At 67.1% G+C, this 56604-nt stretch carries 51 protein-coding genes (1 of these 51 only partly in view); 28 read left to right on the top strand and 23 right to left on the bottom strand.

The annotated features are described in order from the left end of the window. Positions 1-229: 229 nt before the first annotated feature. The 3 genes from BST28156_RS24155 to BST28156_RS24165 form a co-directional block, all read right to left on the bottom strand. Entirely contained in the window at positions 230-1090 is an 861-nt protein-coding gene (locus tag BST28156_RS24155; protein ID WP_174903513.1) for a lecithin retinol acyltransferase family protein, read from the bottom strand. Positions 1091-1209: 119 nt separating this feature from the next. After that, positions 1210-1623 carry a hypothetical protein gene (locus tag BST28156_RS24160; RefSeq protein ID WP_174903514.1) on the bottom strand — a complete coding sequence of 138 codons (414 nt, stop codon included), beginning with the start codon at positions 1621-1623 and terminating at the stop codon, positions 1210-1212. A gap of 41 nt (positions 1624-1664) precedes the next feature. Beyond that, a complete protein-coding gene (locus BST28156_RS24165) occupies positions 1665-2132 on the bottom strand; it encodes a hypothetical protein (protein ID WP_367651237.1) in 468 nt (155 codons plus the stop codon). 76 nt (positions 2133-2208) lie between these two features. Between BST28156_RS24165 and BST28156_RS24170 the strand changes: the two genes are divergently transcribed. Then, positions 2209-2913 (top strand): SOS response-associated peptidase family protein, encoded by a 705-nt coding sequence (locus BST28156_RS24170; RefSeq protein ID WP_174903516.1) that lies wholly within the window; start codon positions 2209-2211, stop codon positions 2911-2913. Between the two features lie 350 nt (positions 2914-3263). Here the strand turns inward: BST28156_RS24170 and BST28156_RS24175 are convergent, their stop codons facing one another. The 3 genes from BST28156_RS24175 to BST28156_RS24185 form a co-directional block, all read right to left on the bottom strand. Continuing rightward, positions 3264-3992, bottom strand: a complete 729-nt coding sequence (locus BST28156_RS24175; RefSeq protein WP_174903517.1) for a nucleotidyltransferase family protein — start codon at positions 3990-3992, stop codon at positions 3264-3266. A 3-nt stretch (positions 3993-3995) separates the two neighbouring features. Then, entirely contained in the window at positions 3996-5003 is a 1008-nt protein-coding gene (locus BST28156_RS24180) for a pentapeptide repeat-containing protein (protein WP_174903518.1), read from the bottom strand. Positions 5004-5129: 126 nt separating this feature from the next. Further along, on the bottom strand, positions 5130-6782 hold the full coding sequence (locus BST28156_RS24185; protein ID WP_174903519.1) for a recombinase family protein: 1653 nt from the start codon (positions 6780-6782) through the stop codon (positions 5130-5132). A gap of 14 nt (positions 6783-6796) precedes the next feature. Between BST28156_RS24185 and rimO the strand changes: the two genes are divergently transcribed. From rimO to BST28156_RS24205, 4 genes are all read left to right on the top strand, one after another. Beyond that, complete coding sequence (gene rimO / locus BST28156_RS24190) at positions 6797-8182, top strand: 30S ribosomal protein S12 methylthiotransferase RimO (RefSeq protein WP_174903520.1); 1386 nt, start codon at positions 6797-6799, stop codon at positions 8180-8182. A gap of 3 nt (positions 8183-8185) precedes the next feature. Continuing rightward, complete coding sequence (locus tag BST28156_RS24195; RefSeq protein ID WP_174903521.1) at positions 8186-9112, top strand: sugar kinase; 927 nt, start codon at positions 8186-8188, stop codon at positions 9110-9112. A gap of 89 nt (positions 9113-9201) precedes the next feature. Beyond that, the gene (locus tag BST28156_RS24200) at positions 9202-9747 is read left to right on the top strand and encodes a hypothetical protein (protein WP_174903522.1); all 546 of its coding nucleotides are present in this window, start codon (positions 9202-9204) and stop codon (positions 9745-9747) included. Positions 9748-9860: 113 nt separating this feature from the next. Next, positions 9861-11042: a cystathionine beta-lyase gene (locus tag BST28156_RS24205; RefSeq protein WP_174903523.1), complete on the top strand. Its 1182-nt coding sequence runs from the start codon at positions 9861-9863 to the stop codon at positions 11040-11042. A 75-nt stretch (positions 11043-11117) separates the two neighbouring features. Here BST28156_RS24205 and serB read toward each other — a convergent pair whose 3' ends face one another. Both serB and BST28156_RS24215 read right to left on the bottom strand, forming a co-directional pair. Next, complete coding sequence (gene serB / locus BST28156_RS24210; RefSeq protein ID WP_174903524.1) at positions 11118-11963, bottom strand: phosphoserine phosphatase SerB; 846 nt, start codon at positions 11961-11963, stop codon at positions 11118-11120. 170 nt (positions 11964-12133) lie between these two features. Then, a complete protein-coding gene (locus BST28156_RS24215) occupies positions 12134-13078 on the bottom strand; it encodes a LysR family transcriptional regulator (RefSeq protein WP_174903525.1) in 945 nt (314 codons plus the stop codon). Between the two features lie 123 nt (positions 13079-13201). Between BST28156_RS24215 and BST28156_RS24220 the strand changes: the two genes are divergently transcribed. Together BST28156_RS24220 and BST28156_RS24225 are read left to right on the top strand one after the other, a co-directional pair. Beyond that, a complete protein-coding gene (locus BST28156_RS24220; protein WP_174903526.1) occupies positions 13202-14218 on the top strand; it encodes a zinc-binding alcohol dehydrogenase family protein in 1017 nt (338 codons plus the stop codon). 159 nt (positions 14219-14377) lie between these two features. Continuing rightward, the gene (locus BST28156_RS24225) at positions 14378-14929 is read left to right on the top strand and encodes a DUF6013 family protein (RefSeq protein WP_060243455.1); all 552 of its coding nucleotides are present in this window, start codon (positions 14378-14380) and stop codon (positions 14927-14929) included. A 56-nt stretch (positions 14930-14985) separates the two neighbouring features. Here the strand turns inward: BST28156_RS24225 and BST28156_RS24230 are convergent, their stop codons facing one another. Together BST28156_RS24230 and BST28156_RS24235 are read right to left on the bottom strand one after the other, a co-directional pair. Next, entirely contained in the window at positions 14986-15789 is an 804-nt protein-coding gene (locus BST28156_RS24230; protein WP_009690165.1) for an ABC transporter permease, read from the bottom strand. Then, positions 15786-16487 carry an ABC transporter ATP-binding protein gene (locus tag BST28156_RS24235; RefSeq protein WP_059518499.1) on the bottom strand — a complete coding sequence of 234 codons (702 nt, stop codon included), beginning with the start codon at positions 16485-16487 and terminating at the stop codon, positions 15786-15788. The genes BST28156_RS24230 and BST28156_RS24235 overlap by 4 nt, the downstream gene beginning before the upstream one ends. A gap of 152 nt (positions 16488-16639) precedes the next feature. On the opposite strand from BST28156_RS24235, the gene BST28156_RS24240 reads away from it, so the two are divergent. The 3 genes from BST28156_RS24240 (at position 16640) to BST28156_RS24250 (ending at position 21598) form a co-directional block, all read left to right on the top strand. After that, positions 16640-18931, top strand: a complete 2292-nt coding sequence (locus tag BST28156_RS24240; RefSeq protein ID WP_174903527.1) for an AsmA family protein — start codon at positions 16640-16642, stop codon at positions 18929-18931. Positions 18932-19085: 154 nt separating this feature from the next. Then, positions 19086-20678, top strand: coding sequence for an ABC-F family ATPase (locus BST28156_RS24245; protein WP_040127475.1), 1593 nt, complete (start codon positions 19086-19088; stop codon positions 20676-20678). 443 nt (positions 20679-21121) lie between these two features. Then, positions 21122-21598 carry a YjjA family protein gene (locus tag BST28156_RS24250; RefSeq protein ID WP_174903528.1) on the top strand — a complete coding sequence of 159 codons (477 nt, stop codon included), beginning with the start codon at positions 21122-21124 and terminating at the stop codon, positions 21596-21598. A 99-nt stretch (positions 21599-21697) separates the two neighbouring features. Here BST28156_RS24250 and BST28156_RS24255 read toward each other — a convergent pair whose 3' ends face one another. Further along, positions 21698-22744: a zinc-dependent alcohol dehydrogenase family protein gene (locus BST28156_RS24255; RefSeq protein ID WP_060243451.1), complete on the bottom strand. Its 1047-nt coding sequence runs from the start codon at positions 22742-22744 to the stop codon at positions 21698-21700. Between the two features lie 133 nt (positions 22745-22877). Here BST28156_RS24255 and BST28156_RS24260 point away from each other — a divergent pair, with 133 nt between their 5' ends. After that, positions 22878-23342: an Lrp/AsnC family transcriptional regulator gene (locus BST28156_RS24260; protein WP_040127467.1), complete on the top strand. Its 465-nt coding sequence runs from the start codon at positions 22878-22880 to the stop codon at positions 23340-23342. Positions 23343-23364: 22 nt separating this feature from the next. Here BST28156_RS24260 and BST28156_RS24265 read toward each other — a convergent pair whose 3' ends face one another. Next, complete coding sequence (locus tag BST28156_RS24265; RefSeq protein ID WP_009693075.1) at positions 23365-23730, bottom strand: hypothetical protein; 366 nt, start codon at positions 23728-23730, stop codon at positions 23365-23367. A 255-nt stretch (positions 23731-23985) separates the two neighbouring features. On the opposite strand from BST28156_RS24265, the gene BST28156_RS24270 reads away from it, so the two are divergent. The 3 genes from BST28156_RS24270 (at position 23986) to BST28156_RS24280 (ending at position 27443) form a co-directional block, all read left to right on the top strand. Continuing rightward, entirely contained in the window at positions 23986-25422 is a 1437-nt protein-coding gene (locus BST28156_RS24270) for an aldehyde dehydrogenase family protein (protein WP_174903529.1), read from the top strand. A gap of 124 nt (positions 25423-25546) precedes the next feature. Further along, entirely contained in the window at positions 25547-26737 is a 1191-nt protein-coding gene (locus BST28156_RS24275) for an NAD(P)H-dependent flavin oxidoreductase (RefSeq protein WP_174903530.1), read from the top strand. Between the two features lie 64 nt (positions 26738-26801). Then, positions 26802-27443, top strand: coding sequence for an OmpW/AlkL family protein (locus BST28156_RS24280; protein ID WP_009693078.1), 642 nt, complete (start codon positions 26802-26804; stop codon positions 27441-27443). An 82-nt stretch (positions 27444-27525) separates the two neighbouring features. Here the strand turns inward: BST28156_RS24280 and BST28156_RS24285 are convergent, their stop codons facing one another. Beyond that, on the bottom strand, positions 27526-27729 hold the full coding sequence (locus BST28156_RS24285) for a DUF1289 domain-containing protein (RefSeq protein ID WP_009693079.1): 204 nt from the start codon (positions 27727-27729) through the stop codon (positions 27526-27528). A 355-nt stretch (positions 27730-28084) separates the two neighbouring features. Here BST28156_RS24285 and BST28156_RS24290 point away from each other — a divergent pair, with 355 nt between their 5' ends. The 4 genes from BST28156_RS24290 to BST28156_RS24305 all read left to right on the top strand — a co-directional run bounded on the left by BST28156_RS24290 (position 28085) and on the right by BST28156_RS24305 (position 32172). Continuing rightward, on the top strand, positions 28085-29179 hold the full coding sequence (locus BST28156_RS24290; protein ID WP_060243390.1) for a polyamine ABC transporter substrate-binding protein: 1095 nt from the start codon (positions 28085-28087) through the stop codon (positions 29177-29179). Between the two features lie 88 nt (positions 29180-29267). Continuing rightward, positions 29268-30428, top strand: a complete 1161-nt coding sequence (locus BST28156_RS24295) for an ABC transporter ATP-binding protein (protein WP_174903531.1) — start codon at positions 29268-29270, stop codon at positions 30426-30428. Continuing rightward, positions 30425-31354, top strand: coding sequence for an ABC transporter permease subunit (locus BST28156_RS24300; RefSeq protein WP_040127462.1), 930 nt, complete (start codon positions 30425-30427; stop codon positions 31352-31354). Before BST28156_RS24295 ends, BST28156_RS24300 begins: the two co-directional genes overlap by 4 nt. After that, positions 31351-32172, top strand: a complete 822-nt coding sequence (locus tag BST28156_RS24305) for an ABC transporter permease subunit (RefSeq protein WP_174903532.1) — start codon at positions 31351-31353, stop codon at positions 32170-32172. The genes BST28156_RS24300 and BST28156_RS24305 overlap by 4 nt, the downstream gene beginning before the upstream one ends. A gap of 65 nt (positions 32173-32237) precedes the next feature. On the opposite strand, the gene BST28156_RS24310 is transcribed toward BST28156_RS24305, so the two are convergent. Genes BST28156_RS24310 through BST28156_RS24320 form a run of 3 tightly spaced genes read right to left on the bottom strand, consistent with a single transcriptional unit; the run spans position 32238 to position 35682 of the window. Then, positions 32238-33044 carry a sulfite exporter TauE/SafE family protein gene (locus tag BST28156_RS24310; protein WP_174903533.1) on the bottom strand — a complete coding sequence of 269 codons (807 nt, stop codon included), beginning with the start codon at positions 33042-33044 and terminating at the stop codon, positions 32238-32240. A gap of 28 nt (positions 33045-33072) precedes the next feature. Then, positions 33073-34740, bottom strand: a complete 1668-nt coding sequence (locus BST28156_RS24315; protein WP_174903534.1) for a bifunctional protein tyrosine phosphatase family protein/NAD(P)/FAD-dependent oxidoreductase — start codon at positions 34738-34740, stop codon at positions 33073-33075. Between the two features lie 30 nt (positions 34741-34770). After that, positions 34771-35682, bottom strand: a complete 912-nt coding sequence (locus BST28156_RS24320; protein WP_437341301.1) for an MBL fold metallo-hydrolase — start codon at positions 35680-35682, stop codon at positions 34771-34773. Positions 35683-35893: 211 nt separating this feature from the next. Here BST28156_RS24320 and BST28156_RS24325 point away from each other — a divergent pair, with 211 nt between their 5' ends. Then, complete coding sequence (locus BST28156_RS24325; RefSeq protein WP_174903535.1) at positions 35894-37273, top strand: sigma-54 interaction domain-containing protein; 1380 nt, start codon at positions 35894-35896, stop codon at positions 37271-37273. Positions 37274-37446: 173 nt separating this feature from the next. Here the strand turns inward: BST28156_RS24325 and BST28156_RS24330 are convergent, their stop codons facing one another. The 4 genes from BST28156_RS24330 to BST28156_RS24345 all read right to left on the bottom strand — a co-directional run bounded on the left by BST28156_RS24330 (position 37447) and on the right by BST28156_RS24345 (position 44439). Continuing rightward, entirely contained in the window at positions 37447-38475 is a 1029-nt protein-coding gene (locus BST28156_RS24330; RefSeq protein WP_174903536.1) for a MerR family transcriptional regulator, read from the bottom strand. A 137-nt stretch (positions 38476-38612) separates the two neighbouring features. Beyond that, complete coding sequence (locus BST28156_RS24335; RefSeq protein ID WP_174903537.1) at positions 38613-40178, bottom strand: efflux transporter outer membrane subunit; 1566 nt, start codon at positions 40176-40178, stop codon at positions 38613-38615. Between the two features lie 2 nt (positions 40179-40180). Beyond that, positions 40181-43333 (bottom strand): efflux RND transporter permease subunit, encoded by a 3153-nt coding sequence (locus BST28156_RS24340; RefSeq protein ID WP_174903538.1) that lies wholly within the window; start codon positions 43331-43333, stop codon positions 40181-40183. Beyond that, complete coding sequence (locus BST28156_RS24345) at positions 43330-44439, bottom strand: efflux RND transporter periplasmic adaptor subunit (protein WP_174903539.1); 1110 nt, start codon at positions 44437-44439, stop codon at positions 43330-43332. The genes BST28156_RS24340 and BST28156_RS24345 overlap by 4 nt, the downstream gene beginning before the upstream one ends. Before the next feature lie 190 nt (positions 44440-44629). Between BST28156_RS24345 and BST28156_RS24350 the strand changes: the two genes are divergently transcribed. After that, complete coding sequence (locus tag BST28156_RS24350) at positions 44630-45250, top strand: TetR/AcrR family transcriptional regulator (RefSeq protein WP_060243371.1); 621 nt, start codon at positions 44630-44632, stop codon at positions 45248-45250. A 39-nt stretch (positions 45251-45289) separates the two neighbouring features. On the opposite strand, the gene BST28156_RS24355 is transcribed toward BST28156_RS24350, so the two are convergent. Together BST28156_RS24355 and BST28156_RS24360 are read right to left on the bottom strand one after the other, a co-directional pair. After that, entirely contained in the window at positions 45290-47023 is a 1734-nt protein-coding gene (locus tag BST28156_RS24355; protein ID WP_196487983.1) for a ClcB-like voltage-gated chloride channel protein, read from the bottom strand. Positions 47024-47126: 103 nt separating this feature from the next. Continuing rightward, positions 47127-48194 (bottom strand): YeiH family protein, encoded by a 1068-nt coding sequence (locus BST28156_RS24360; RefSeq protein ID WP_174903540.1) that lies wholly within the window; start codon positions 48192-48194, stop codon positions 47127-47129. Positions 48195-48305: 111 nt separating this feature from the next. On the opposite strand from BST28156_RS24360, the gene BST28156_RS24365 reads away from it, so the two are divergent. The 8 genes from BST28156_RS24365 (at position 48306) to BST28156_RS24400 (ending at position 56181) form a co-directional block, all read left to right on the top strand. Then, positions 48306-49199: a LysR family transcriptional regulator gene (locus tag BST28156_RS24365; RefSeq protein WP_060243361.1), complete on the top strand. Its 894-nt coding sequence runs from the start codon at positions 48306-48308 to the stop codon at positions 49197-49199. A 173-nt stretch (positions 49200-49372) separates the two neighbouring features. Next, complete coding sequence (locus BST28156_RS24370) at positions 49373-50137, top strand: TIM barrel protein (protein WP_174903541.1); 765 nt, start codon at positions 49373-49375, stop codon at positions 50135-50137. A gap of 27 nt (positions 50138-50164) precedes the next feature. After that, positions 50165-51157: a sugar kinase gene (locus tag BST28156_RS24375; RefSeq protein ID WP_174903542.1), complete on the top strand. Its 993-nt coding sequence runs from the start codon at positions 50165-50167 to the stop codon at positions 51155-51157. Positions 51158-51288: 131 nt separating this feature from the next. Further along, on the top strand, positions 51289-52569 hold the full coding sequence (locus tag BST28156_RS24380) for an MFS transporter (protein ID WP_174903543.1): 1281 nt from the start codon (positions 51289-51291) through the stop codon (positions 52567-52569). A 4-nt stretch (positions 52570-52573) separates the two neighbouring features. Beyond that, positions 52574-53539, top strand: a complete 966-nt coding sequence (locus BST28156_RS24385) for an NAD(P)-dependent oxidoreductase (protein ID WP_174903544.1) — start codon at positions 52574-52576, stop codon at positions 53537-53539. 363 nt (positions 53540-53902) lie between these two features. Continuing rightward, positions 53903-54946 (top strand): LacI family DNA-binding transcriptional regulator, encoded by a 1044-nt coding sequence (locus BST28156_RS24390; RefSeq protein WP_060243348.1) that lies wholly within the window; start codon positions 53903-53905, stop codon positions 54944-54946. A gap of 54 nt (positions 54947-55000) precedes the next feature. Continuing rightward, a complete protein-coding gene (locus BST28156_RS24395; RefSeq protein WP_174903545.1) occupies positions 55001-55789 on the top strand; it encodes a YhfC family glutamic-type intramembrane protease in 789 nt (262 codons plus the stop codon). A gap of 29 nt (positions 55790-55818) precedes the next feature. Further along, positions 55819-56181: a DUF3022 domain-containing protein gene (locus tag BST28156_RS24400; protein WP_009689593.1), complete on the top strand. Its 363-nt coding sequence runs from the start codon at positions 55819-55821 to the stop codon at positions 56179-56181. Positions 56182-56214: 33 nt separating this feature from the next. On the opposite strand, the gene BST28156_RS24405 is transcribed toward BST28156_RS24400, so the two are convergent. Continuing rightward, positions 56215-56604, bottom strand: partial view of a PGDYG domain-containing protein gene (locus BST28156_RS24405; protein WP_174903546.1) — the 3' portion only. Its footprint extends 42 nt past the window's final position; the window shows 390 of its 432 coding nt (coding positions 43-432); its start codon lies beyond the right edge, outside the window — the gene reads right to left on this strand; the stop codon is at positions 56215-56217.

Genomic DNA, 56604 nt, shown 5'->3' on the forward strand with positions numbered 1-56604 from the left:
TGGCTCCGGCAATCTAAACGCACCCATCATGCATTGGAAAAATCAGCATCGGGAAACGGTCCGGCCGAGCCGCTTACGACGAGCGGGGAATTGCCGGTGAGCAGTGCCAGGCCGATTACGATGCCTTGAAAATCGGAAAGGACAAGGTTGTGGATTAATCCGCAGACTTTAGCCTTCCCGGCAATCGGTGGTGGCCAGCCCGGTCGATCTAGCCGTCTGCCGGGTGTTTTTACCAGAACGCGAGTTTGTCAAACGCCCAGTTGAAGAAGCCGCCTATTGCATTGCGCGCACTGTTCCACGCGTCGGTGCCTAGAGTTCTGATAGCATCGATTGCACGGCGCAAGAATCCCTTCGCGGTTTCGACGACTTTTGTAATCACGTTGCCGACCACTGATTTGATGTACGCCGGTATGCTCGAGCCGCCTTTGATGTTCGTGACCGTGTCAAAGAGCTGCCACGTCGTGAAAGCGGCTACCGCTACGGCGAACTGTGGGCCGGTCATAGTGACGCCAGTGATCTTAGCGACCGCGGCCAGGCCTTTGTTGATCAACTGGGATGCGCCCTTGAGGGCGGAATGTTCCAATGCCTTGGCGGCAAAGCGGGCCATCGTGGTCGCGATGCGCTGGACAAGCATGCCGGTCGCTTTGGAAATGACTTCTTCCGCGTGCAATTCGAGCGCTTGAGCCGCTCTGAGCACGGGCGCCGAGAGACGGTACAGCTCATAGCTCGCTGCTTCGTATATCGCGTTCTCGGCTCGCTTGTTCCAGTGCAGGCCTTTGATGCACCAAGTGACGAAGTGTTCGCAGTCGTTGAGCACGACGTTGGAGAACTTATCGTTCAGGCGCATGAGTGCGCGTGACACGCTCATAGTCCGGCCAAAGCGCCGACTGCTGTAAGCGCGGACGTTGACATTTTCACCTTGGCAAAATTGCTCGAGGCTGACGAGCTCGACGCGCCCCGTCGCATCGCCGTCGAAGCGCATAGCGTAGCGCGCGACGGTTCCATCACCGATATACAGTCCGTGATGATTGTAGCCGCGACGCGGCACGTAAACGTGATCGCCGATGTTGAGGTCGTAAATCGTTTGCACTGTGATGGTTCCGGCGTTGTCAACTTGAGACTGTCGAACCAAGAGGTTCGTACAGCCGCTTTTCTTTCCTTCACAGATGCGATATCGGCATGGAGGCTCGATACTTGAGTCCGCCAGTTTCAATTCTCAGGTGCGTCGGGCCACACTGGCCATGGCCGAAGCGTTTCGGCCGAGTAGCCGCGGCGCTTGAGTTCGATCGTGAAGTCGCTGAACGCGTCGAAAATGTGAGAGTCGCATTGGACAGTGGTTTTCTCGACCTTGACGTCGCCGTCTTCATACAGCGCGCGCGGGTCCGGAGAATCGCCCGGATCAAAATGCTCGACCACCAACAGCGGCAGCCGCACGTCGGGCTTCAGGTGCGACGCTCGCATCAGGATCGTCACGGTGACGATCTCGTGGTGCTTTGGGATGGCCTTCGCTTGCAATTGCAGATAGGCGCGGAGCGACCCCATATCCTTTCGATCGTGAGCGGCCGCGATGCCGATCCAGTCGTCGTCTTCCGAATCGCGGATTTCGTCCATGATCGTGCCCATGGTGTCCTCCCTCACTTTGCGTTCACGATGCCACAGCCGCGTCATATCATCCCGGCGCGCGCCCGTTCCTTTCGGAGAAGGTGGCGCAACACCTGGAGTTGCCCATTTGCGCCTCCAAGCTTCCCGCGATCCGCGACGTTCTTGTCGACGTAGGTGAACCAATCCTGAATCGCATCCAGAGATTTCCGGAGCGCCAGAATCTCAAGAATCAACCAACGTACCTTGAGGTCGGTGTATTCGCGCCATAACGCGCGAAGCTCGGCGTCACTGGGAGCATCAAACTCGGGCATCCTGGGTTTGAGTTTGACGCGCCGATCTCTGAGGGGTACACGATTGCGATCGATCCGCGTGCTCTCAATGGGCCTCGTCTGTGGCTCCAGGATCGGATCGTAGACTGCCTCGATCCACCATTCCAGCTCATGTTCCGTTAGTTCCGTAGGCGTACGCTTCCACTCCTTCTCCGCAGGAAACCGGTACTCCCATATGTAAGCCCACTCCGGTTTGATCACGGCGGCACCGCTGTATAAAAACACAGTGTACTGCGCGGTAAGATGGAATCGTCAAGGCGAAAAATTGGGGACGGCGATGTGCACCAACTACGTGGCGCCGGGCGAGGATCCAGGTCTGAACGAGCTGAAGATCAACAATTTTCGCGACCTGTACCGATGGACACCTTGGAAGCCGGAGATCTACGAGGACTACGATGCGCCGATCGTTGGCTACGTTGACGGGCAATTTGAGCCGTTGATAGCCGGCTTTGGGTTCTGGCCGCGCGCGCTGCAGAAGGCCGACATCGAAAAGGCGAAAGAGCAGGGGCGGAAGCCGCCGATCATGCGCAGCACGATGAACGTGCGCGACGACAACCTCGGAAAGTCGCCTCTGTACGGGCCTACTTGGCGCGATGGCCGTCGGTGCCTGATTCCGGCGCTAGCGGTTGTTGAGCCTTCATATCCGGACGCTCGACAAGCGGCAAATGGCGATTGGGTGCTCGGACCATGCGTGTGGCAGCGGATCAGCGTAGCCGACCTGCCTGCGATGTGCGTCGCCGGCATCTGGCGCACGTTGGCGAGCCCTGATGGTGCCCAGCGTAACGTGATGTCAATGATTACGGTCAACGCTGACGCGCATCCCATCATGTCCCGGATGCATAAACCGAACGAGGAGAAACGCTCAGTCGTGATCCTGCGACCGGACGACTGGGAGGAATGGCTGACGACATCGAACGCGGAGGCCGCGCGGGCGTTGCTCCAGCTTTATCCGGCGGAGGATATGACCGCCGAGCCAAAATGACATGCGCGTGGCGAATGAAGTCTGCTGCTCTCTCTAAACCCGGCCCTTGAATTTGCAGCCGGCCTCGAGAGCTTCAATTTGTTGATGTAACTCTGCGACACATGACTCCACTGTGCCCCGAGGGACTAATTCACCGTCCTCGAATACATCTCTACTTTTGTCGGCGTTTAGGCGGCAACGCCCGGAGATCTCAAGTAGCGCTTGCTCCAAGTCGTCCACTACTCGCTGCGACAGCCCGCTCTTTGCGACTGCGCGCGCCCATGATCCAATAGCGTTTGCCGTCAGGCCGCACAGCTCCGTGGGGCCGAACAGAGGTCGATTGACGAGGTGCAAGACTTCGCGCTCGACTGCTACGCGGTCGCGAAACCGGCGCTTGGTTGACATTTTCTGCACTCCAGAATCCACTTGTTTACGTCAGACGCCCATTGATGGCTCGCATTTGCTTGCTCCATCACCCATTCTCGGGACGGTACGGTTGCTATCGTACCTCGCGTCGATGCATGGCGACATGCTACCAGTACGTCGTAGTCCGCGCGAGAGATTGGGAAGCTCAAGTTGCCCGTAGTGATCTCGAACGGTGAATTTCGCCCAAACTTAATGCCATTGCCAGTGCACCAGGACGCGGAAAGAGCAATGTTGCGGAGACAAACGTAAATGAGACCGGCTTCAAAAGTTAAATTGTTGCTGTCTTGTACCTCGGTCCTTACTGTTTCGAGTAAATCCAGTAACTCTGCAATGTCTTCGCTTGCAGATTTATAGGGGCTGGGGGAGCCTAGCTCTGCAATTATGTCGGTTGTTCCGATGTACCCGAGGTGATGGGACTCGCAATAGAGATGCCACGAAAATAGATGTCCTTCGCGAAACATCGATTTCAGTCGCTTGATGCTGTAAATCGAGATGTCAACGGTGCCTTTGAATTGTTCTGCGAGGAATTGCTCTAGTGATTTCGTGTTGGGTTTTCCTTTGTTTGATATGACAAGTACGTCAATATCGCTCGATTTGTCGAAGTCACCTCTGGCGGCAGAGCCGAACAGTCTGACATCAATAATTGTGCTTCGTTGTGTATTTGATTGACTCATGGATCAGCGCCTCGATAGCCGTCGAAACAATGAGCTGGTGAAAAATCCGAGAGCAATGTACCTTGAGAAAGCGAGAACAATTCGAAGCGGCTCGGGCACAATTGGTAGTCCGTGGTCCGGGGTAACTCCCAGGAACGTACACGTCGCTGCAATTGTCGATTGACCGTACGTGGATATGAAAGTGCTTACTGGTGTTGCGCTAAGAGAGATGCGATCGTCGAGTGCAAGCGTGATCCCTCCTGAAATAAATAGTGTTATTAGAATGAATCTAACAAGCTTGCTCGGGTACTCTCCGTGTCCCCAGAAATGCCAATCGAGTCCATATCCGAGGGCCTTGGAGAATAAATTTATTCTATCCGAGAGATTTGGGTACTTCTCTTTGTAGTACGAGCCTTGATGTCGCCATCCTTCTTGGCAGTATTTTCGAGCCGCTTTAAGTTCTTCCCGTATAAATATTTTGGCGGATTCGATGTCCCCGACGCTCTCTGCGTTTTTACGTAATGACATCATGAATTCACGTCTAACGTTCAGCCAGGTTGGAGAATTCAGTAGCAACTCCTTGGTCGAAATTAGTGTATTGCTGAATTGGCAGTAGTCGAATTTGCTGCCGGATAAAATGCTGTCGCGAAAATTGCAATCTTTGAACTTTGCGCCGGTGAAATCGCAATTCTTGAATTTCGATTTTCTAAAATATGCCCCATTGAAGATGCAAAATTTAAAATTGCATCCTTCAAATACAACGCCCTTTGCGTCGATGTTTGTAAAGTCGTGAAACATGAAGCTAACCGCAACGACACGCTGAGGGAATTTCCCCCCTTCATATTTTTTGCGCGACGTCGAGCTCAGTGCGCGGATGATTTCGGCAACCGAGGCCGGTGCACTTGATTCGGGTTTGGTCGGGGCGATCTCAATATCGTCGGGACCACTGGTTTCCATGGTCTCAGCGTGCATCTGCTGGCTGTTAGCTCCATTCGACGCCGAGTCTCGAGCGGGTTCGTTGGAATTGGGCATGGCGCTTATCGATGTGCGGTGGCGTGGCGGCAGAGTAGCACGGGGATGGGTCAGTGCAAACCCGCTTGCGCAGTCGCCCCTTTTTGTCGAAGGGTGACTGCATTTTTACGTGTAATTTGGCTTCAGCTATGCCGGAAGCGGGATAGTTGCAAATCCAGGCAATTTGAGGTCTTCTGCCGAGCGCCATTCTCCAGTGCGACGATCGACGTTTAACATGCGAGTGTTTCCGTGCTTCCCGATTAGGACGACACCGATCGCGCCGTGATCGACCTCTGGCCGAAATCCAGACTGGTAAATGACAATTCGCGAAAACGTGTCGGCTACAAGTTGCCGAGCCGTTAAACGCGCATTGTAGTCGAGATGCTCGACGCCGTGCACGAGTTCCCGCCACGCATCCGCTGCAGCGGGAGCTACGTTGGACGCCGACGCGGCAAGGTGATGTTCGACCGAGTCAACGTCGCGGCGCTCGCTCGCAAGCTGACTCTCGAGCTCGCGGACGCGGCGTAAGACTGCGGCCGGTGCGTCGCCATCATCACGCAGCAACGCGTCGGTGACCCGCTGAATCTGCGCCTCGAGTTCTGATACGCGTTGGCGTGCGCTAGCCAACTGCGCGGCCAGGGCCGCAGTGCCGGAGTCCCCTGCGAGCAGTCGTGTCAAATTTATCTGGTCGGAGCAATAGAGCATCAAGGCGCGCTCGACCGGCACGACGCTGCAGCTCCCGCTGATCTTGCAGCCGGATCCTTGGCTGTAGGTGACGCAGTGCAGCCGGCGGTGACCCGGAGCGGGGCGCCCGTCCGCCATGCGCTTGCGGCTCATGAGGTTCTGCGCCACGATCGCCGCGCCGCAGTATCCGCAGTAGGTGATGCCGAGGCCGGTCACGACACCCGGAATTTCACCCTTGCCCTTGCGTCGGCCGCGCTGTTCCGCGAGATATCGGAGATCCGCGAACTCGGCCGATGACAGCAGGGCTGGGTAGTAGCCGTCGAGCCGGAACGATTCGCCGTCGACCTCGACCGACTTCTCACCTATCAACATCCTGTTCGCCAGCAGCTTGTACAGGTGGGACGACGCGGTGCGCCCGCTCTCCGTGATCTTGAGCCCACGCTCGGCCAGTTCGCGCACGATCCGAACCGCGCCATGCCCCTGTTTGAACATCTCGATGACGAGTCGCACGGCTGCGGCCCTATCCTCGACGAGCTCGAACTTCCCACTATCCGTTTCGCGGACCCAGTGCGGATCTCGGCCGACGCGGACCGGGGCCCGCCATGTGCCTGCGATCCAGCCCTGACACTGGCGGCGGATCGCCGCCTTTACCCGTTTGCTCTTCGTGTCGGATTCCTCATGCGCGCGGATCATCACCAGCAGGCTGTATACGAGGTCCATCGGCTGCGCCTTGAGGCGCTCGCGGTTGTACTCGCGCCCGTCACTGGCCGTCACGACCGTGATGCCGGCGTTGACGATCTGGGCGAGCTGCGCCTGCGCCTGCAGGGGCTCAGCGCGGCTCAATCGATCCAGACCCTCGACGACCAGCACGGACCCGGCCGGCACTTGCCCGTCCTCGACGGCGCGCAGGAATACCCCGAGCGCGCCTTGCCGCACATGGCGTTGGTGGTACGCCGACAGGCCCTCATCCCGAAGTGATAGGGACGCATCAAGCTCCATCTCGTTGTCGGCCGCCCAGCGGGCCGCGTACTCAAGCTGCCGATCGATGCTGCCGCCGGCCGCTTGTTTTGGGTCGCTGAACCGTAAATAGCTGTAAACTCTCGCTTTTGCTGCCACGCCCCACACTCCAGATGTCTCAACAGAAATCACCGGCTCATTCTCCGGCACCGCGTATAGGTATGGTATCTCTCGGGTGCCCCAAGGCCCTCGTCGACTCCGAACAGATCATCACGCAACTGCGTGCCGAAGGCTATGAAATCTCCGGCACCTACGACGGCGCCGACCTCGTCGTCGTCAACACCTGCGGCTTCATCGACGAAGCCGTGCAGGAAAGCCTCGACGCGATCGGCGAGGCGCTGACCGAAAACGGCAAGGTGATCGTCACCGGCTGTCTCGGTGCGAAGGCGAGCGCAAGCGGCGCAAACCTCATCGAGGAAGTGCACCCGAAGGTGCTCGCCGTCACCGGCCCGCATGCGGTCGGCGAAGTGATGCAGGCCGTGCATTCGCATCTGCCGAAACCGCACGACCCGTTCGTCGATCTCGTGCCGGCGGCCGGCATCAAGCTCACGCCGCGTCACTACGCATACCTGAAGATTTCCGAAGGCTGCAATCACCGCTGCACGTTCTGCATCATCCCGTCGATGCGCGGCGACCTCGTGTCGCGCCCGGTCGCCGAAGTGATGCTCGAGGCCGAGAACCTGTTCAAGTCGGGCGTGAAGGAACTGCTCGTGATCTCGCAGGACACCAGCGCGTACGGCGTCGACGTGAAGTACCGCACGGGCTTCTGGAACGGCAAGCCGATCAAGACGCGCATGACCGATCTGGTCGCCGCGCTCGGCGAACTCGCCGCGCAGTACGGCGCGTGGGTGCGCCTGCACTACGTGTATCCGTATCCGAGCGTCGACGAAGTCATTCCGCTGATGGCCGAAGGTCCGTTCAAGGGCCACGTGCTGCCGTATCTCGACGTGCCGTTCCAGCACGCGCACCCGGAAGTGCTGAAGCGCATGAAGCGCCCGGCGAACGCGGAGAAGGTGCTCGAGCGCGTGCAGACGTGGCGCGAGATCTGCCCGGACCTGACGATCCGCAGCACGTTCATCGCGGGCTTTCCCGGCGAGACGGAAGAACAGTTCGAAACGCTGCTCGACTTCATCCGCGAGGCGGAACTCGATCGCGTCGGCTGCTTCGCGTATTCGCCGGTCGAAGGCGCGAGCGCGAACGAACTCGACGGCGCGCTGCCCGACGACGTCCGTGAGGAACGCCGCGCACGTTTCATGGAAGTCGCCGAGGAAGTGTCGGCGAAGCGGATGGAGCGCAAGGTCGGCAAGACCGTCAAGGTGCTGATCGACGAGGTCAGCGCCGAAGGCGGGATCGGCCGCACGGCGGCGGACGCGCCGGAGATCGACGGCGTCGTGTACATCGAGCCGGCGACGAAGGCGTCGAAGCGCTACAAGGTCGGCGATTTCGTGTCCGTGAAGATCACGGGCGCCGACGGCCACGACCTGTGGGGCGAGGTCTGAGCGATGGCCGCTGCATTTCCGGAGATCCTCGCGCTCGGCGAGGCGATGATCGAATTCAACCAGTCGCAGCCGGGTCGCGCAGAGTTTCTGCAGGGCTTCGGCGGCGACACGTCGAACTTCTGCATCGCCGCGTCGCGCCAGGGCGCGTCGACCGGCTTCGTGTCGGCGGTCGGCGATGATCCGTTCGGCCGCCTGCTGGGCGATCTGTGGCGCGCCGAAGGCGTCGACACGACCTTCGTCCGGATCGATCGCACGGCGCCGACCGGCGTGTATTTCGTCACGCACGGTGCGGACGGTCACCAGTTCGACTATCTGCGCGCGGGCTCGGCCGCGAGCCGCTATGCGGCGGCCGATCTGCCGCTCGACGCGCTGGCGGCCGCGAAGGCCGTGCATCTGTCGGGCATCAGTCTCGCGATCAGCACGAGCGCGTGCGACGCCGCATTCGTGGCGATCGACCATGCGCGCAGCCGCGGCGCGAAGGTCAGCTTCGACACGAATCTGCGTCTGAAGCTGTGGCCGTTGCCGCGCGCCCGCGCGGTGATGCGCGAAGCGCTGCGCCAGACCGACATCTGCCTGCCGAGCTGGGACGACGTCACCGCGCTCACCGGCGCGGACGACCGCGACGCGATCGTCGACGCGATGCTCGAACACGGGCCGCAGGTCGTCGCGCTGAAGCTCGGCAAGGAAGGCGCGTATGTCGCGACGCCGCACGAGCGGCGCGTCGTGCCGGGCTTCGCGGTCGAGGCGGTCGACGCGACGGGCGCAGGCGACTGCTTCGGCGGCGCGTTCGTCGCGCGGATCGTCGCCGGCGACGATCCGTTCGCGGCCGCGCGCTACGCGAACGCGGCGGCGGCGCTGTCGACGACGGGCTACGGCGCGGTCGCGCCGATTCCGCGCAGCGACGCGGTCGCGCGCCTGATGCAGGGTTGACGCGCGCGTCCCCGCCGCCGCGGCAACTCGGCGGCAGGCCGCGCATCGCTGCGATTGACGAGCGAATCTGAAGCAAGGAGCAATACAACGTGGGTCGATATCCGCAATGGCAACGGGTGCTCGTTGTCGCATCCGTACTGGCGGCGGGCGTCGCGATGAACGCTGCGGTCGCGGCACCGGCGGCTGTGCCGGATGCGCAGCAGCAGGACGATACGGCGCCCGCGCGGCCGCTGCGACCGAATCCCGAATTCGCGCGCCTGCCGCGCTACGAAGGCACGCTCGGCGGCCGGCCGATCGTCGTGCATCTCGGCCCGAAGACGGACGAGGAAGGCGTGCACGGCGAATACCAGTTCGCGGACACCGGCGAGGTGATCCTGCTCGCGGGCGACCGCGACGGCGACACGCTCGAAATCGAGGAGTCGAACGACGGCACCAACATCACGGGCGTGTGGATCGGCCGCTTCGACGCGACGGGCGACCTGAAGGCCGACCGGATGAACTCGGACGAATCGGATCCCCAGCCGGTCGTGCTGCATCCGGCGCCGGCGAAGCGCGCGGCGCTGCAGGTGCGTGACGGTCGCGTGCAGGAGATCGAAACGGTGGGCGGCATCGTGAACCTGCGCACCGACGACTGAGCCCGTGCTGGCTCGGTGCGCGTGGCGCGCATTGTACCGGGCCAAACGCGCCGGTTTTGGCTAATCTACCGGCATATTCCGCAACCGTACGGCCGTTTGCCCGGCTTTCCGTCATGACTGCATCCACTCCCAAGCGCACGCTGCAAACCCGTATCGTTCAACCCGACGACGTCATTCCGGAAGGCTTCCGTTCGTTCGTGCCGCCGGTCGCGCGCGCGTCGACGGTCGTGTTTCCCGACCTGGCGACGATGCGCCGGCTCGACTGGCGCAACGACAACCAGTGGCGCTACGGGCTGCACGCGACGCCGACCTCGCTCGCGCTCGCGCAGCGGCTTGCCGACATCGAGGGCGGCACGCATGCGCTGCTGCAGCCGTCGGGCCTCGCGGCGATCATGAACGTCTACTTCGGGATCGTGAAAGCCGGCGACGACGTGCTGATACCGCACAACGTGTACGGTCCGAACGCCGATTTCGGCAACTGGCTCGCGAAGGATTTCGGCGTCACCGCGCGCTTCTACGATCCGCTCGTCGGCGCCGGCATCGCGGACCTGATCCAGCCGAACACGCGCCTGATCTGGATCGAGGCGCCCGGCTCGGTGACGATGGAAGTGCCCGACGTGCGCGCGATCACCGCGGCCGCGCAGGCGCGCGGGATCGTCACCGCGATCGACAACACCTATTCGGCGGGCCTCGCGTTCAAGCCGTTCGAGCACGGCGTCGACATCTCGGTGCAGGCGCTGACCAAGTACCAGTCGGGCGGCAGCGACCTGCTGATGGGCGCGACGATCACCGCGAACGCGGAGCTGCACGCGCGGCTGAAGCTCGCGCGGATGCGCTGCGGCGTCGGCGTGTCGGTCGACGACTGCTCGCTCGTGCTGCGCAGCCTGCCGAGCATGCAGGTGCGCTTCGACGCACACAGCCGCAGCGCGCTGGCGCTCGCGCAGTGGCTGAAGGCGCGGCCCGAGATCGCGACCGTGCTGCATCCGCAATTGCCGGATTGTCCGGGGCACGAAGCGTTCAAGCGCGATTTCACGGGCGCGGGCGGGCTGTTCTCGGTGGTGTTCGACGCGCGTTACAGCGCGGAGCAGGTCGACCGCTTCGTCGAGGCGCTGGAACTGTTCGCGATCGGCTGGAGTTGGGGCGGCGCATGCAGCCTCGCGATGCCGTACGACGTCGCGTCGATGCGTCCTGACTGGCCGCATCGCGGCACGCTGGTGCGGTTCTACGTCGGTCTCGAGGACGAAGCCGACCTGCGCGCGGACATCGAGCGCGCGATGCAGGCGGCGCTCGGCTGATCCGGTCTGCCGAAAAAACAAACGCCGGCGCGATGCACCATCGCGCCGGCGTTTTTCTTGGTGCGCTTCGGCGCGTCAGAACAACCGCAGCAGACCGTCGAGCCCGACGTGATCGAACGCGACCGTCGCCGCGTTGCGCACGACCGGCTTCGCGTGGAATGCGACCGACAGGCCGGCTTCGGCCATCATCTTCAGGTCGTTCGAGCCGTCGCCCATCGCGATCGCGCGATCCGGCGCGATGCCGAGCGATGCGCACGTATCGCGCAGCATGCGCGCCTTCACGTCGGCGTTGACGATCTCGCCGAGCACCTTGCCGGTCAGCTTGCCGTCGACGATCTCGAGCGTATTCGCGTGCGCGTAGTCGAGGCCGAGACGCGCCTTCAGGCGCTCGGTGAAGAATGTGAAGCCGCCCGACACGAGCAGCGTCTTCAGGCCGGCCGCCTTCACGCCGGCGAGCATCGTCTCGGCGCCCGGCGACAGCTGCAGCCGTTCGTCGTACACGCGCTCGAGCGCGGCCGCGTCGAGCCCCGCGAGCAAGGCGACGCGGCGCGTCAGGCTTTCGTTGAAGTCGCGGATCTCGCCGCGCATCGACGCTTCGGTGATCGCGGCAACCTGTTCCTTCAGCCCGCAGAAATCGGCGATCTCGTCGATGCATTCGATCGTGATCAGCGTCGAATCCATGTCCATCACGACGAGCCCGAAGTCGCCGAGCGTGCGGCCGGCCTCGACGAACGCGAAGTCGAGCGCGTGCGTGCCGCAATACGCATCGATGTCGGGACGCTGCGCGGGGCTGACGTCTTCGATGCGCAGCGCGTGGTCGTCGGTCTGCACGATGCGGGTGCCGCGCGACAGCGCGAGCAGCGGTTTGCGATGCGCGTCCGACAGCGGCGCGAGACTCTGGATGACGAGGTTCTGGGTCATGACGGGATGGTTGGAAGCGAATGAAACGCGTGCGCGGCCGGAGCGCGGCCGCCGGCGAACGCGGGCCCCGTTCGGTATCGGGCGGTCGCGTCGCGAACGCGACATTGTAGCCGTTTGGCTGCGCGCCGCGTTCGGCTCGCCGTGTCGGGGCCGCGCGCGAGGCCGCCGCGCTATCGCGCGTCGTCCCGATCCCAGTACGGCGGATCGCTGAAATGTTCGGCCAGAAACGCGATGAACGCGAGCGTCTTCAGCGGCACGTGTGCGCGGCTCGGGTAGACGGCCCAGATCGCGACGTCTTCCGCGAACGGGTAGTCGTCGAGCACGGTCACGAGCGCGCCGCTCGCGAGCAGCGGGCCGACGTCCCAGGTCGACTTGATCGCGATGCCGAAGCCGTCGACCAGCGCTTCGCGGATCGCCTCGCCGTTGCTCGCGACGAGCCGGCCGCCGACCCGCACGGTCAGCGGCCCTTGCGGCGTCGCGAACGACCAGTCGCGCTGGTCGCCGAGGATCACGCACTCGTGTTGCTCCAGATCGGCCGGATGACGCGGCGTGCCGCGTTCCGCGAGATACGCGGGCGAGCAGCACAGCACGCGGCGGTTCACGGCGAGCTTGCGCGCGACCAGCGTCGAATCCTTCAGCGCGCCGAGCCGGATCGCGACGTCGTAGCCTTCGTCGACCAGGTCGACGAGCTCGTCGGACAGTCGCAGGTCGAGCGACACGGACGGATAGCGGCGCAGGAACGCGGGAATCACGGGCGCGACGTGCTGGCGGCCGAACGACGACGACATCGACACCTTGAGCCGCCCGTACGGTTCGCTGCGGCCGTGGCCGACCGATGCGCGGGCGGCGTCGGCGGCCGACAGCAGCGCGGCGGCGCGCGCCATGAAAACTTCACCGTCCTGCGTGAGACTGATGCGGCGCGTCGTGCGGTGCAGCAGCCGCGCGCCGAGCTGGCGCTCGAGCTGCGCGATGCGCGCGCTGGCGACCGCGGCCGACACGCCGAACTCGCGCCCGGCGGCCGTTACGTTCGCGAGCAGTGCCGCGCGCACGAACAAGCCGACGTCGAGCAGGTCGAGCGGCTTGTCGGGCGCCGGGATCGGTGGGTCGGACGACATTATTTGGAAATTCCTGAAAATGTTTCAGGAAATATAGCGGTTTTCTCGAAAGATCGCGCGGCCTACGATGGCAGTCATGGGGCCGCGCTGCGGCCCGCCGATTTCCGATCAAGGAGGTTCGAGATGAAAGCCGTTGGACTGACCCGCTATTTGCCGATCGACGACCCGCAGGCGTTGCTCGACGTGGAACTGCCGCAGCCCGTGCCGGGCCCGCGCGATCTGCTCGTGAAGGTCGAGGCGATTTCCGTGAATCCGGTCGACACCAAGGTGCGCGCGCCGAAGCCGCAGGTCGAGGACGCGCCGCGCGTGCTCGGCTGGGACGCGGCCGGCACCGTCGTCGCGGTCGGCGCGGACGTCACGCTGTTCCGGCCCGGCGACGCGGTGTTCTACGCGGGCAGCATCACGCGGCCCGGTGCGAACAGCGAGTTCCACACGGTCGACGAGTGGATCGCCGCGCTGAAGCCGCGCACGCTCGATTTCGCCGCGTCGGCCGCGCTGCCGCTGACCGCGCTGACTGCATGGGAAGCGTTGTTCGACCGGCTGGGCGTGTCGCCGCAGGGCGCGGACGCCGGCAAGTCGGTGCTGATCATCGGCGGTGCGGGCGGCGTCGGCTCGATCGCGATCCAGCTCGCGAAGACGCTCGGCAGGCTGCACGTGATCGCGACCGCGTCGCGGCCGGCATCGGCCGACTGGGTGCGCGCGCTCGGCGCGGACCAGGTCGTCGACCATTTCGGCGATCTGCCGGCGCAGTTGCGCGAGGCCGGTCATTCGAACGTCGACTACGTGCTGATCTTCAACGACACGGACCGCCATTTCCCGGCGGCGGCCGAGGTGATCCGGCCGCAGGGCGGGATCTGCACGATCGTCGAGAATGCCAAGCCGGTGCCGGTCGAACTGCTGAAGGCGAAGAGCGCCGCGTTTCACTGGGAATTCATGTTCACGCGCGCGATGTTCGAGACGCCGGACATGATCGAGCAGCACCGGATCCTCGGCGAGGTCGCGCGGCTGGTCGACGGCGGCACGCTGCGCACGACGCTCGGCGAGCAGCTCGGCACGATCAACGCCGCGAACCTGCGGCGCGCACATCAACGGCTCGAAGCGGGGCGTGCGATCGGCAAGCTGGTACTGAGCGGTTTCTGAACCGGCGTCGCACGTACGGACGCATCGCCGCGAACGCAAGCGGGGTAACACCCGATGCGTTCGCAACGCATCCGGTGCCGCTTGGCGGTAGACTGGCAACGCATCATGCATCGATAACCGCGCGGCACGCGCGTGCCGCCGTATACCAAGGAGGTCAGCATGAGCCAACGCAGCTTGTCAGTCGCCGCATCGTGGTCGGTCGTGTTCGCGGCGGCCTGCGTCAGCGCGAGCGTGTTCGCCGCGCCGCCCGTCAAGGGCAGCCTGAAGGGCGGCGGCACCGGGCAGCTCGACTACACCGTCAAGGTCGACTCGAAGACCTTCGGCAATACGCAGGAAACCCGCAAGATCCGCTCCGGCGAGACGGACGACTTCAACTGGAAGTCGGTGCCGCCGGGCGGCGCGGTCGCGATGCCGGACGGCTGCCCGAACGCCGACAACCTGCCGCGCGACGCGAACGGCGCGATGGTGCGCCAGACGCAGGTCCGGCTCGCGCCGTCGGTCGACGCGAAGGGGATGGCGAACGTGCAGATGAGCTTCCAGGCGGCCGCGCCGAAGGGCACGCGGACCGTGACGGCCGGCGGCAAGTCGCTGCAATGCCCGGACGTGGTGTCGGTGAGCCAGGTGAAGTGGCTGTCGCTGTCGACCAACGGCGGCTCGAAGTCGGTCACGCTGAGCGACGGCACCAAGGTCACGCTGTCGATCAAGCACTGAGCGTCGTGCGCGGCCCGGCGTGACGCCGGTTGCGCGCACAACGTGCGTGCCGCCCGTCAGGTCGCGCGCTCTTCGAGCCGCGACGCGAGAAAGCGGTGGTCGGCCGAGAACAGCCGGCGATAGGTCATCAGCACCGCGCCGACCGTGCCGAGCGCCGACGCCGCGGCGATCAGGAACATGATCACGATCTGGTAGCGCACCGCCTGCAGCGGCGACTGGCCGGCCAGCACCTGGCCGGTCATCATCCCCGGCAGGCTGACGACGCCGACCACCGCCATCTGGTTCAACGTCGGCAGCATCCCTGCGCGCACGGCCTGGCGCGCGGCATCCTGCGCGGCTTCCCAGCGCGTCGCACCGAGCGCGAGCGCGGTTTCGACACGATCGCGGCGCGCGGTGAGTTCCTCCATCATCCGCTCGACGCCGAGCGACACGCCCGTCAGCGTATTGCCGAGGATCATCCCGAGGATCGGGATCGCATATTGCGGTGCGTACCACGGATGGATGCGGATCACGACGAACAGGCCGATTGCCGCGACGAACCAGCTGCTGCACCAGATCGACGCGATGCTGTCGACGCGCTGGCCGCGATACGTGTGCTTGCCGCGTCCCGCGCCGGCGAAGCCGGCGATCAGCGTCATCAGCGCGGTGAGCGGGAGCACCACATACCAGTGAGGATGGCCGAATACCCAGCCGAGCACGTAGCCGATCGCGAGCAGCTGGACCACGGTGCGCACGGCGGCGAGGCCGAGCTTGCGGCCGAGCCCGAGCGACAGCGCCGCCGAAATCGCGCCGTTGATCGCGACCAGCGCCGCGGCGATGCCGACGTCGACGAGGCTCAGGTCCTGCAGCGCGGGGCTCATCGGGCGGCCTCCGTCGGATGGGCTGAGTGCAGCACGCCGGCCTGCATGATCATCCGCGTGGTGCCGATTCGCGCCGCCTGGGCCGGGTCGTGCGAGATCCACATGTAGGCGCGCGCATCGGGCGCCGCGTCGAACCATGCGCCGACCAGTGCCTCGATCGCGCGCGTCGAGTCGGGGTCGAGCGCGGAGGTCGGCTCGTCGAGCAGCAGCACGTCGGGATCGAGCTGCAGCACGCGCAGCAGCGCGGCGATCTGCGCTTCGCCGCCCGACAGTTCGCTCGCGCGCTTGTCGAGGAAATCGGCGCCGCGGCCCGCGCGTGCGGCGAGCGCTTCGGCGCGCGCACGATCGAACGCGACGTCGCGATAGATCGCGAGCGAATACGGGTAGCGCAACTGCGTTTCGACGCTGCCGTCCATCTGCGCGGGTCGCTGGCGGACATAGGCGACGCTGCGCCGGTAGCGCGGGATCGCGCTGCGCCGGATGCGCGCGCCGCGCCACAGGATGTGGCCGCCGTCAAGCGGGTCGAGCAGCGCGAGCGCGCGCAGCAGCACGCTCTTGCCGGACCCCGACGGCCCCGTGACGGCGATTCTCGATCCCGCCGCGAGGCTGAAATCGGTCGGCGCGAGCAGGGTCTTGCCGCTGGTCGCGTCGCGCCGCGTGATGTGCTGCGCGTCGATGAGGCCGGTGGGGACGGTCATGTCACAAATGAAAAAAAGCGTTAATGTGCCGGAGCAGTGTCGGCGCGTGCGTCATAATACCTATTGAAAAGCTCGCGCGGGTGTCGTGCGCCGTCTGTCCACGTAGCGGCCCGGCATCGCGCGGCTACTTGCAGAACAACAACGGAACCGCCATGACGCTTACCCGGGCCATCGGCAAATCGGCTGCATGGATCGTCGGCATCGTCGCGGTCTTGATCGCGGCGGCCGGCGTCTTTCTTTTCACGTTCGACTGGAACCGCGCGAAGCCGTGGGTCAACGAACAGGTGAGCGCCGCGCTCGGCCGCCCGTTCGCGATCAACGGCGACATCAAGGTCGGCTGGCGCCGGCCCGACGGCGAGACCGGCTGGCGCGCGTGGGTGCCCTGGCCGAGCTTCTCCGCGACGCAGATCGAGATCGGCAACCCCGACTGGGCGAAGTCGCCGAAGTTCGCGACGCTCGATGCCGCGCACTTCGATCTCGCAATCCTGCCGCTGCTCGCGCACGAGATCGTCATTCCGTCCATCGACGTCGTCAATCCCGCGATCGACCTCGAGCGGCTCGCCGACGGCCGCAACACGTGGACGTTCCAGTTCAAGCAATCGTCGCAGCCATCGACGTGGAAGGTGCGGCTCGACAGCTTCGGCTTCGCGAAAGGCACCGTCGCGTATCGCGATGCGATCACGAAGGCCGACCTGACGGTCGCGATCGATACGCTCGGCCAGCCCATTCCGCTCGGCGACGTGCTCAAGGAGCAGGAGCAGACGTCGCGCGCGGCGTCCGCGCAGCGCGTCGGCAAGCGCGGCGCCGCGCAGTTGAGCGCGAAGGCGAATGCCGAGGCCGCGTCGAGCGCGTCGGCGGCGCAGGCGGCGAGCGGCGCGTCGTCGGTGGTTGCGGGTGCGGCAGCTTCGGCGGCTTCGGCTTCGTCCGCGTCGAAGGGGGCGCCCGCATCGAAAGTTGCCGCAGCATCCGGTGCAAGCGGCGCTGCCGTGCCTGCCGCAAAGCCGGCCGGTCCCACGTACGCGTTCGGGCTGAAGGTCGACGGCCGCTACAAGAACGTGCCGATCAACGGCACCGGCAAGATCGGCGGCGTGCTCGCGGTTCAGAACGCGACACAGCCGTTCCCGCTGCAGGCCGACGTGAAGGCGGGCGATACGCGGCTCGCGATCGTCGGCACGCTGACCGATCCGATGCATCTCGCGGCGCTCGACCTGCGGCTGTGGCTGCAGGGCACGTCGATGTCGCATCTCTATGCGCTCACCGGCATTACGCTGCCCGACACGCCGCCTTACGCAACCGAAGGGCGTCTGATCGGCAACTTCAAGCCGCATGCGAGCACGTTCCGCTACGAGAACTTCAACGGGCGCGTCGGCGGCAGCGATCTCGGCGGCACGCTCACCTACGCGCAACTTCAGCCGCGGCCGAAGCTGTCCGGCGAACTCGTATCGAACCTGCTGCAGTTCTCCGACCTCGCGCCGGTGATCGGCGCGGACACCGCTGCCAGCAAGGCCAAGCGCGGCGACACGACGCATCAGCCGCCGGGCCGTGTGCTGCCGGTCGAGACGTTCCGCACCGATCGCTGGCGCGCGCTCGACGCGGACGTGAAGTTCACGGGCCGCAAGCTGATCAAGAGCGCGAACCTGCCGGTCACCAACCTGTACACGCACATCGTGATGCAGGACGGCGTGCTGTCGCTCGAACCGCTGCAGTTCGGCGTCGCGGGCGGCACGCTCGCGACGACCGCGCATCTCGACGGCAGCGGCGCGCCGCTGAAGGGCCGCTTCACGGTGGCTGCGCGGCACCTGAAGCTCAAGCAGCTGTTCCCGACGCAGAAGGTCATGCAGTCCGCGCTCGGCGAGATCAACGGCGACGCGTCGCTGTCGGCGACCGGCAACTCGCCCGCCGCGCTTGCCGCGACGTCGAACGGCGAAGTGAAGGCGCTCGTGACCGACGGCCGCATCAGCCGCCTGCTGATGGAGGCCGCGGGGCTGAACGTCGCGAACGTCGTCTACGAAAAGCTGTTCGGCAACAACGACGTGAAGATCAATTGCGCGGCGATCGACTTCGTCGCGACCAACGGCATCCTCGATCCGAAGGTGTTCGCGCTCGACACCGATGATGCGCTGATCAACGTCGACGGTCCGATCAGCCTGCGCGACGAAACGCTGAACCTGAAGATTCATCCGCATACGAAGGGCTTCCGGATCTTCTCGCTGCGCTCGCCGCTGTATGCGAAGGGCACGTTCAAGAATCCGGACGTCGGCGTCGATGCGGGCGCGCTGGCGCTGCGCGCGGGCGCGATGGTCGGGCTCGGGCTGATCAACCCGTTCGCGGCGCTGATTCCGCTGATCGCGCCGAGCAACAACAAGGACGTGCCGTGTTCGGCGCTGTTCGGGCAGATGAACGCCAAGGCGGCGCAGAAGGCGGCGGCGAAAGCCGGCAAGTGACGACGGGCGGGGCGGCGGACGGTGCGCGCGGGCGCGGCTGGGCGCCGCGCTCGGCCGGTAAATTGGCGGGGCCGGAACGGTGCGGTCGGCAGTTTCTCCGACACCTGCTAAAATACGCGGTTTTCCGTCGATTTCTCTCTTAACGGGACCTGCCGTGCTTTCTACTGCCAACATCACGATGCAATTCGGGCCGAAGCCCTTGTTCGAGAATATCTCGGTCAAATTCGGCGAGGGCAACCGCTACGGTCTGATCGGCGCGAACGGCTGCGGCAAGTCGACGTTCATGAAGATCCTCGGCGGCGACCTCGAGCCGAGCGCCGGCAACGTCGCGCTGGAGCCGAACGTGCGCCTCGGCAAGCTGCGCCAGGACCAGTTCGCGTACGAAGACGTGCGCGTGCTCGACGTCGTGATGATGGGCCACACCGAGATGTGGGCTGCGATGACCGAGCGTGACGCGATCTACGCGAACCCGGAAGCCACCGACGACGACTACATGCACGCGGCCGAGCTCGAAGGCAAGTTCGCCGAATACGGCGGCTACGACGCCGAGGCGCGCGCGGGCGCGCTGCTGCTCGGCATCGGCATCGAGGAGAAGTTCCACAACGGCCCGATGCGCGACGTCGCGCCGGGCTGGAAGCTGCGCGTGCTGCTCGCGCAGGCGCTGTTCTCGAAGCCGGACGTGCTGCTGCTCGACGAACCGACCAACAACCTCGACATCAACTCGATCCGTTGGCTCGAGCACACGCTCAACGAGTACAACTCGACGATGATCATCATCTCGCACGATCGTCACTTCCTGAACTCGGTGTGCACGCACATGGCCGACATGGACTACGGCACGCTGAAGGTCTGGCCGGGCAACTACGACGACTACATGCTGGCGTCGGCACAGGCGCGCGAGCGGCAGGCCGCCGCGAACGCGCGTGCGAAGGAACGCGTGGCCGAACTGCAGGACTTCGTGCGCCGCTTCTCGGCGAACAAGTCGAAGGCACGCCAGGCGACGAGCCGCGCGAAGCAGATCGACAAGATCAAGATCGAGGAATTCAAGCCGTCGTCGCGCCAGAACCCGTTCATCCGCTTCGAGTTCGAGAAGAAGCTGCACAACATCGCGGTGGTCGCGGAAGACATCACGAAGAAGTACGACCGCACGATCTTCCAGAACTTCAACCTGTCGGTGCAGCCGGGCGAGCGCATCGCGATCATCGGCGAGAACGGCGCGGGCAAGACGACGCTGCTGCGCGCGCTGCTCGGCAATCTCGCGCTCGATCACGGGACGGTGAAGTGGTCGGAGAACGCGAACGTCGGCTACATGCCGCAGGACACCTACGAGGAATTCCCGAACGACATCACGCTGATGGACTGGATCGACCAGTACCGTCAGGACGGCGACGACGAGACGATGGTGCGCGGCACGCTCGGCCGCCTGCTGTTCTCGGCGGACGACATCCGCAAGTCGGTGAAGGTGCTGTCGGGCGGCGAGAAGGGCCGCATGATCTGGGGCAAGCTGATGCTCGGCCGCCACAACGTGCTGCTGATGGACGAGCCGACCAACCACATGGACATGGAGTCGATCGAGTCGCTGCAGATCGCGCTCGAGAAGTTCGAAGGCACGCTGATCTTCGTGTCCCACGACCGCGAGTTCGTGAGCGGGCTGGCGAACCGGATCATCGAAGTGAAGACGGACGGCACGCTGAACGACTTCGGCGGGAATTATGAGGATTTCCTGGCGAGTCAGGGGCAGGATTGATTTGCTGAGTTTGTGCCAGGACCATCTTTCAGTGTTCTGGACTGTCCCGCGGCATGGCCCGCTAGGGGCATCTGAACGGAACGCGTAAGGCGAGACCGCCGCAAACACGATTGGCCCACATCGGCAGATTGCCGGTGTGGGCCTTCTTGCTTTGGTGGCCAGACACCCGCGCGTAGCTGCTGGAAGTGCTTCGGGTCGCACATCGTCATTCGACCGACTCGATCCGCAACGGACATCGGCCGAGTCCGGCGGCCGGCGTATGCGGCGAGGACAATGCACGCACCGGATGCCGCCCCCGTCCCGCGTCAACCATTGTCAAATTCCCGCGGAATCACGATGTCTGACATTTCAAATCGCGTACAGGGGCTGTCATGCCCGGATCGATTGCGTATCCTTGAATGCGCTTGACCGCACTCACGCAGTCACAACCCGGGAGGCTTTACATGAATGCACGTCTATACCGCGCGACCGTTGCCGGCGCGCTGATCGGATTGCTCGCACCGTTTTCCGTGGCCCACGCGCAGCTCGGCGACGTACTGAAGCAGGTTGGCGGCGGTGGCGATTCGGGCGGCAGCGCCGGCGGCGCGCTCGGCAATCTCGGCGGCCTCGGCGGTGCGCTGGGCGGTGGCGGCTCGTCGCTGATGCCGGGTAGTACCGGCAATGTCGCGGGCGTGCTGCAGTTCTGCATCCAGAACAACTATCTCGGCAGCGCATCCGGCAGCGCGTCGTCGGTGAAGGACGCGCTGCTCGGCAAGCTCGGCGGCAATGCGTCGTCCGACAGCGGCTACAGCAGCGGCGCCAGCGGGATCCTGGATGCCGGCAACGGCAACAAGCTCGATCTGAGCGGCGGCGGCCTGAAGCAGCAGGTCACGAAGCAGATCTGCGACAAGGTGTTGTCGCAGGCGAAATCGCTGCTGTAAGTCGCACGCGCGTACCGTACGCGCGCGTCGAGTCGTCGCGCGCGTACGCAGAGGGCAGCGCGATGCCGAACGACGCCATCGCGCGCCGAGCAGCCGCCTTCAGCCCGAAAAATCCGTCACGACCGTCACGCCGGCGCCTTCGAACCGGTTCATGTTCATCAGCGCGTCGATCGACTGGCCGAGGCTGATTTCCTTGCCGATCAACCGGCTCGGTGCGAGCTTGCCGGCATGCACCATCTCGAGCATCGCGTCGTATCGGTGCGCCTGCATTCCGTGGCTGCCGAGGATCTCCAGTTCGTATGCGATCACCTTGCTCATCGGCACGGCCGGCGTCGCGTGCTCGCCGAGCATGAGCCCGACCTGCACGTGTTTGCCGCGCCGGCGCAGATTGCCGATCGAGTTGAAGCAGGTGGTCGGATGGCCGAGCGCATCGAGCGACACATGTGCGCCGCCGCGCGTGATGTCCTTCACCGCGTCGACCACGTCGGCGACCTGCGATGCATTGACGGTCGCCGCCGCGCCCAGCGATCGTGCGAGCGCGAGCGCCTGGTCCGAAATGTCGATCGCGACGACGTTCGCGCCGACTGCATTCGCGATCATGATCGCCGACAGGCCCACGCCGCCGCAGCCGTGCACCGCGACCCACTGGCCGGCCGAGGTGCGGCCCTGGTCGACCACCGCGCGGAACGACGTCACGAAGCGGCAGCCGAGGCTCGCCGCGGTCGCGAAATCGAGCGCATCGGGCAGCCGCACGAGGTTCAGGTCCGCGTGGTGGATGCCGACGTACTGGGCGAACGAGCCCCAGTGCGTGAAACCCGGCTGGAACTGCCGCTCGCACACTTGCTGGTTGCCCGAATGGCATTCCGCGCAGTGGCCGCAGCCGGCGACGAACGGCACCGTGACGCGGTCGCCGGCCTTCCAGCGCGTGACCGCCGCGCCCGCCGCGACGACGACGCCGGCGAGTTCATGCCCCGGCACGTGCGGCAGCACGATGTCCGGATCGTGCCCCATCCAGCCGTGCCAGTCGCTGCGGCATACGCCGGTCGCCTTCACTTCGATCACGACGCCGTCGGGCGCCGGCGTCGGATCGTCGACGTTCATCAGCCGCGGTGCCGCGCCGAACGCTTCATAAACGACTGCTTTCACCATCTCCTCCTGTATCGAACGATGCTTTCAATATAGCCGGGCCGGCGCGGATTTATCTTTCGTTTTTCGATTGAGAACCGGATCCTTTTGAGATAGCCTTGCGAGCATCGCGCGATGGCTGCAAGGAGCTTTCATGGAACAACTGGACAGGATCGATCGCGGCATGCTCGACATGCTCCAGCAGGACGGGCGCGTGTCGAATGCGCGGCTTGCCGAAGCGTTCTCGCTGAGCGAGACGTCGTGCTGGCGCCGGCTGCGGCGCCTGGAGGAAGCGGGGCTGATCGAGGGCTATCATGCGCGGCTCGATCGCAGAAAGCTCGGGCTCGGCGTGATGGCGTTCGTGCAGATCGTCTGCACGCAGCACAGCGAGGCGGTGACGGCCGAGTTCGAACGCCTGATCCAGGCGAGCCCGAACGTGCTCGCCTGCGACAACACGACAGGCGAGGCGGATTTCCTGCTGCAGGTGGTGGCGGCCGATCTCGACGACTACAGCCACTTCGTCGAGCGGGTGCTGCGCAAATTGCCGGGCGTGCTGAGCATTCGCTCGAATCTGTCGCTGCGGCAGCTGAAGTCGACGCAGCGGCTGCCGATCGCGTGACGCCGCGCACCGGCGCATGCGCTCAGTCGGCCAGCCGTTTGTCCGCGAGCGCCTTGCAGCAGTCGTCGTACACCCACTGCACCAGTTTCGCGCGGTAGTCGAGATCGTCGGTGTCGACGATTTCCTCGACCGCGTCGCGCGCCCATGTCGCATCGACGAAGCTCGCATGGCGTTTCGCGATGTCCTGCGCGAGCGCGGCCAGCTTCGCGATCGCGAGCCAGTCGGCCTGCCGTTGATGACGATCGAGCCAGCGGTGCGCGGCCTGCACCTGGAACGTCGCGTCGGGCCAGGATTCGTTGAGGTAAAACGCGCCGAGATTGCCGCAGGTGAGCCAGCAAAGCAGCTCCAGGCGGTCGTGCGAGCCGAGGGTATGGGGTGCGTCGGTCATGGCAGCGCTCACGAAAGGCGTCGATGCCGGGCGGCGCAGCCGCGGAAGCCGGCATCGATAGTAAAAACATAGCACGATGCGGGCCATGCGGCGCACCCGGAATGGTGCGGATGTCGCGCCGGCGCGCCGGAATCGTCCGGGCATCGCGCGCCGCCCGCGCCCGGCAAGCGTTCCGCCGTATGCAACGGCCCGTCGACATCGCGTCGCCGCACCGCACTCGCTAGAATGTTCGTTTTCCGGGAGACAGGAACGACGATGAAAATCTACGACCAGTTCTATATCGACGGCGCATGGCGCAAACCGGCCGGCACCGGCACGATCGACGTGATCGACTCGGGCACCGAGGCCGTGATCGGCCGGATTCCGGAAGGCCAGCCGTCCGACGCGCAGGCGGCGATCCGTGCTGCGCGGGCTGCCTTCGACGCATGGGCCGCGACGCCGGCCGCGACCCGCGCAGGCTATCTGCGCAGGATCGCCGAGCATCTGCAGGCGCGCAGCGAGGAACTCGCGCAGTCGATCACCGGCGAGGTCGGGATGCCGATCAAGCTGTCGCGCGCGATCCAGGTCGGCGGCCCGATCTACAACTGGAATGCGTACGCAAAGCTCGCCGAGTCGTTCGAATTCGAGGCGCAGGTCGGCAATTCGCTGGTCGTGCGCGAGCCGGTCGGCGTCGTCGCGGCGATCACGCCGTGGAACTATCCGCTCAACCAGATCACGCTGAAAGTCGCACCGGCGCTCGCGGCAGGCTGTACGGTCGTGCTGAAGCCGACCGAGATCGCGCCGCTGAACGCGTTCATGCTTGCCGAAGCGATTCACGAAGCGGGGCTGCCGGCCGGCGTGTTCAACCTGGTGTGCGGCTATGGCCCGGTCGTCGGCGAGGTGCTCGCCAGCGATCCCGACGTCGACATGGTGTCGTTTACCGGCTCGACGCGCGCGGGCAAGCGCGTGGCCGAACTGGCGGCCGCCGGCGTCAAGCGTGTCGCGCTCGAACTGGGCGGCAAGTCGGCGTCGGTGATTCTCGACGATGCGGATTTCGCGGCGGCGGTGAAGGGCACGGTCAACGCGTGCTATCTGAACGCAGGCCAGACCTGCTCCGCGCACACGCGGATGCTCGTGCCGGAAGCGCGCTACGACGAAGCGCGCGAACTCGCGAAGGCCGCGGCCGAAGCCTACGTGCCGGGCGATCCGCGCCAGGAGACGACGCGCCTCGGCGCGCTCGCGTCGGCGGTGCAGCAGCAGCGCGTGCAGTCGTACATCCAGCGCGGGATCGACGACGGCGCGGAACTCGTGACGGGCGGCACCGGCCTGCCGGACGGCATCGACAAGGGTTTCTTCGTGAAGCCGACCGTGTTCGGCCGCGTCGATCCGAAATCGACGATCGCGCAGGAAGAGATCTTCGGTCCCGTGCTGTCGATCATCACGTACCGCGACGAGGACGACGCCGTGCACATCGCCAACGACTCGCCGTACGGGCTCGGCGGCGCGGTGTGGGCCGGCAGCGACGAGCGTGCGATGCGGGTCGCGCGCCGCATCCGCACCGGCCAGGTCGACATCAACGGCGGCGCCTGGAACATGGCCGCGCCGTTCGGCGGCTACAAGCAGTCGGGCTACGGCCGCGAGAACGGCGCATACGGGCTCGAAGAGTACCTCGAGTACAAGTCGATGCAGCTCAAGCCCGCGAAGCCGGCCTGACGGCGTCGGGCATCACGATGCGGAAACGGCACGCTCGCGTGCCGTTTTTTTTGTTGACGGCCGTCAAGGTGCGCATCGGTGAATCGTCGATCATCGCGGTTCCGATGTTCCGACGAGGTTTCAGATGACCGTACGCACTTCCTTCCCGCCGCTCACGATTCGCGGCCGCTCCTTGCTGCCCGTCGTGCAGGGCGGCATGGGCGTCGGCATCTCCGCGCATCGCCTGGCCGGCAGCGTCGCCCGCGAAAACGCGGTCGGCACGATCGCGAGCATCGACCTGCGCCATCACCATACGGACCTGCTCGCGCGCTGTCGCGCGCAACCCGACCGTGCGACGCTCGAAGCCGCGAACCTCGAAGCGCTCGCGCGCGAGATCCGTCTTGCGAAGACGTACGCCGAAGGGCGCGGGATGATCGCGGTGAACGTGATGAAGGCCGTCAGCGCGCACGCGGACTACGTGCGCGTCGCGTGCGACGAGGGCGCGGACGCGATCGTGATGGGCGCAGGCCTGCCGCTCGACCTGCCCGATCTCACGCAGGGCTATGACATCGCGCTGATTCCGATCCTGTCGGACAGTCGCGGCATTGCGCTGGTGCTGAAGAAATGGATGAGGAAGGAGCGCCTGCCCGATGCGATCGTGATCGAGCATCCCGCGCATGCGGGCGGCCATCTCGGCGTCACGCAGCTCGACGACATGCATGACGAGCGCTTCGATTTCGCGCGCGTGCTCGACGAAACCGCGCAGGTCTTTGCATCGCTCGGTCTCGCGCGCGACGCGATCCCGCTGATCGTGGCGGGCGGGATCAACAGTCACGATGCGGTGCGCGCGGCGCTCGCGGCCGGCGCAAACGGCGTGCAGGTCGGTACGCCGTTCGCGGTGACCGAGGAGGGCGATGCGCATCCGAATTTCAAGCGCGTGCTGGCCGATGCGGTGCCCGACGACATCGTCGAGTTCGTCAGCGTGACGGGGCTGCCCGCGCGCGCGGTGAAGACGCCGTGGCTCGACCGCTACCTGCGCAACGAGACGCGCATTCGCAACAAGCTCGGCGCGCTGAAGCAGCGCTGTCCGACCGCGCTCGAATGCCTGAGCGTGTGCGGGCTGCGCGACGGCATCGAGAAGTTCGGCCACTTCTGCATCGACACGCGGCTCGCGGCCGCGCTGCGCGGCGACGTCGCGAACGGCCTGTTCTTCCGCGGCCGCGAAGCGCTGCCGTTCGGCCGTGCGATCCGCAGCGTGCGCGATCTGCTCGATCTGCTGCTGACGGGCGGTGCGCCGGAGCCTGCGGCAAACCGTCCCACGTTTACGCTGGCTTGACCGATATCAAGATCACCAAAAGACCCTACAGCGAGAATGGAACCATTCTTTGGGGGGCCGTACCATGCATAAAACGATTCGAAACTGTGTCACCGCCGCGGCCGTCGCGGCCAGCCTCGCCGCGATGCCGTCGCTGTCGCACGCGGCGTCGCCGGGGGAGGGGATCAACCAGGGCGACGTCCTGGTCCGGCTGCGTGCGATCAGCATCCAGCCGAACGAGCGCGGCAGCGATACGCTGGGCGCGATCAATGTCGGCGTGAACAATGCGATCGTGCCCGAGCTCGATCTGACGTACATGATCCGCGACTACCTCGGCGTCGAGCTGATCCTCGGCACGTCGCGGCATCAGCTGACGTCGAGCCTCGGCAATCTCGGCGGCGTGGGCGTGCTGCCGCCGACGCTGCTGCTGCAGTACCACTTCAATCACGCGGGCAAGGTGCGGCCGTATGTCGGCGCGGGCCTGAACTACACGTACTTCTACAACAACGGGCTCAACGTCGGCGGCGAGGGCGTGTCGATCAACAAGAGCAGCTTCGGCCCCGCGCTGCAGTTCGGCGTGGATGTGCAGGTGACCAAGAAGGTGTTCATGAACTTCGACGTCAAGAAGATCTGGATGAGCACCGATGCGACGCTCGGCGACAAGGGCATCGGCACGCTGCACATCGATCCGCTGATCGTCGGCGTGGGCGTCGGGATGAAGTTCTAGATTCGCGCGCGAGAGCAAACGAATAGAGTTGGGGTTGGCGGCATGGCAGTCTGCATGCCGCTCTTTTTTTGTGCAGTGGTTTTTACAGATTGTCGTACTGGAAGCGCATCGCGGTGCCTTCGCGCTTGATGCGTTCCCACACCGCGCGCTTTTCGTCGTCGCTCATGAACACCCAGTTCGACACTTCGGCGGCCGTGCGGCCGCAGCCCTTGCAGACTTCGTCGAACAGGGTCGAGCACACGCCGATGCAGGGGCTGTCGGGCAGGTCGTGGAGATTGGAGGCCATCGGCAGGGTTCAAGCAGAGAGAGTCGTCAGCGCGCCATTTTAATGCATCGCGGCGAGCGGGACCGGAGCGGGCGCCTGTCCGACCCGCGCGGGCGGTTTCGCCGGCGCACGATTTTCCCGGTGGACAGCCGTCGATTACCCGATAGAATTTCCCCCGGAATGCCCCGCCGCACGGGCGGCCGTACCGGCCGGCGGCGGGAATCTGTTCCGTTTGCGCGACACCGCCATGATTTTTTTGTGACGGAACGCGAATGATGGTAGTTTTCGGGGTTTTCGAGGGGCGGAGCGACCAGACGCGCCGCCATGACGAGGCAGACGGCAGCCGGACAACGCGTCCGGCCGAAGGGAGAACGGGATGAAAGCAAAGGTAGTCGGCCGGTTCGCAGCGCTCGCGCTGTGCGTGGGCGCATCGGCGGCAGCGGCGAAGGATACGCAGCTCAATGTCTACAACTGGTCGGACTACATTGCGAAGGACACGATCCCGAACTTCGAGAAGCAAACCGGCGTCAAGGTCCGCTACGACAACTACGACAGCGACGACACGCTGCAGGCGAAGCTGCTGACGGGCAGCTCGGGCTACGACATCGTCGTGCCGACCAGCAACTACGCGGGCAAGCAGATCGCCGCCGGCATCTTCACGCCGCTCGACAAGTCGAAGCTGCCGAACCTCAAGTATCTCGATCCGCAGCTGATGGCGCTCGTCGCCGGCGCGGACCCGGGCAACAAGTACTCGGTGCCCTGGGCGTACGGCACGACCGGCCTCGCGTACAACCTGACCAAGGCGCAGCAGGCGCTCGGCAAGGTGCCGCTCGACAACTGGGACATCCTGTTCAAGCCGGAAAACCTCGCGAAGCTGAAGACCTGCGGCGTGTCGGTGCTCGACGCGCCGGACCAGATGTTCGCGGCGGCGCTGCACTACATCGGCAAGGATCCGATGAGCACGAACCCGGCCGACTACAAGGCCGCGATGGACGTGCTGAAGAAGATCCGTCCGTACATCACGCAGTTCAACTCGTCGGGCTACATCAACGACCTGGTCGGCGGCGACATCTGCTTCGCGTTCGGCTGGTCGGGCGACGTCGTGATCGCGAAGCATCGCGCGATCGAGGCGAAGAAGCCGTACAAGATCGAGTACTACATTCCGAAGGGTGGTGCGCCCGTCTGGTTCGACGTGATGGCGATTCCGAAGGACGCGAAGAACAAGGACGCCGCGCTGCAGTGGATCAACTACATCGAGGATCCGAAGGTGCATGCGGCGATCACGAACGCCGTGTACTACCCGAGCGCGAATGCCGAGGCACGCAAGTACGTGCGGCCCGACGTCGCGAACGATCCGGCCGTCTACCCGCCGGCCGACGTCGTGAAGACCCTGTTCCTGCTCAAGCCGCTGCCGCCCGAGATCCAGCGTCTGCAGACGCGTCTGTGGACCGAGCTGAAGTCGGGCCGCTGACGCGAGCCGCAGTGAAGCCGGCAGTCATGAAGCCCCTGGTGTCCCCGGGGGCTTTGTTCGTTCAAACGCAGGAGAGAAGCAGCACATCATGAATAGCCAGTCGAGTCCGCCGGCCACGGGCGCGCGGTCCATCGTTGCGTCGTCGAGCGCGGACGCGCGCGCCGAGCGCTTTGTCCAGATCATCGACGTCGTCAAGAAATTCGGCGAGACCGAAGCGGTACGCAGCGTCAACCTGACCGTGCGCCAGGGCGAACTGTTCGCGCTGCTCGGCAGTTCGGGGTGCGGCAAGTCCACGCTGCTGCGGATGCTCGCCGGTCTCGAGACGGTCACGTCGGGCAAGATCCTGATCGACGGCGAGGATCTCGCGCAGATGCCGCCGTACAAGCGGCCCGTGAACATGATGTTCCAGTCGTACGCGCTGTTCCCGCACATGACGGTCGAGTCGAACGTCGCGTTCGGCCTGAAGCAGGAAGGCACGCCGAAGGCCGAGATCAAGGAGCGTGTCGCCGCGGCGCTCGAACTCGTGCAGATGGGCAAGTACGCGAAGCGCAAGCCGCACCAGTTGTCGGGCGGCCAGCAGCAGCGCGTCGCGCTCGCGCGCTCGCTGGTCAAGCGCCCGAAGCTGCTGCTGCTCGACGAGCCGATGTCCGCGCTCGACAAGCAGATCCGCCAGCGCACGCAGATCGAGCTCGTCAACATCCTGAACAAGGTCGGCGTCACCTGCATCATGGTCACGCACGACCAGGAAGAGGCGATGACGATGGCGAACCGGCTCGCGGTGATGAGCGAAGGGCAGATCGTGCAGATCGGCGCGCCGAACGAGGTCTACGAATATCCGAACAGCCGCTTCTCGGCCGAGTTCATCGGCTCGACGAACCTGTTCGACGGCGTGACCGTCGAGGACGAGCCCGATCATGTCTACATCGAGTCGCCGGAGCTGCCGAGCCGGCTGTACGTGAGTCACGGGATCTCGGGCCCGCTCGGGATGCCGGTCACGGTGTCGGTGCGCCCCGAGCGGATCGCGCTCACGCGCAAGCCGCCCGAAGGCGCGTTCAACTGGGCGCGCGGCACGATCACCAACGTCGCGTACATGGGCGGCTACTCGCTGTATCACGTGAAGCTCGACGCGGGCAAGACGGTGGTCGCGAACGTGTCGAGCCTCGCGATTTCAGAGCTCGACACGCCGGCGCTCGGCGACGAGATCTACGTGCGCTGGAGCGCGACGGCAGGCGTGGTGCTGACCTCATGAGCGCGCTCAAGTCCCTGCTCGCGTGGCCGGTGCGGCGCTTCAACCTGACGGGCGGCACGGCGGTGGTCGCCGGACCGTTCACTTGGCTCGTGCTGTTCTTCCTCGTGCCGTTCGTGCTGGTCGTCAAGATCAGCTTCGCGGAGCTGCAGCTCGGCATCCCGCCGTATACGGAACTCGCGTCGTACGCGGACGGCGTCGTGCACATCGCGCTGAACCTGTCGCACTACGCGTTCCTGCTGACGGACAGCCTGTATTTCGCGACCTACGTGAACTCGGTGTGGGTGGCCGCGGTCACGACGCTGCTGTGCCTGCTGATCGGCTATCCGATGGCGTACTACATCGCGCGCTCGAATCCCGCGACCCGCAACCTGCTGATGATGGGCGTGATGCTGCCGTTCTGGACCTCGTTCCTGATCCGCGTGTACGCATGGATCGGGATCCTGAAGAACAACGGGCTGCTGAACAACTTCCTGATGTGGATCGGGCTGACCCATACGCCGATCGAGCTGTACCGCACGAACTACGCGGTGTACATCGGGATGGTGTATTCGTACCTGCCGTTCCTCGTGATGCCGCTGTACGCGCACCTGGTGAAGATGGACCTGCGCCTGCTCGAAGCCGCGTACGACCTCGGCGCGAAGCCGTGGAAGGCGTTCGTGCAGATCACGCTGCCGCTGTCGAAGAACGGCATCATTGCGGGCTGCCTGCTGGTGTTCATTCCGGCGGTCGGCGAGTACGTGATTCCGGAGCTGCTCGGCGGCGCGAACACGCTGATGATCGGTCGCGTGATGTGGAATGAGTTCTTCAACAACGCAGACTGGCCGATGGCGTCGGCCGTGACCTGCGCGATGGTGCTGCTGCTGCTCGTGCCGATGGCGATGTTCCAGCACTTCCAGGCGAAGGAGCAGGAGGGCCGCCGTCGATGAAGCCGAATCGTTACCTGCAGTTCGCGGCGCTGTTCGCCGGTTTCGCGTTCCTGTACATCCCGATCATCAGCCTGATCGTCTACTCGTTCAACGAGTCGAAGCTCGTCACCGTGTGGTCGGGGTTCTCGTTTCGCTGGTACGCGGCGCTCGTCGACGACGACGAGCTGCTGACGGCCGCGTGGCTGTCGCTGAAGATCGGCGTGCTGACGGCATTCGCGTCGGTGATCATCGGCACCTGGGCCGGCTTCGTGCTCGCGCGGATGGGACGCTTTCGCGGCTTCGCGCTGTTCAGCGGGATGATCAACGCGCCGCTGGTGATTCCCGAGGTGATCCAGGGGATCTCGCTGCTGCTGCTGTTCATCGAGCTGGCGAAGTGGATCGGCTGGCCGGCCGAGCGCGGGATCTTCACGATCTGGCTCGGCCACGTGATGCTGTGCATCTCGTACGTCGCGATCATCGTGCAGTCGCGCGTGCGCGAGCTGAACCCGTCGCTCGAAGAGGCGGCGCTCGATCTCGGCGCGACGCCGCTGAAGGTGTTCTTCTCGATCACGCTGCCGCTGATCTCGCAGGCGCTGATTGCCGGCTGGCTGCTGTCGTTCACGCTGTCGATCGACGATCTGGTGCTGTCGGCGTTCCTGTCAGGCCCCGGCTCGACGACGCTGCCGCTGGTCGTGTTCTCGCGCGTGCGCCTCGGGTTGAACCCGGAGATGAACGCGCTCGCGACGCTGTTCATCATCGCGGTGACGGCCGGCGTCGTGATCGCGAACTTCGTGATGCTGCGCCAGGAGCGCAAGCGGATGGCGGGGTTCGCGACCTGACGCGCGCGCAGTCGAGAAAGTGCAAACGCCCGGTGCCGACGATCAGTCGGGCCGGGCGTTTTCTTTTACGCGCCGAACACTGCTTTCACAAGCAACCCGAGCGCGACACACACCAGCACGGCCGCGAACCCCGCCTGCACGTGCCGCGCGGCCAGGCGCCGCGACGCGCCGCGTCCCGCGGCCATGCCGAGCGCGGTCGCGACCGTGAACCACAGCGTGACGTCGAGCGGCGCGCGCGTGCCGGATGCCAGCGTCGCGAACACGCCGCCGGTACCGACCAGCGCGATCACCATCAGCGACGTCGCGACGATCCCGTGCATCGACACGTTCGTGAACTTGCGCAGCATCGGCACGATCACGAACCCGCCGCCGACGCCGAGCAGGCCCGTCATCAGGCCCGTCATCGCGCCGGTCGACGCGAGCGCGACACCGACCGGCCAGGACCACACGAGCCGGCCCGTATCGGGATTCACGCGGCCGACGCACAGCGGCGACGCCTCCACGCCGCCGGGCGCGGGCCGCAGCGCCTGCCGCAGCAGGCGCGCGGCCACGACGAGCATCGTCAGCGCGAACAGCGCGAGCAGCACATGCTGCGGCAGCACGTGCGCGAGCCGCACGCCGAGCGTCGTGAGCGGCACGCCGGCCACCGCCATCAGCAGCGCCGCGCGGTAGCGCACCAGCCCGCGGCGGAAGCCTTCGAGCGCGCCGAGTGCGGCGCTGCCCGCCACCGCGACGAGCGCGACGGGCGTCGCCTGCTGCATCGGCCAGCTCATGCCGACGACGAGCGCGGGCACCGCGAGGATGCCGCCGCCCGCGCCGGTGAGGCCGAGCACGGCGCCGACGAAGCCGCCGAGTACCAGGGAAATCAGCATGACGTGATCCGGTCGAACGCGACGGCGCTCAGCGCGCGATCGCGGGTTTCGCGAGCCATTCGCGGCCCTTGAGCATCGCCTTCCAGTAAAGCGGCGGCAGGATGCGTTCCTTGAGCAGCCACGCGAGCCGCGACGGGCGCTTGCCGTCGATCAGCCACGCGGGGAAGGTGGGCGCGACCTTGCCGCCGTACAGGAATTCGGCGAGCACGATCTTGCCGCGCTCGACGGTCAGCGGGCACGAACCGTAGCCGTCGTACGCGGCGTCGCCGAGCGCGCGGCCGAGCGACGCGAGCACGTTGTGCGCGACGACCGGCGCCTGCTTGCGCGCGGCCGCTGCCGTTTTCGCGTTGGTGGTGTTGGTCGCGTCGCCGAGCGCGAAGATGTCGGGAAAGCGTCGGTGCCGCAGCGTCGCCGGATCGACGTCGACCCAGCCGGCCGCATCGGCGAGCGGGCTGGCGCGCACGAAGTCGGGCGCCTGTTGCGGCGGCACGACGTGAATCATGTCGAAGCTGCGCACCACCGTTTCCGTGCCGCCTTCGGGCAACGCGCGCACGAACGTCGCGCGGCGCGCGGGCCCGTCGATCGCGACGAGGTTGTGGCCGAACGACAGCCCGATGTCGTAGCGTTTCACGTACTCCATCAGCGCGGGCACGTAGTCGGCAACGCCGAACAGTGCACCGCCCGCGTTCAGGAACTCGACGTTCGCCGCGCCGAGCCGGCCGGCGCGGCGCCAGTGGTCGCACGACAGGTACATCGCCTTTTGCGGCGCGCCCGCGCATTTGATCGGCATCGGCGGCTGCGTAAACAGCGCATTGCCGCCGCGGAACGCGCGCACGAGTTCCCACGTGTACGGCGCGAGGTCGTAGCGGTAGTTCGACGTGACGCCGTTGCGGCCGAGCGTGTCGGCGAGGCCGTCGATCGCGCGCCAGTCGAGCTTGAGCCCCGGGCACACGACGAGCCTCCGGTAGCCGATGCGCCGGCAGCCGTCGAGCACGACTGCGTGCGCATCGGGTTCGAAGGCCGCGACGGCCGCGCGGATCCGGTGCACGCCGCGCGGCAGCACGGCGCTTATCTCGCGTGCGGTCGTCTCGGGCCGGAACACGCCCGCGCCGACCATCGTCCAGCCCGGCTGGTAGTAGTGGACGTCGGCCGGATCGATCACCGCGATATCGAGCGAAGCATCGCGCGCGAGCAGGCTCGATGCGACCGCGACGCCGGCCGCGCCGGCGCCGACGATCACGATGTCGTGCCGCGCTTCGACATCCGGCGCCGCGCGCCGGCCGCCCTGTGCGAGACGCGACGCGAGCGCGCTGAGGTCATAGCCGGCCGCGGCGGCCGTCGCGACGATGTCGTTCAGCGGGCGCAGGCCCGCTTGCGCGAGCGCCCACAGCGTGGCCGAGCGCGTGCCGGTCCGGCAGTAGGCGAGCACGGGGCCGTCGAGCGAAGCGACCAGCGCGCCGAACTGCGCGGCCTGGTCGTCGGTGACCTTGCCGGTGTCGACGGGCAGGTAATGGACGTCGATGCCGAGCGGCGCGGCGGCCGCGCGGATCTCGGCGACAGTCGGCTGGTCGGCGCCTTCGCCGTCGGGACGGTTGCAGACGATGGCGCGTACGCCTGCCGCGTGAAGCGCGGACAGGTCGGCCGCCGCGATCTGCGGCGAGACCGACAGCGTGTCGGTCAGCTTGCGGATGGACATGTCGGGGTTCTCCGTTGGGGGCGGCGGCGCTCAGATCGCGTCGAGCGGGATCTTCAGGTAGCGCACGCCATTGTTTTCGGGCTCGGGCAGATGGCCGGCGCGCATGTTCACCTGCACCGACGGCAGCATCAGCACCGGCATGTCGAGCGTCGCATCGCGCGCGGTGCGCATCGCGACGAAATCGTCTTCCGTCACGCCTGCCTTCACGTGCACGTTCGCGCGCCGCTGCTCGGCGACGGTCGTCACGTACTGCACGTCGCGCCCGCCCGGCTGGTAGTCGTGGCACAGGTACAGGCGCGTGTCGGGCGGCAGCGCCAGCACGCGCGCGATCGAGCGGTACAGCGTGCGCGCGTCGCCGCCGGGGAAGTCGCAGCGGGCGGTGCCGTAGTCGGGCATGAACAGCGTGTCGCCGACGAAGGCCGCGCGCTGCGTCGCGTCGTCGACGCAGTAGGTCATGCAGGCGGGCGTGTGGCCCGGCGTGTGCAGCGCGCGGATCGTCAGCGCGCCGAGCGCCAGCGTGTCGCCGTCGTCGAGCAGCCGGTCGAATTGGCTGCCGTCCCGCGCGAAGCCGGGGCCGGCGTTGAACAGTCCGCCGAATACCTGCTGGACGCGCAGCACCTGCGCGCCGATCGCGATCCGGCCGCCGACGTGTTCCTTCAGATAGGGCGCGGCCGACAGGTGATCGGCATGCACGTGCGTCTCGAGCAGCCAGTGCACGTCCGCGCCGAGCTCGGCGACGCGGGCGATCAGCCGGTCGGCGCTGGCCGTGCCGGTGTGGCCGGACTTCGGGTCGTAGTCGAGCACGCTGTCGATCAGCGCGCACGCGCGGCTTTCGGTATCGAGCAGCAGATAGCTGACGGTGTGGGTCGCCGGGTCGAAAAAGCCTTCGACCGACAGGGCGGGGGCATGGGTCACGGGAATGTCCTCGATCGGGTTCTGCATCGGCAATCGGGGACATGCTCTTCAAGAAGCGTGCCAGCGCGTCGCGCGATGTCGGCGGGGCGCGCCAGGGACTTGATTTGGCTCGGGTTTTCGGTGAAAACGCAGCGGTGCGCGGGCGTAGATGGCGACGCGCCGAGCGCGCGAACTGCCACATCTGGCAGTGTCATGGCAGAATTGGCAGCCAAACTGGCAGATCGTCGCCGAGCCGCTCATGAACCCGCACCACACCATCCCGATCGTTCCCGTTTCGCCGCGCGAACTCGCGCCCGACGTGCGCGCGCTCGTCGCCTATCTCGAACAGGATCCGCAGCCGATGATCGTCGTCGATCCCGACTACCGTATCCTCGCCGCGAACGACGCGTACCGGCGCCAGTTCGGCGTGGCGGGCGTCGAGCATGTGGGCCGGCACTGCTTCCAGGTCTCCCACCACTACGACGTGCCGTGCGACCAGGCTGGCGAGCATTGCCCGATGAAGCAGGCGCGCGAGTCGCGCAGCCTGAACCGCGTGCTGCACATCCATCACACGCCGCGCGGTCCCGAGCACGTCGACGTCGAGCTGCGGCCGATCTTCGATGCGCACGGCGACGTGATCGCCTATGTCGAGCGGCTGACGACGGTGCGCAGCGCGTCCGCGCAGCCCAGCGCGGAAGGGCTGGTCGGCGGCTCCGAGCCGTTCAACGCGGCGCTCGAGGCGCTGCAGCGCGTCGCGCCGTCGATGCTGCCGGTGCTGCTGCTCGGCGAATCGGGTACCGGCAAGGAGCTGTTCGCGCGCGCATTGCACGAAGCGAGCGACCGCGCGCTGGGGCCGTTCGTCGTCGTCGATTGTTCGGGCATTGCCGAGACGCTGTTCGAAAGCGAACTGTTCGGCTACGAGAAGGGCGCGTTCACCGGTGCGAACCAGCGCAAGCCGGGCCTCGTCGAAACCGCGCAGGGCGGCACGCTGTTTCTCGATGAGATCGGCGACGTGCCGCTGCCGATGCAGGTCAAGCTGCTGCGGCTGATCGAGTCGGGCACGTTCCGGCGCGTCGGCGGCGTCGAGGCGCTGCGCGCGGATTTCCGGCTGGTCGCGGCGACGCACAAGCCGCTGCGCGAGATGATCGACGACGGCCGGTTCCGCCAGGATCTCTACTACCGGATCAGCGCGTTTCCGATTGCGCTGCCGCCGCTGCGCGAACGGCGCGGCGATGTCGCGCTGCTTGCGGAATCGATCCTGCGACGCATCGCCAACGCGCGCGCCGGTGCGGGCGAGGCGGCGCGCCGGTTCGTGCTGACCGCGCGTGCGCGGGCGTGCCTCGATGCGTATGCGTGGCCGGGCAATATCCGCGAGCTGCGCAACGTGCTCGAACGCGCCTGCCTGTTCGCGGACGACGGCGCGATCCGCGTCGAGCATCTGCCGGCCGAACTCGTCGCGATGGCGGCGGCGCAGCCGGATCGCGCCGCCGCGACGAGCGTGCTGACCGATGACGAACTGGTGCGCATCGCGAGCGCGTTCACCGGCACGCGCAAGGCGCTGGCCGAGCGCACGGGGCTCAGCGAGCGCACGCTGTACCGGCGCCTGAAGGCGCTCGGGCTGGGCACGCGCGGCGGTTGAGCGGGGCTGGCCGTGCCGCGCATCGGCAGGGGGCGTGAAGCGTCTCGTCCGAGGTCGATGCCGTGAAAGAGCATTGCGCGATGGCGGTTGTCGTCGGCCGGACCCGGACGGCCCGGCCGACGCACGCGGGCGGCGCCATACCGCCCGCGCATCACTGCCTGACGCGTCGCCGTTCAGCGCGCCGGCGCAAGCTGCGCCATCGCCTCACGAATGAAGCCGAGCAGCGTGTCGTCGACCCACGCGTTCTTCGCCAGCGCCGGTTCGTTCGCCATTGCCGCGCGGAATTTCGCATGCGTGGCCGGATCGTCGCCCGCATAGCCGCGGAACAGGTCGAGCCAGCGCTGCGCAAGCGCGCGGCCTTGCGGCGAATCGGGCGTGACGCCCGCCTCGATCGCGTCGCGCACGTCGCCCATCAGTTGCGGCCATTCCATCGCGCGTTCGCCGTAGTGCGCGCGCATGAAGCGGATCTCGTCCGGCGCCAGGTACTTTTCGAACACCTGCATCTTGGTTTCGGCGACGGCCTTCAGCACGTAGTCGCGCAATACGGTCGAAATGCCGATCTGCGACTGCATCGCCGGTTCGCGTTCATGCATCAGATTCAGTTTCGCGAGCAGCCGCGGATCGTTGTTCGTGTCGCGCACGAGCAGCGTCATCCAGTGGTCGGCCAGCGTGCGGACGCGTTCGTCCTCGGGCGGCACGCCCGCATCGTACAGCGCGCGCACGTCGGCCACGAGCGCGATCCACTCCGGGTCGCCGGTCTGGCTCTTGCGGTACATCGGCAGGCTTGCCAGTTCTGCTGCGGAAAAATATTTGTCGTACACGGTCATCAACTCCAGTGTGGTGAGCCAATCGGCCAGCTCCGGCTCGGTGCCCGCGGCGAGTTGCGCGTGCAGGCCGACGAGTCGTTCGCGCAGCTGCGTCGTCTGCGCAAGCTGACGGTCGAGCGACGCGATCTGCCTGGCGACGAGATCGACGAGCGGCGCGTCGGGCTGGTTCAGGTAATCGCCGATTTCGGTCAACGACAGTCCGAAGCGACGCAGGGCCTGGATCTGGTGGAGCCGGGCGATGTCGTCGCGGTCGTACAGCCGGTAGCCGTTGTCGGCGCGCGCCGAAGGCGTCAGCAGGCCGATCGCGTGATAGTGATGAAGCGTGCGGACGGTCAGCCCGCTGCGTTTCGCCAGTTCTCCCACTTTCAGTCGCATTCGTTCCTCCGTTTGGGGCGCACACTGGAGTCTGGAACGTTACGCTACGTGAGGGTCAAGCGGAAGGTCGAAAAGCGCGCGCGGGGTGTCCCGCGCGCGCCCGATCGAAGCGCCGGCCGGTGGCGGCTTACTGCAATTTATTGCGGCGCAGGCGTGGCGTCCGGCGTGGCGGCGCGCGCTTCGTTGCCGGTGGCGGCGGTCGAACGGTCGCCGGTCGACTTGCCGGCGTGGTCGTCCCGGTCGACCGGCGGCGTGCCCATTGCCTGATACAGCCGCGCGGTATCCGCGAAGCGCGCGCCGGTCGCGCGAATCTCGTCGAGCCGCGCGTTGCGGTACTGCAGCTCGCTCGCGCGCGCGGCCGACGGCGGCAGCGCGCCGAGCCGCACGCGGGCGGCCGCGTCGTCGTATGCGCCGCGCGCGGACAATGCCGCGCGCGACATCGCGTCGAGCGCCTCGGCGTCGTGCTCGAGCGCGGCCAGCGAATCGGCGACGTTCTGGAACGCGGCGAGCACGGTCTGCCGGTACTGGTCGACTGCCGCCTCGTAGGTCGCCTTCGCCGCGCGGCGCTGCGCGAGCAGCGCGCCGCCGTGGAAGATCGGCTGGCTCAGCGACGCACCGATGTTCCAGATCGCGCCGGCGCCCGACAGCATCGTCGGCCAGCTGAAACCGCCTTTGCCCATCGCGGCCGACAGCGACAGTTGCGGGAACAGCTGCGCGGTCGCGACGCCCACCTCGGCCGCGGCCGCCTTCAGCCCCGCATCGGCCGCCTGGATGTCGGGGCGGCTTTGCAGCAGGTCCGACGGCACGACGACGGGCACCTGTTCCGGCAGATGCAGGTCGGCGAGCGCGAGATCGGCCGGCGGTCGGTCGGGCGTGCGGCCGACCAGCACCGCGAGCGCATGGCGCGCGGTGTCGCGCTGCTGGCGCAGCGCGGGCAGGCTGGCCGCGAACGTGTCGGCGCTTTGCCGCGCGTTCAGCGCATCGCTGCGCGACGCCGCCCCGAGCGCATGGCGGCGTTCGGCATCGTGCGCCTGGTCATTGGCAAGTGCGACGAGCCGTTCGGTCGTGTCGATCTGCGCATTGAGCACGGCCACCGTGATCGACGCGGTGACGATGTTCGCCGCGAGCGCGCGCCGCGCGGATTCGAGCTGGAACGCGCTGACATCGACGCGTTTGGCGAGCGCGCGGTTCGCGAAGCGCGCGGCGCCGAACAGGTCGATCGTGTAGCTCGCCTGCAGCTGGCCCACGAACGTGTCGTACAGCAGCGTCGGCGCGCCGAGCGCGGGGATCGGCACGCCGAGTGCGCGCTGGCGCGCGGCCTGGCCGCCGGCGTCGATCGACGGCAGCAGCGAGCTGCCGATCTGCGCGCGCAACTGCTCGCGTGCGGCATCGAGCGAGTGCGACGCGGCGCCGAGCGTCGGGCTGTTGCGCAGCCCTTCGTCGACGAGCGCGTTCAGCGCGTCGGAGCGGTACTGTTTCCACCAGTCCGGCACCGGCTGCGCGCCGACTTCGAATTGCTGCGCGACGCCGTGCGCGGCGACGGTTTGCTGGACTTGCGGCGCGGCGCCGTAATGGGCCGGCGACGGCATCGCCGGCGGCTCGCCGCTCGGCGCGAACCATGCGCAGCCGGCGAGCGGGCCGGCGAGGCTCGCGATGGCGAGCGTGCGCGCGGCGCGGATTTTCAGGTTCATCGTCAAGGTCATGGTCAGGCTCCCGACGGCGCGGCCGGCGGCGTGCCGTCGTCGTGCGGCGGGCCGTCCTGCGGGTCGCGCTCGCCGCTCTTCACGCGGAACCACGTCGCATACAGCGCAGGCAGGTAGAACAGCGTCAGCACGGTCGCGCTCGTGATGCCGCCCATCAGCGCGGTCGCCATCGGCCCGAAGAAGTTCGAGCGCAGCAGCGGGATCAGCGCGAGCACGGCGGCCGCGGCCGTCAGCGTGATCGGGCGGAAGCGCCGCACGGTCGCGCCGACGATCGCGTCGAAGCGGCCGTGACCGGCCGCGATGTCCTGCTCGATCTGGTCGACCAGAATCACCGAGTTGCGCATGATGATCCCGAACATCGCGATCACGCCGAGCATCGCGACGAAGCCGAACGGCTGGCCGAACAGCAGCAGCGTGCCGACCACGCCGATCAGCCCGAGCGGCGCGGTCAGCACGACCATCAGCACACGCGAGAAGCTTTGCAGCTGGATCATCAGCAGCGTGAACACGGCGATCGCCATCAGCGGCATCTGCGCGTTGATCGAGGTCTGCGCCTTCGCGCTTTCCTCGACCGAGCCGCCGATCTCGATCCGGTAGCCGACCGGCAGCTGCGCGCGCAGCGCGTTCAGCTTGCCGTCGATCGCATGCGTGACGTCGATGCCCTGCGCGCCGGCGCGCACGTCCGACTGCACGGTGATGGTCGGCTGGCGGTCGCGCTCCCACACCACGCCGTATTCGAGCGTCGGCGTGAAGCGGCCGAGCGAGCCGAGCGGCACCGCGCCGTTCGGCGTCGGCAGCGCGAGGCCGGCGAGCTTCGCGGGATCGACGCGATCGGCCTGCGGCGCGCGCAGGTCGACCGCGATCAGCTTGTCGCGTTCGCGATACTGCGTGACGGTCGTGCCGGACAGCGTCATCGCGAGGAAGCTCGACACGTCCTGCGACGTGACGTTCAACTCGCGCGCCTTCTTCTGGTCGAGCTCGAAGCGCACCGAGCGCTCGGCCGGCTCGTCCCAGTCGAACTGCACGTTGACCGCGCGCGCGTCGCCGCGCATCGTCGCCGCGACCTTTTCGGCGATCGAGCGGACCGTCGCGATGTCGTCGCCGCTCACGCGGAATTGCACGGGATAGCCGACGGGCGGCCCGTTCTCGAGCCGCGACAGCCGCCAGCGCGCGGCCGGGAACCGGTCGCGCAGCGTGGTTTCGAGCCAGCTCGCGAGCTTTTCGCGATCGTCGACCGATTTCGCGGTGATCACGAACTGCGCGAAGTTCGGCAATTGCAGCTGCTGGTCGAGCGGCAGGTAGAAGCGCGGCGCGCCGCTGCCGACGAAGTTCACCGAATGATCGATCTCGGGCCGCTTGTCGAGCACCTTCTCGAGGCGCTCGGTCTCGCGCAGCGTCGCCGCGAACGACGCGCCTTCGGGCAGCCGCAGGTCGACCAGCAGCTCGGGGCGGTCGGAACTCGGGAAGAACTGCTGCGGCACGAGCGAGAAGCCCAGCAGCGACACGACGAACAGCGCGCCCGTGATCAGCAGCACGACGAAGCGTCGCTCGATGCACCAGCGGATCCAGCCGCGCAGCCGTGTATAGAAGCGCGTGTCGTAGATGTCGTGCTCATGGTCGTCCGGCAGGTGCGCTTCGTGCGCGTGCTTCTTGCGCTCGGGCAGCAGGTGATAGCCGAGCAGCGGGATCAGCACGACCGCCGCGAACCACGACGCAATCAGCGCGATCGCCGAGACTTCGAAGATCGAGCGCGTATATTCGCCGGTGCTCGACTTCGCGAGCGCGATCGGCAGGAAGCCCGACACGGTGACGAGCGTGCCGGTCAGCATCGGGAACGCCGTGCTCGTATACGCGAACGCGGCGGCGCGCGCGCGGCTGTAGCCTTGTTCGAGCTTCACGGCCATCATCTCGACCGCGATGATCGCGTCGTCGACCAGCAGCCCGAGCGCGAGCACCAGCGTGCCGAGCGACACCTTGTGCAGCCCGATGTCGAACAGATACATGAACAGCGCGGTCACCGCGAGCACGACCGGGATCGAGATCACGACCACCATCCCGGTGCGCAGGCCGAGCGACACGAGGCTCACGATCAGCACGATCGCGACCGCTTCGGCGACGGCTTCGAGGAAGTCGTCGACCGAGTGCGATACCGCGTGCGGCATGCTCGACACTTCGGTGAGCTTGAGCCCGGCCGGCAGCCGCGCCTGCAGATCCTTCGACTCCGCGTCGAGCGCCTTGCCGAGCCGGATCACGTCGCCGCCCGGCTGCATCGTCACGCCGATGCCGAGCACGGCCTTGCCGTTCGCGCGCATCTGCGTGACGGGCGGATCGTCGTAGCCGCGCGTCACGGTTGCCAGGTCGCCGAGCCGGAAGGTGCGGCCGTTGATGCGGATCAGCGTGTCGGCGATCGCGGCGACGTTGTCGAACTGGCCGCTCGGGCGTACGAACACGCGATCGTCGGCGGTCGTCAGCGTGCCGGCCGAGGAAATGTCGTTCTGCGCGTTGATCGCCTGTCCGAGCTGCTGCGGCGAGATGCCGAGGCGCGTGAGCTGCGCGTTGTTCACCTCGATGAAGATGCGCTGGTCGGGGTCGCCGAAATAGTCGACCTTCGCGACGCCCGGCACGCGCAGCAGCACGGTGCGCAGCTGGTCCGCGTAGTCGTGCAGTTGCGCGGGCGAGAAGCCGTCGCCTTCGAGCGTCCAGATGTTGGTGTAGACGTCGCCGAACTCGTCGTTGAAGAACGGCCCCTGTACGCCCGGCGGCAGCGTGTAGCCGATGTCGCCGACCTTCTTGCGGATCTGGTACCAGGTTTCGGGCACGTCCTTCACGGGCGCCGAGTCCTTCATCGTGAAGAAGATCAGCGATTCGCCGGGGCGCGAATAGCTGCGCAGGAAGTCGATGGCCGGCGTTTCCTGCAGCTTGCGGCCGATCCGGTCGGTGACCTGTTCCTGGACCTGCCGCGCGGTCGCGCCGGGCCAGAAGGTGCGGATCACCATCACGCGGAACGTGAACGGCGGGTCTTCGGACTGCGCGAGCCGCGTGTACGCGAGGATGCCCGCGAGCGTCGCGAGCGCGATCAGGTAGACGACCAGCGCCTGATGGCGCAGCGCCCACGCGGACAGGTTGAAGCGGCCTTCTTCGTGAGACGGACTCATGAAGCGAAATCCTCCGGATGCAGCGGCGCGATCGGATGCACCTTCTCGCCCGCGCTGACCGTATGTACGCCTTGCAGCACCACGCGCTCGCCCGGCTGCAGCCCGTGCGACACGGTGACCGTGCGTTCGTTGAAGCGCGCGACGTCGACGCGGCGCAGCTCCAGCGTGTCGTCCTTCGCGCGCACGACCCACACGGCCGGATGCGGGCCGTCGTGGAACAGCGCGGTCGCGGGCAGCGTGATCGGCTGCGCGTCGCCGGCGGCCGGTGCGCCGTCGAACGCGACGTTTGCGGTCATGCCGAGGCGGATCGCCGGATCGGGCGCGGCGAGCGTGAGCTTCACGCGGTACGTGCGGCTTTGCGGATCGGCGGCCGGCGCGATTTCGCGCACCTTCGCGGCGAACGGGCGGCCCGGCAGCGACGGCAGCGTGACGGTGGCTGTGCGGCCGGGGGCGAGCGACGCGAGCGCGCCTTCGGGCACGTCGCTGACCACGTCGACGTCGCCGGCCCACGCGAGCTGGTAGACGGCCTGGCCGGCCGACACGTTCTGGCCGGTGTCGGCCTGCTCGGCCGTGATGACGCCGGCGTGATCGGCGACCAGCGTCGCGTAGCGGAGCTGGTTCTTCGCGAGCGCGAGCTGCTGCTGCGCCTGGTCGCGCTGCGCGAGCGCCGACGTGTAGCTGTTCTCGGTCTGTTCGAGCTGCGCGGTCGCGATCAGGTTTTCGCGGGCCTGCGCGCGGTCGCGGTCGAGCTGCTGCTTCGCGAACGCGAGGCTGTGCGTCGCCGCGTCGAGCTGCGCCTGCGCGCTCGCGGCGTTTTTCTCGACGTCGGACGGATCGAGCAGCGCGACGACCTGGCCGGCCTTGACCGTATCGCCGAGCCGCACCTTGCGCTCGACGATCTTGCCGGCGATGCGGAACGACAGCGGCGTCGCGTAGCGCGGCTGGATCTCGCCGGGCAGCGTGCGCACGGCCGCGGCGCCGTCGGCGTGCGCGGGCAGCGCGACGACCGGGCGCGGCGCGGGCGGCGCGGACTCTTTCGGGTGACAGGCGGTGAGGACGAGCGCGGCGCCGATCAGCAGCGCGGCGCGGGAACCGGAGCGATTCACGAAACCCCCAGGTGAGAGGAGAGCGGAGCGAGGCCGGCAGGCGCGGTTCGCACCTGCCCCGAGCGGCGCCGGCACGGGCGCGCACGGACAGCCGGACAACATGATTCGGAAACTGTGGCGAATTCTAATACACAGCTGTATCCGAATGCAAAGATGAATCCGAAAGGAAAAGGGTGCTAGACTGCGCGCCATGAAACCAAAGCGCTTGACACGGGAGCAGAGCAAGGACCAGACGCGAGAGCGTCTGCTGAATGCTGCGCAGTCGATTTTTCTGAAGAAAGGCTTCGTCGCCGCGAGCGTCGAGGACATTGCCGCGGCGGCCGGCTATACGCGCGGCGCGTTCTATTCGAATTTCCGCAGCAAGGCCGAACTGCTGCTCGAATTGCTCGAGCGCGATCACGTATCGGTGCAGGATGATCTGAAGCAGATCTTCGAGGGCGGCGGCACGCGCGAGCAGATGGAGGCGACCGCACTCGCGTACTACCGGCGCATGCATGTCGACGACCGCTGCTTCCTGCTGTGGGTCGAAGCGAAGCTGCAGGCGGCGCGCGATGCGAAGTTCCGCGTGCAGTTCAACCAGTTCCTGCTGGAAACGCGCGCGCGCATGGCCGAAATCATCCGGGCGTTCGCCGAGCGCTCGGGCACGCCGCTGCGGCTGCCGGCAGAGACGCTTGCGCTCGGGCTGATGAGCCTGTGCGACGGCGTGCAGGCGTACTACACGGCCGATCCGCAGCAGGTGTCGGCCGAGGCGGCCGAGGCCGTGCTCGCGGGTTTCTTCTCGTGGGTCGTGCTGGGGCGCGCGCCGGACTGAACGGTTTGCCGCCGCGCGGCAAGCGGTGCGTCGCGTCCGTCAGCGCTCGCCGGTCATCCGCCGGTACGCATCGAGCAGCGACGTCTTGTAGACGACGCCGGCGAGCGTCGGCTCCGCCTCGCTCTCGATCACCGGCAGCCGTTCGCCCTGGAACGCCATGAAGCGCTCGAGCGCAGTCGCGAGCGGCATGTCCGGCGTGAGCAGCGGAAACGGCGTGTGCGCGTAGTGCGCGGCCGTCTTGTCGGTCGTGTCGCGCTTGTCGAGCAGGTCGGACGTGATGTCCTTCAGCGCGACCGCGCCGCGGAAGCGGCCCGCGTCGTCGGTCACGTACAGATACTTCACCGGATATTCGAGAAACACGCGCGTCATGTCGGCGACGCTCGCGGTGAGCGGCACGACCGTCTGCGCGGGCTGGATCAGCTCGCGCATCTGCGTGGTGCGTAGCCGCAGCCGTTCCGCCGCGTCTTGGTGATGGCGCAGCGTGATCTCGTACATCGAGGTCGTGCCGGTCGCACGCGCGACGAAGTACGCGAATACGCACGACACCAGCAGCGGCAGCACGACCTGGTAGCTCAGCGTCATCTCGAAGATCATCAGGATCGCCATCAGCGGCGCCTGCGTCGCGCCCGCCATGAACGCGCCCATCCCGACGATCGCATAGGCGAAGTACGCGGACGTGTGCCCCGGCCACAGCGCATTCATCGCGAGCCCGAACAGCGAGCCGAACACGGCACCGACGAACAGCGTCGGCGTGAACACGCCGCCGATCGCGCCCGAGCCGGCGGTTGCGGCGGTCGCGATCACCTTGAACGCCAGCACCGCGACAAGCGCCTGCCAGGTCCACGGCGAATGCAGGATGTTGTTCACGACGCTGTAGCCATTGCCCCACACGTCCGGAATCCACACCGAGATCACGCCGACGACGAGGCCGCCGAGCGCGAGCCGCACCGGCAGCGGCACCGGCAGCCGCCGGAACTGGTTCTTCGACGCGTCGAGCAGGTGCAGGAACTGCGGCGCGAGCACGCCGCACAGCGCGCCGAGCACGACGAACAGCAGCACCTCGGGGCCGGTGACGGCCGGGAACACCGGCATTTCGTACGGCGGCCGGTAGCCGGCGAACTCGCGCATCACGATGTTCGCGACGACCGACGCGACGACCATCGGCCCGAAGCTTTCCATCGCGATGGTGCCGAGCACGATTTCGGAGACGAAGAACGCGCCGGCGATCGGCGCGTTGTACGCGGACGTGATGCCGGCCGCGGCCCCGCACGCGACAAGCAGGCGCAGCCGCGGCGGGTCGAAGTGCGCGAAGCGGCCGACCAGCGACGACGCGAGCGCGGCGAGCTGCACCATCGGGCCTTCGCGGCCGATCGAGCCGCCGCTGCCGATCGTCAGCAGCGACGACACGCTGCGCCACAGGCTCTGGCGCACGGGCACGATGCCGTTGCCGAGCGCGACGGCTTCCATGTAGTCGGTCTTGCCGGACGATTTGTCGCCGCGCGTCGCGAGCAGCAGCACGCAGCCGGCGAGCAAGCCGCCGGCGGCCGGCAGCCAGAAGCGCACGTACCACGGCAGGCTTTTCGCCATCTGCACGAAGCTGCCGCTGCGCCCGGAGATCAGGTGTTGCATCAGGTCGATGCCTTCGCGAAACGCCATGGTCGCGAAAGCGCCGCCGACGCCGACGATCGCCGACCAGATCAGCATCGTATGGGCGTCCGACAGGCGGAGCAGCGTTCGGGCGCGGGTGCGCAGCTTCAGCAGGAACGAGAGCACGGCTGCAAGGGGGCGATGGAAAACGACGCGAAGCATAGCACTGCGCCGCGCCCGCGGGAGATCCCCGTCGGGCGCGGCGTTCGAGGCGGCGCGGACGTGCGGCTCAGCCAAGCCAGTGCTGCACGGCCCAGGTGATCGCGTAGCCGCCGGCGATCAGCCAGACGTACAGGATCAGCCCGGTCATCAGCGCGCGCGGGCCGGCGGCGCGGATCTGCGCGACGCGCGTCTCGATGCCGAGCGCAGTCATCGCCATCGTCAGCGCGAACGTGTCGAGTACGTTCAGCGTGTGCGTGACGTCGGCCGGCAACACGTTCAGCGAGTTGACGATCACGAACGCCAGGAAGCCGAGCGCGAACCAGGGCACCGCGACCTTGCGCTTGCCTTGCGCGCCGCCGGCCGCCGTTTGCGCGGAGCGGGCGAGCCACCAGCCGAGCACGAGCAGCACCGGCACGAGCAGCATCACGCGCGTCATCTTGACGATCGTCGCGATATGCGCGACTTGCGGGCTGATGTCGCTCGCCGCGCCGACCACCTGCGCGACCTCGTGGATCGTGCCGCCGAAGAACAGCCCGAGGCCGGCCGGATCGAGGTTCAGCAGCCCGGCGTGATACGCGATCGGGTACAGGAACATCGACAGCGTGCCGAACAGCACGACGCTGCCGACCGCCATCGCGCTCTGGTGCGGCTTCGACTGCAGCGTCGACTCGAACGCGAGCACGGCGGCCGCGCCGCAGATCGCGCTGCCGGCCGCAGTCAGCAGCGCGGCGTCGCGGTCGAGCTTCATCAGCTTCATGCCGGCCCAGGTGCCGATCGCGAGCGTGCTGACCACGACCAGCACCGACACGGTCAGGCCCGGCAGGCCGACCTGCGCGATCTCCTGCAGGCTCACGCGCAGCCCGAAGAACGCAACCGCGATGCGCAGCAGCTTGCGCGCGGAGAAATTGACGCCGGCCGCCCAGCTCGCCGGCATGCCGTCGCGCAGCGCGTTGCCGTACAGCGCGCCCGCGACGATCCCGACGATCAGCGGCGACAGGCCGAGCCCCGCGATCGCGGGCAGCTGCGACAGGCTCGTGACGGCCGCCGCGAACAGCGCGACGAACAGCACGCCGTTCAACTGGCCGCGCATCGACGGCGCGGCGTGGCTGAGAGGGGGAGTCGGAGCAGTGGACATGGAAGCACCGTGAGGAGCGTGTTGCGATGCTGTAATCCTAATTTCGTTATATCGATATGAAAAATTGTGATTTGTGACGTAAACTATCCGGAAAGCCGATAATTTATCCCCATGACCCCGGATCAACTGATAACGTTCGCCGCCGTCGCCGAGCACCTGAACATCAGCCATGCCGCCGTCGCGCTGCACCTGTCGCAGCCGGCCGTGTCCGGCCAGCTGCGGCTGCTGCAGGACGAATTCGGCGAGCCGCTGTACCAGCGCGACGGCCGCGGCATTCGGCTGACGCCGGTCGGCGAGCAGCTCGCGCAGTATGCGAAGGCGCAACGCGACACGTTCGCGCAGGCGCGCGCGTTTCGCGACGCGGTGCGCGGCCTCGAGGCCGGCACGCTGCGGATCGGCGCGAGCACGACGCCGGCGAGCTACCTGCTGCCGTACCTGATCGCCGCGTTCCAGCCGCGCGCGCCGCGCGTGACGATCCAGACGATGAGCGGCAACACGGCCGACGTGGTCGCCGCGCTGCCGTCGCTCGACATCGCGATGATCGAAGGGCCGCCCGGCGAGGCGCTGCCGCCCGGCACCGCGGTGCATGCGTGGCGCGAGGACGAGATCGTCGCGATCGTGCCGGCCGCGCATCCGCTCGCGGCGCCCGAGCATGCTTCGGGCGTCACGCTCGCGGCGCTCGCCGCGCATCCGCTGGTGCTGCGCGAGGAGGGCTCGGCCGTGCGGCAGCTTGTCGAGCGGGCGTTCGCGCAGCAGAGTGCGCCGATGCGCGTCGCATTCGAGATCGCCGGCGTCGAGGCCGTGAAGGAGGCCGTGCGCGCCGGCATGGGCGTCGGGTTCGTGTCCGCGATGTCGCTGCGCCACGACGATGCGGCGCTCGTCGCGCGCTCGCTCGCGCCGGCGCCGCTCACGCGCCATTTCTCGATCCTGGTGCCGCACGGCGGCGCGCCGTCGCGGGTCGCCGCGCAGTTCCTCGAAATGAGCGTTGCGCAGGCTGCCGGGTAGGGGGCTGCCGCACGGCCCGGGCACGCGCGATGCGGCACGTTGACGGCGCATCGCGCGGCCGGGCTCCATTCCGCAGATCCTAGGGATTTCCTCTATGGCGCGTGCCTGACGCGAAGCGCACCATCCGTCTCAAGCAAATGGAACCGGTTCCATTCCGGAAGTAAAAGGGCAACATGACAGACATCGTGATCGTGGCGAGCGCATTCGGGATGGACCGCGTGCGCCAGGCGGGCCACAGTGCATTCGTCGCGGACGTCGCGGCCGCCGGTGCGGCGGGCTTCGAGATCCGGCGCGAGCTGTTCGCGTCGGACGCCGACGCAGCGCCCGAGGCGCTGGCCGCGCTCGGCGCGCAACTGGCCGGCCATGGGTTGTGGTCGGTCTATTCGACGCCGGCCTCGCTGTACACGGAGTCGGGCGCGCTCGACGCCGACGCGCTGCGCGACACGCTCGTCGAAGCCGATGCGCTCGGCGCGCGCTTCGTGAAGTTCCAGCTCGGCGGGTTTGCCGGCGACGCGCATGCGGCCGACATCGCCGCGTTATCGCGCGGTGCGCGTGCGCGCGTGGTGGTCGAGAACGGCCAGTTGCCGGTCGGCGGCGCGTTCGCGCAGTTCCGCGGCCTGTTCGACGCGCTGGCCGCGTCCGGCACGGCCGATGCGCTCGGCATGACGTTCGACATCGGCAACTGGCAGTGGCCGGGCGAAGCGCCGCTCGAATGCGCACAGGCGCTCGCGCCGCATGTGGAATACATTCATTGCAAGGCCGTCGAAGGCGAGGGCGCGCGCCGCTTCGCGGTGGCGCCGGCGCCGCACGATCCGCTCGTGACCGGCGTGCTCGCGGCGCTGCCGCGGCAGGTGCCGCGCGGCATCGAGTTCCCGTTCGATGCGGCCGACCTGGCGGGCGATGCGCGCCGGCGCGTCGCATGGCTCGCGAGCGCGTGACGCAGGACAGATACGGAGGATTCAACGATGCAAGCAGCACTCGATGTCGTCACCTACGGCGAAGCGATGGCGATGTTCGTCGCGACGGAGCCCGGTCATCTGGCGCACGCCGCGCAATTCACGAAGCGGATCGCCGGCGCCGACCTGAACGTCGCGATCGGCCTGTCCCGGCTCGGTTTCAAGGTCGGCTGGATGAGCCGCGTCGGTCGCGATTCGTTCGGCGGCTACGTGTTCGACACGCTCGCGCGTGAAGGTATCGACGCGTCGTGCGTGACCGTCGATCCGCGCTATCCGACCGGTTTCCAGCTGAAGTCGCGCAACGACGACGGCAGCGATCCGACCGTCGAATATTTCCGCAAGGGCTCGGCCGCAAGCCATCTGTCGTGCGACGACTATGTGGCCGACTACGTGCTCGGCGCGCGCCATCTGCACCTGACCGGCGTCGCGCCGGCGATCTCGGCGACGTCCTGCGAACTCGCATTCAAGCTGGCGCGCGAGATGCGCGCGGCCGGCAAGTCGATTTCGTTCGACCCGAACCTGCGCCCGACGCTGTGGCCGTCGGCCGAGGTCATGGCGAACACGCTGAACGCGCTGGCGGCGCTCGCCGACTGGGTGCTGCCCGGGCTGGCCGAAGGGCGGCAGCTCACCGGCCGCGAATCACCGGCCGACATCGCGGGCTTCTACCTTGCGCAGGGCGCGCGCGGCGTCGTGATCAAGCTCGGCGCCGAAGGCGCGTACTACCGGACGGCCGACGGCCGCGAGGGCACGGTCGCGGGCGAGCGGGTCGACAATGTCGTCGACACGGTCGGCGCCGGCGACGGTTTCGCGGTCGGCGTGGTCAGCGCGCTGCTGGAAGGCCGCGCGGTCGAACAGGCCGTCGCGCGCGGCAACCTGATCGGCGCGCTCGCGATCCAGGTGATCGGCGATTCGGAAGGGCTGCCGACCCGTGCGGCGCTCGACCGGCTCGAAAGCGCCGGCCAGCGTGCCGAGCGCATCGAGGAAACCGCCGCCGCACACTGAACGGCCGGCATTGCAAGACCCGCGGTTCCGGTTTTCGTGCGCGGGCAACAGGCGACACGGAACGCATGAAGCAATCACACCCGGTCGACGCAGCTGAAGCATCCGCTCCGATCGACAAAGGAGACACTCTGATGGCAAGCAATCTCGCACCCCGCCGCTGGTGGACGATCATGCCGATCGTCTTCATCACGTACAGCCTCGCCTATCTCGATCGCGCGAACTACGGGTTCGCGTCGGCGGCGGGCATCAACCAGGACCTCGGGATCGGCAAGGGCCTGTCGTCGCTGATCGGCGCGCTGTTCTTCCTCGGCTACTTCTTCTTCCAGATTCCCGGCGCGATCTACGCGGAGCGCCGCAGCGTGAAGAAGCTCGTGTTCGTCAGCCTCGTGCTGTGGGGCGGCTGCGCGGCGCTCACGGGCATCGTCAGCAATATCCCGTCGCTGATGGCGATCCGCTTCGTGCTCGGCGTGGTCGAGGCGGCCGTGATGCCGGCGATGCTGATCTACATCAGCAACTGGTTTACGAAGAGCGAGCGTTCGCGCGCCAACACGTTCCTGATCCTCGGCAACCCGGTCACCGTGCTGTGGATGTCGGTCGTGTCCGGCTATCTGGTGCACGAATTCGGCTGGCGCCACATGTTTATCGCGGAAGGCGTGCCGGCGATCCTCTGGGCCGTGTGCTGGTGGTTCCTCGTGCAGGACAAGCCCGCGCAGTCGCCGTGGCTGAGCGCGCAGGAAAAGCGCGACCTGGAAACCACGCTTGCCGCCGAGCAGGCGGCGATCAAGCCGGTGCGCAACTATGGCGAGGCGTTCCGCTCGCCGGCCGTGATCAAGCTGTGCGCGCAGTATTTCTGCTGGAGCATCGGCGTGTACGGCTTCGTGCTGTGGCTGCCGTCGATCGTCAAGAACGGTTCCGCGCTCGGGATGGTCGCGACCGGCTGGCTGTCCGCGCTGCCGTATCTCGCGGCGACGATCGCGATGCTCGCCGCGTCGTGGGCGTCGGACAAGGTCGGCTCGCGCCGCGGCTTCGTGTGGCCGTTCCTGCTGATCGGCGCGGCCGCGTTCGCGGCGTCGTTCGCGCTCGGCTCGTCGCATTTCTGGATCTCGTACGCGCTGCTGGTCGTCGCGGGCGCCGCGATGTATGCGCCGTACGGCCCGTTCTTCGCGATCGTGCCGGAATTGCTGCCGAAGAATGTCGCGGGCGGCGCGATGGCGCTGATCAACAGCATGGGTGCACTCGGTTCGTTCGTCGGCTCGTATTTCGTCGGCTACCTGAACGGCGCGACCGGGTCGCCCGTCGCGTCGTATGCGTTCATGAGCGCCGCGCTGGTCGCCGCGGTGATCCTCACGCTGTCCGTCAAACCCCAGGCGCGCGATGCGCATTCGCTCGCCGCGCCGCTGCAAGGAAAATGAAACGATGAAGCCCCGTATCGTCGCGTACAAGCCGCTGCCCGATGACGTTCTCGCGTATCTGCGCGAGCATGCGGACGTCGTGCCGGCCGACGGCGCCGACGCGCTCGCCGATGCGCTCGGCAACGTCGACGGCGCGATCGGCGCGAGCCTGAAGATCACGCCGCAGATGCTCGACCGCGCGCCGCGGCTGAAGGCGTGGTCGACGATTTCGGTCGGCTACGACAACTTCGACGTCGCGGACCTCACGCGGCGCGGCATCGTGCTCGCGCATACGCCGGACGTGCTGACCGAATCGACCGCCGATACCGTGTTCTCGCTGATCCTCGCGTCCGCGCGGCGCGTGGTCGAACTGGCCGAGTGGGTCAAGGCCGGCCACTGGCATCGCAGCATCGGCCCCGACCTGTACGGCACCGACGTGCAGGGCAAGACGCTCGGCATCGTCGGGCTCGGGCGGATCGGCGGCGCGGTCGCGCGCCGCGCGGCGCTCGGCTTCAGGATGCGGGTGCTGTACACGAACCGCTCGGCGCATGCCGAAGCCGAGACGCAGTACGGCGCCCGGCGCGTGACGCTCGACGAGTTGCTCGCGCAGTCGGATTTCGTGTGCCTGCAGGTGCCGCTGTCGCCCGATACGCGTCACCTGATCGGTGCGCCCGAATTCGCGAAGATGAAGCGCGGCGCGATCCTGATCAACGCGTCGCGCGGGCCCGTCGTCGACGAGGCCGCGCTGATCGACGCGCTGCGCGCGGGCACGATCCGCGGCGCGGGGCTCGACGTGTTCGAGAAGGAGCCGCTGTCGGCCGATTCGCCGCTGCTGCGGATGAGCAACGTCGTCGCGCTGCCGCATATCGGCTCGGCGACGCACGAGACGCGCCACGCAATGGCGCGCTGCGCGGCGGAAAACCTGGTCGGCGCGCTGGCCGGCACGCTGCGCACCAATCTCGTCAATCCCGACGTGCTCGCACGGCGCTGACGCGTGGTGCGCGGGCGCGCGCCGTGCGGGGAGGCCGGCGCCGCTAGAGTCGATGGTCTTGGTGCCGGAGGGCAGGCTGCGTTATGATCGCCCGCTCGTCGCAGCAATGCTCCGGCACGGCTGCCGGCGGCGACCGGCGACCGGCCCGGCGGCGTCAGGCCGCGGGGCGGTCGGGCGTCCGGGCACGGGACGGAGCGGGCGCGCAAGCGCCGACAGCCTTGCAGGCGGCCGGAGCCATGCGCTGACACGCCGGTTCCGGTCGAGACCCGATCGACAGAGGAGTCCGCCAGTGGCTTTCGTATCCAACAACAATGGTCCGTCTGCTCACGAAGCGGCGCGGATCGTACGTCGCGAGGCTCGACAGTGACCGATTTGCAACCTTCCACGCAGCGTCCGGCGACGATCAGCGACGTCGCGCGCGAGGCCGGCACGGGCAAGACCAGCGTCTCGCGCTATCTGAACGGCGAGACCCACGTGCTGTCCGCCGATCTGCGCCAGCGGATCGAGGCGGCGATCGCGCGGCTCAACTACCGGCCGAACCAGATGGCGCGCGGCCTGAAGCGCGGCCGCAACCGGCTGCTCGGCATGCTGGTGGCCGACCTGACCAATCCGTATACCGTCGAAGTGCTGCAGGGCGTCGAGGCCGCGTGCCACGCGCTCGGCTACATGCCGCTGATCTGTCACGCGGCGAACGAAGTCGAAATGGAGCGCCGCTTCCTGCAGCTGCTCACGACCTACCGCGTCGAAGGCTTGATCGTCAACGCGCTCGGCGCCGAAGAGGACGTGCTGCGTCCGCTGCGCGGCGGCGGCATTCCGGCCGTGCTGGTCGACCGCACGGTCGAGGGCTTCGAGGCCGACCTGATCGGGCTCGACAACGCCGACGCGATTGAGGCGGCGCTCGCGCACCTGATCGAGCGCGGTTTCGACGCGATCCATTTCGTCGTGCAGCCGTTCGAGCACGTCAGCTCGCGGCGCGTGCGCGAGGCCGCGTTCCGTGCGGCGCTGGCCGCGCGCGGGCGCCCGGTGCCGTCGACGGTCGTGCTCGACCTGAACGCGCCGGACGCGGCCGATGCGGCGCTTGCGGACATCGACGCCCGCATCGACGACGCCGCGCGACGCGGCGTGCGCGCGGCGCTGTTCGCCGCGAACGCGCCGGTCGCGCTGGCGATTGCGCGCCATCTGCGCGCGCGTTTCGGCGCCGCATGGCAGGCCAGCGCGGCGCTGCTGTCGATCGACGATCCGGAATGGGCCGAGCTGATCGGCATCACGACGATCCGTCAGCCGACCTACGAGATCGGCTACAAGGCCGTCGAATTCGTGCACGAGCGCATCGACGGCGCGGCCGGCGACGTGCGCGTCGCGATGCTGCCGGGCGAGCTGATCGCGCGCGCGTCGACCGCAAGCTGAGTATCATTCGGGGCACGCGGCGCGTCCGGTGCGCCGCCCCGAACAAGGAAATACATGACTGTCGCTCCCGTCACGCTGGCGGCGCTGATTGCCGCCACGCTGATCATCGCGCTGCTGCCGCTCGTCCTCTTCCGTTATCTGCGCAAGCCGCTTGCGCTCGACCGCCGCGACACGATCGTCGGCGTCGCCGTCTTCACGCTGTTCGCGATGATCGTCGAACGCGCCTTCCACGGGCTCGTGCTGAGCCAGACGCCGGCCGGCGGCTGGCTCACGCAGCCGCTCGCGTTCGTCGCGTACAGCGCGCTCGCGACCGCCGTGTTCGAGGAAGTCGGCCGCTATCTCGGGATGCGGTTCCTGGCGCGCCGCTACGGGCCGTCGGCCGGCGACGGACGCGGGATCGGCTACGGGATCGGTCACGGCGGCGCCGAGGCGTGGTTCGTCGGCGTGCTGGTGTGGGGCCAATGGTCGTACCTCGCGTGGCTCGCGAGCCGCGGCCAGTTCGAGGCGCAGCTTTCGGATTTGCCGGCCGACACCGTCGTGCGGCTGCACATGATGCTGGCGACGCTGTCGATGCCGTCGATCGTATTGCTGCTGCTCGAGCGCTGCGCGTCCTTCGTGCTGCAGCTCGCGCTGTCGGTGCTGGTGTGGCGCGGCGTGCGCGCCGGCCGTGCGGGCGTATTGCCGCTGGCGATCGTGCTGCATGCGCTCGCGGCGGCGCCGGCGCTGCTTTACCAGGTGCGCGTGCTGTCGGCCGCATGGGTCGAGGCCGTGTATTTCATGCTGGCTGCGCTGCTGATCGTCGCGCTGGTGAAGACGTGCCGGCCGTCGCGCACGGCCGTTTGATGCCGGGCGACCGCGAAGCAGGGGACGAAATGGACGATTATCTGATCGAATGCGACAGCGCTGAATTCGACGCGCTCGCGCGCGTGATTTGCGATCTCTTTCCGGAACAGACGCGCTTTGTCGAGAGCAGCGATGCGCGCGGGCGCTTTCTGTCCGTGCAGTGGCTCGCGATGCGTTTCGGCGCGACGCCGAAACGCATGACGCTCGACGTGCGGATCGCGCCGGCCGCGTTCGCGCGCTATCTGGCGCTGAAGCCGATGCAGCGCGCGCGCAGCCATGCGGTACTGCATGCGTATGCGGAAGCGATGCTCGGCTCGCTCGAGGAGCGACATGCGGCCGGCGAGGCCGTCGAGCGCGAAGCGGAACTCGAACTCGACGAAGACTTCGCGTGATGCGCGGCGCCGGCGCGTTGCCGGCGCGGCCGCTCACGCGTCGCGGTAAACCTGCGCGAAGCGCTGCGCCTGCACGACGCCGTAGTCGCCGGGCGCGTACTGCATCACCCAGTCGCCGGCGACGCCGCGCAGCGTGTCGCCGTTTTCCGAGCGTGCGATCGTGAACGGCTCGTCCATCCGGCGCGCCAGCACGACGGCCGGCCGGTTCCGGTAAGCGCCCGGTGCGCCGTGCGCGAGCGCAGGATCGGCGGGCAGGTACTTCGCGTCGAAGCGCGCGCGCGACACGACCCAGCGGTCGCCGGTCGAGCCCGTGATCAACGCGTCGCCCGCGACATAGCGGTTCGGGCCTTCGAGGCTCATCAGTTCGCCGTCGGCGTCCGCGAAAGCGACCGTGACGGTCTCGTCCTTGACGACGCGACGCGC

It is taken from the genome of Burkholderia pseudomultivorans (genome assembly GCF_902499075.1).
Classification (GTDB): Bacteria; Pseudomonadota; Gammaproteobacteria; order Burkholderiales; family Burkholderiaceae; genus Burkholderia; species Burkholderia pseudomultivorans.

Bases quoted from the DNA above. Each gene is read 5' to 3' on its own strand.
- BST28156_RS24290 (WP_060243390.1), top strand. From the start codon at position 28,085: ATGAAAGCAAAGGTAGTCGGCCGGTTCGCAGCGCTCGCGCTGTGCGTG.
- BST28156_RS24225 (WP_060243455.1), top strand. From the start codon at position 14,378: ATGAGCCAACGCAGCTTGTCAGTCGCCGCATCGTGGTCGGTCGTGTTC.
- BST28156_RS24370 (WP_174903541.1), top strand. From the start codon at position 49,373: ATGACAGACATCGTGATCGTGGCGAGCGCATTCGGGATGGACCGCGTG.
- BST28156_RS24395 (WP_174903545.1), top strand. From the start codon at position 55,001: ATGACTGTCGCTCCCGTCACGCTGGCGGCGCTGATTGCCGCCACGCTG.
- BST28156_RS24160 (WP_174903514.1), bottom strand. From the start codon at position 1,623: ATGGGCACGATCATGGACGAAATCCGCGATTCGGAAGACGACGACTGG.
- BST28156_RS24295 (WP_174903531.1), top strand. From the start codon at position 29,268: ATGAATAGCCAGTCGAGTCCGCCGGCCACGGGCGCGCGGTCCATCGTT.
- BST28156_RS24205 (WP_174903523.1), top strand. From the start codon at position 9,861: ATGACTGCATCCACTCCCAAGCGCACGCTGCAAACCCGTATCGTTCAA.
- serB (WP_174903524.1), bottom strand. From the start codon at position 11,963: ATGACCCAGAACCTCGTCATCCAGAGTCTCGCGCCGCTGTCGGACGCG.
- BST28156_RS24340 (WP_174903538.1), bottom strand. From the start codon at position 43,333: ATGAGTCCGTCTCACGAAGAAGGCCGCTTCAACCTGTCCGCGTGGGCG.
- BST28156_RS24285 (WP_009693079.1), bottom strand. From the start codon at position 27,729: ATGGCCTCCAATCTCCACGACCTGCCCGACAGCCCCTGCATCGGCGTG.
- BST28156_RS24260 (WP_040127467.1), top strand. From the start codon at position 22,878: ATGGAACAACTGGACAGGATCGATCGCGGCATGCTCGACATGCTCCAG.
- BST28156_RS24310 (WP_174903533.1), bottom strand. From the start codon at position 33,044: ATGCTGATTTCCCTGGTACTCGGCGGCTTCGTCGGCGCCGTGCTCGGC.
- BST28156_RS24265 (WP_009693075.1), bottom strand. From the start codon at position 23,730: ATGACCGACGCACCCCATACCCTCGGCTCGCACGACCGCCTGGAGCTG.
- BST28156_RS24350 (WP_060243371.1), top strand. From the start codon at position 44,630: ATGAAACCAAAGCGCTTGACACGGGAGCAGAGCAAGGACCAGACGCGA.
- BST28156_RS24250 (WP_174903528.1), top strand. From the start codon at position 21,122: ATGAATGCACGTCTATACCGCGCGACCGTTGCCGGCGCGCTGATCGGA.
- BST28156_RS24365 (WP_060243361.1), top strand. From the start codon at position 48,306: ATGACCCCGGATCAACTGATAACGTTCGCCGCCGTCGCCGAGCACCTG.
- BST28156_RS24320 (WP_437341301.1), bottom strand. From the start codon at position 35,682: ATGCAGAACCCGATCGAGGACATTCCCGTGACCCATGCCCCCGCCCTG.
- BST28156_RS24215 (WP_174903525.1), bottom strand. From the start codon at position 13,078: ATGTCGTCCGACCCACCGATCCCGGCGCCCGACAAGCCGCTCGACCTG.
- BST28156_RS24270 (WP_174903529.1), top strand. From the start codon at position 23,986: ATGAAAATCTACGACCAGTTCTATATCGACGGCGCATGGCGCAAACCG.
- BST28156_RS24235 (WP_059518499.1), bottom strand. From the start codon at position 16,487: ATGACCGTCCCCACCGGCCTCATCGACGCGCAGCACATCACGCGGCGC.
- BST28156_RS24195 (WP_174903521.1), top strand. From the start codon at position 8,186: ATGGCCGCTGCATTTCCGGAGATCCTCGCGCTCGGCGAGGCGATGATC.
- BST28156_RS24305 (WP_174903532.1), top strand. From the start codon at position 31,351: ATGAAGCCGAATCGTTACCTGCAGTTCGCGGCGCTGTTCGCCGGTTTC.
- BST28156_RS24170 (WP_174903516.1), top strand. From the start codon at position 2,209: ATGTGCACCAACTACGTGGCGCCGGGCGAGGATCCAGGTCTGAACGAG.
- BST28156_RS24400 (WP_009689593.1), top strand. From the start codon at position 55,819: ATGGACGATTATCTGATCGAATGCGACAGCGCTGAATTCGACGCGCTC.
- BST28156_RS24330 (WP_174903536.1), bottom strand. From the start codon at position 38,475: ATGCGACTGAAAGTGGGAGAACTGGCGAAACGCAGCGGGCTGACCGTC.
- BST28156_RS24360 (WP_174903540.1), bottom strand. From the start codon at position 48,194: ATGTCCACTGCTCCGACTCCCCCTCTCAGCCACGCCGCGCCGTCGATG.
- BST28156_RS24220 (WP_174903526.1), top strand. From the start codon at position 13,202: ATGAAAGCCGTTGGACTGACCCGCTATTTGCCGATCGACGACCCGCAG.
- BST28156_RS24180 (WP_174903518.1), bottom strand. From the start codon at position 5,003: ATGCCCAATTCCAACGAACCCGCTCGAGACTCGGCGTCGAATGGAGCT.
- BST28156_RS24300 (WP_040127462.1), top strand. From the start codon at position 30,425: ATGAGCGCGCTCAAGTCCCTGCTCGCGTGGCCGGTGCGGCGCTTCAAC.
- BST28156_RS24175 (WP_174903517.1), bottom strand. From the start codon at position 3,992: ATGAGTCAATCAAATACACAACGAAGCACAATTATTGATGTCAGACTG.
- rimO (WP_174903520.1), top strand. From the start codon at position 6,797: ATGTCTCAACAGAAATCACCGGCTCATTCTCCGGCACCGCGTATAGGT.
- BST28156_RS24280 (WP_009693078.1), top strand. From the start codon at position 26,802: ATGCATAAAACGATTCGAAACTGTGTCACCGCCGCGGCCGTCGCGGCC.
- BST28156_RS24375 (WP_174903542.1), top strand. From the start codon at position 50,165: ATGCAAGCAGCACTCGATGTCGTCACCTACGGCGAAGCGATGGCGATG.
- BST28156_RS24325 (WP_174903535.1), top strand. From the start codon at position 35,894: ATGAACCCGCACCACACCATCCCGATCGTTCCCGTTTCGCCGCGCGAA.
- BST28156_RS24380 (WP_174903543.1), top strand. From the start codon at position 51,289: ATGGCAAGCAATCTCGCACCCCGCCGCTGGTGGACGATCATGCCGATC.
- BST28156_RS24335 (WP_174903537.1), bottom strand. From the start codon at position 40,178: ATGACCTTGACGATGAACCTGAAAATCCGCGCCGCGCGCACGCTCGCC.
- BST28156_RS24230 (WP_009690165.1), bottom strand. From the start codon at position 15,789: ATGAGCCCCGCGCTGCAGGACCTGAGCCTCGTCGACGTCGGCATCGCC.
- BST28156_RS24240 (WP_174903527.1), top strand. From the start codon at position 16,640: ATGACGCTTACCCGGGCCATCGGCAAATCGGCTGCATGGATCGTCGGC.
- BST28156_RS24315 (WP_174903534.1), bottom strand. From the start codon at position 34,740: ATGTCCATCCGCAAGCTGACCGACACGCTGTCGGTCTCGCCGCAGATC.
- BST28156_RS24275 (WP_174903530.1), top strand. From the start codon at position 25,547: ATGACCGTACGCACTTCCTTCCCGCCGCTCACGATTCGCGGCCGCTCC.
- BST28156_RS24385 (WP_174903544.1), top strand. From the start codon at position 52,574: ATGAAGCCCCGTATCGTCGCGTACAAGCCGCTGCCCGATGACGTTCTC.